Below are 55,836 nucleotides of genomic sequence, written 5' to 3' on the forward strand. Positions count from 1 at the left end.
CGTCAAACCAGACCGAATCCCGGACCAAAACACCCGACGCACCTCGCCCGGCACAGTCGGCCGACCAATACGAGCCATCCCACACCTCCACGAACAGGTGTTGCGATCAGCGCGTGATTGGAAGGGCCGATCAGCCGGTCAAGGCGTCCACTCGGCGAGTTCGGTGCCGGCTCGGGGCGGGCGGTCGCAGAGTCGAGTGAGATGACCGCTGCCTTCGGGATCCGGGACCGCTGCACGCCGCGCCGCAACCGACCCGGCGCGGCCCCTCTTCACCGGGCGCCGAGGGTCAAGCCCAGGCGCTTTCCCGTTCTGTCGCCGCATTTCCGCCCGGTCGCTCGTCGCCCGGTTGCCCGTCGCCCCGTTCGTCGCCCGGTCGCCCGTCGCCTGGTTGCCCGTCGCCTGGTCGCTCGTCGCCCCGTCACCCTGTTGCTGCGTTCCGGCCCCGTCGCCCCGTTGCTGTGTTCCCCGCCCCGTCGCCCGTCGCCCTGCCACCTTGTTTGCCGCGTTCCCGCTCTGTCTCCATATTCCCGTCCCGTCGCCCGCCGCCCCGTCACCCTGTTGCTGCGTCCCCGCCCGTCGCCCGGTCACCCTGTTGCAGCGTCCCCGCCCGTCGCCCGTCGCCCCGCGCCACCCTGTTGCCGCGTTCCCGCGGTGTTGCTGCGGGGCCGCGGTGTTGCTGCGGTCCTGCCCTGTCGCCGCGTTTCGCCCCGGACGGCTGCCCTTGCTGCGCCGCAGGTCAACGTCGGGCGGCGGGATCCCCGGGTTATGCGGGGACGGCTGACGGGGTGAGCGGCGGCGCAGCGCGACCCGGCCAGCTGCACCGTCCAGGTCCGGATCCTCTTGCTCGAAGCCGTTCGGCGTGATCTGTCCCGGCCGCCTCCCTCGATCCGCACGTCGTTGAGGCGTCCGCTCAGATCGGGCGCAACCGGCGTTCGGAGGGCCGAATCCGGTGTCGAGGTTCGCGGTTGGGTCCGATTTGAGCGGCAAGGCCGAGACCAGTCGCCGAACCAACCTGCGGGCTCAGTCAGACGCTCTGCGCCGGGTGGGCCGGTCGTGCGGGTCGCGCGGGGTGCCGAGGAAGAGGGGGAGACCGCCGTGCCAGTCGGGGGCCTGGCCGGCCAGCAACTGGGTCGGGGTCTGGCCGGAGATGGTGCGGCACTCGCGGGACAGGTGGGCCTGGTCGGCGTAGCCGGTCTCGGCGGCGAGCTCGGCGAGCTGCGCGTACGGGCGGCTCCGGGCCAGCCGCATGAACCGCTGCAGCCGGAGGATCGAGCGCAGGGTGGCCGGGCCGTAGCCGAAGTAGCGCTGGCTGCGTCGCTCCAGTTGCCGCTCGGTGATCGCCGTCTCGGCGGCCAGGTCGCTGATTCGCCAGTTCCGGCCGGCCAGGGCCATGCCGATCCGGCCGGCCCAGGGGTCGGCGTCGTCGGTCCGCCGGCGCAACTCGCGGGCGAGGTCCTCCAGTACGGCCACCCGGGTCGCCCCGTCCGCCGCCTCGTCCAGCCGCTCGGTCACGGTCCGGCCGAGCTGTGCGCCGGCGAGGTCGGCCAGCCCGGCGCGACGGTTCCGCAGCTCGTTCAGCGGGGTCCGGAACAGGTCGGCGACCAGGCCCGGCCGGAACCGGATCCCGACCGACTTCGTGCCCGGCGGCAGGGAGAAGGTCCAGGAGCTGGTGTCCGGCCCGCAGAGCACCACGCCGGCGCCCTCCAGCCACATCAGATCGATGCAGCCGTCCGGCACCAGGCGGTGGGTGCCCTCGATCTCGGCGGTCCAGGAGCAGACCAGCCGTTCGGCGAGATCCGGGGCCACCGCCCGGGGCACGTACCAACCCATGATTCGAACAGTAACCTCGACCACTGACGCCGGGCGGCGTGTACCGGGCCGCGCGGAGGCCGCGATCGCGTAGGCTCGCGACCATGGCGACCCGCGCGTCTTCCCCGTCGCGGTCTCGGACCACCAGCGGTTCCCGCTCCGGTTCGAACTCGCGGTCGAGCGGAAGCAAGAAACAGTCGGCGAGCAAGAGCCAGTCGACGAGAATGAGGAACGTGCCCGGAAAGTCTTCCGCACGGTCCCGTTCCGGACGAGGTTCGGCTCGGAGCCGGCAACCACAGCGTAGGTCGCTGCCGCAGGTGATCGGCGGCGGTCTGGCCTCGTTGTGGCTCGGCATCGCCCGCGGTCTGGGCAACGGCATCCGGCGGATCGGCAACGACGCCCGCGAGCTCGATCCTGAACTCCGGCGCGACGGCGTCGGGCTCTTCCTGGTCGGCGTCGCGGTGATCTTGGCCGCCCAGTTCTGGTTCGGCCTGCCGGCTCCGGTCGGCCCGGTGATCAAGACCGGCGTCACCAGCGTGATCGGAACGCTGGCGTACGCCGCTCCGCTGCTCTTCGGCCTGATGGCCTGGCGCACCCTGCGCCGCCCGGACCGGAACGGGCCGGCCGGCCGGCAGATGATCGGCTGGTCGGCGATCCTGCTCGGGCTGCTCGGCTTGATCAACATCGCCAAGGGCCTGCCGCGGACCGACCGGCCGGACCTGCTGCGCGAGTCCGGCGGCATCCTCGGCTACATCTCGTCGACCCTGCTGGCGGACCTGCTCACCGTGTGGGTGGCGGTGCCGCTGCTGGTACTGCTGCTGCTGTTCGGCCTGATCGTCGTGATCGGGATCCCGCTGCACCAGCTGCCGGACCGGATCCGGTCGCTGCGTGAGTTCATGCAGCGCCCCGGCGACGACGATGACGACGACGTCGCGTACGGCAGCGAGGAGCCGTACGAGTCCGTCCTGACCATCGAGGCCGAGCCGGCCCCGGCCGGCGAACTGACCACCGGCCGTAAGTCCGCGCCGGAGCCGGAACCCGAACCGGAACCGGACGAGTTCGGTGCCGACGAGCCGACCGTGATCGTCGACGAGCCGGGCGACCGCAAGCCGGTCACGGCCGGCCTGCCGCCGGGCGTGACGGTGCACGGCGAAGATCAGGATCTCGAACCGCCGATGCACACGCCGATCCCGCAGCGGGTCGAGCAGTTGCAGCTGTCCGGCGACGTGCAGTATCTGCTGCCGGACTCCGAGGTGCTGAAGCAGGGCAGCGTGCACAAGGCGCGCACCGAGGCGTCGGACTCGGTCGTGCACCGGCTGACCGGCGTCCTGCAGCAGTTCGAGATCGACGCCAAGGTGACCGGCTACACGCGCGGCCCGACCGTCACCCGCTACGAGGTCGAGCTCGGCCCGGCGGTGAAGGTGGAGAAGGTCACCGCGCTGTCCAAGAACATCTCCTACGCCGTGGCCAGCAACGAGGTCCGGATCCTGTCGCCGATCCCGGGCAAGTCGGCGATCGGCATCGAGATCCCGAACACGGACAAGGAAGTCGTCTCCCTCGGCGACGTGCTGCGGTCGAACATGGCCCGCAATGATCAACATCCGATGACGGTCGCCCTGGGCAAGGACGTCGAGGGCGGCTTCGTCACCGCCAACCTGGCCAAGATGCCGCACCTGCTGGTGGCCGGCGCGACCGGTTCCGGCAAGTCCAGCTTCATCAATTCGATCATCACGTCGATCATGATGCGGGCCACGCCGGACGAGGTCCGGATGATGCTGGTGGACCCGAAGCGGGTCGAACTGACCGCGTACGAGGGCATCCCGCACCTGGTCACGCCGATCATCACCAACGCGAAGAAGGCGGCCGAGGCGCTGCAGTGGGTGGTCCGCGAGATGGACCTGCGCTACGACGACCTGGCCGCGTTCGGCTTCCGGCACGTGGACGACTTCAACAAGGCGGTACGGGCCGGATCCGTCACCCCGCCCGAGGGGTCGGAGCGGGTCATCACCGCGTACCCGTATCTGCTGGTGATCGTCGACGAGCTGGCCGACCTGATGATGGTCGCGCCGCGCGACGTGGAGGACTCGATCGTCCGGATCACCCAGCTGGCCAGGGCCGCGGGCATCCACCTGGTGCTGGCCACCCAGCGGCCGAGCACCGACGTCGTCACCGGTCTGATCAAGGCCAACGTGCCGAGCCGGCTCGCGCTGGCGACCTCGTCGATGACCGACTCCCGGGTGATCATGGACCAGCCCGGCGCGGAGAAACTGGTCGGCCAGGGCGACGCGCTGTTCCTGCCGATGGGTTCCAGCAAGGCGATCCGGATCCAGGGTTCGTGGGTCAGCGAGACCGAAGTCCGTTCGGTGGTCAAGCACGTCACCGAGCAGCTGAAGCCGATCTACCGCGAAGACGTCACCGAGAAGCCGGAGAGCAGCACCAAGGTCGCCGAGGACATCGGTGATGATCTTGAACTGGTGCTGCAGGCGGTGGAGCTGGTGGTCAACCTGCAGCTCGGGTCGACCTCGATGCTGCAGCGCAAGCTCCGGGTCGGGTTCGCCAAGGCCGGCCGACTGATGGACATCCTGGAGACACGTGGCGTCGTCGGTCCCTCGGAGGGGTCGAAGCCGCGCGAGGTGCTGGTCAAACCGGACGACCTCGAAGCCGTGATGGAGAATCTCCGCTCTTCCTGATCACGCCGGTCCCGCGCGGTGGCGTGCGGGCCGGCGCTCGGCTCAGTAGGCTGCGCCGGATGTATTACATCGACTTCCTGACCGAGGTCCACCACCGGCACCGTCCGGGCGCCTACCTGGAGATCGGCGTCGCCAGCGGCAAGAGTCTTCGGCTGGCCGAGTGCCGTGCGGTCGGGATCGATCCCGCCTTCGCGATCACGGCTCCGCTGGACAACGACGTCGCCGTCTTCCGGACCACCAGCGACGAGTACTTCAACCGCCCGGATCCCTTGCAGGCCACGGGAGGACAGCCGTTCGAGCTGTCGTTCATCGACGGCCTGCACCTGTTCGAGTTCGCGTTGCGCGACTTGATCAACGCCGAGCGCACCTCCAGCCCGCACGGCGTGATCATCATCGACGACATGTTCCCGCGGACGGTGGACGAGGCGGCCCGGGTCCGGCACACCGATGCCTGGACCGGCGACGTGTTCTGGATCATCGACGTGCTGGCCCGCTATCGGCCCGGCCTGACGGTCGTCGGCGTGGACACCCAGCCGACCGGGCTGCTGCTGGTGTTCGGCCTCGACCCGTCCGACACCACGCTGGCCGATCACTACGACGAGATCCTGGCCGACTACCGGCGGGCCGACCCGCAGCCGGTGCCGGATCAGGTGCTGCAGCGTTCGATCGTCTTCCCGGCCGACCGGCTGCTCGAGTCCGAGCTGTTCGAGGCGACCCGCTCGGCCGAGACCCCGGCCGCGATCCAGGCGAACCTGCAGCGGGTCGCTGCGGCTCGCCTGGGCGCGGACTTCGTTACTGCGTAGGGGACTTGATCAACCGGCGGATCCGTCGGTAGACAGCCTTGGCCGTCCGGGGCGCGGTCAGCACTGCCGCCGAGCCGACCGGCTTGGCCGAGGGCTTCGGTGCTGCCGCGGCAGGCTTCGGCGCGGTGGGCTTCGCGACCGGAGCCTTCGCCGGTACGGCAGCGACCTTCGGCGGTACGGGAGCGGCCTTCGGCGCGGCGACCGGCTGCGGGATCACCTGCATCCGGCCGATCGGGGAGACGTCGAGCAGCAGGTCCAGCGGCGTCCGAGCGGTGCCGAACCGGGTCGACAGCCGGACCTGGCCGCTGAGCCCGGAGACGTACGCCTCGAGCACACCGACGCCGTCCTGCTCGACGATCCGGGCCGGCACCCGGAGACCGCCCAGCCCGATCTCGCCGGCGAGCTCCGTACCCGGTTCGGCCACGATCCGCGGCAGCGTCAGCCGCAGCAGGGTGCCCCGGGCCGAGTCGGTGATGCTCGCGTCCCCGGCCTCGGCCTGCTGGACCAGGCTGGCCCGGACGCAGCCGGCATCGAGATGCAGCCGGTCGTCGATCGTCACGACACCGACCGGCCGGCCGTCGAGCACCGCGCCGCTGGGCGCGCCGCCCCGGAGCGGCGCCTGGGCGCGGATCCCGATCGCCACCAGATCGCCGTACAGCTGATAGATGGCCGAATCCAGCGGCCGGCCGTTCCAGCCGGACCGCGGGTCGAGGTCGGCCTGCAGCCGTACCCCGCGGGCGCCGTCGGCATCGCCGGCGCTGAGCCACTGAGTGCGGGCCGGCAGGATCAGCTCAGCCCCGCTGGCCGGTTCGCGGACCCGGAGCACCCCGGCCGGTTCCGGATCGCCCGCGGCCAGGCCGGACACCCGGCCGGTTGCCTCGATCTGCAGCCGGCCGTCGGTCCAGCGCAGGGTCGGCCGATCCCAGGCCAGGCTCACCGGCTGGTGCTGCGTGTCCAGGCTGCGCAGCCGGTCCGCGACGGCGCCGGACAGCAGCGACGGATCGGAGGTCGGCTCGGGCTGCCAGCGGCCGCGCCCGCGAAGATCGAGGGCCGGATAGTCGGCCAGGACGGCGACCGCCGGCTCGGCGGCGAGCAGCGGCGCGCGGCCGCCCGGCAGGACGGCGACCGGAGCGGCCGTCGCGAGGCCGCGCCGGATCAGCACCGCCGGCTCCCGTACGGCAGCGGCCAGCAGGTCTTCGGTGGAGGCGGCGAGACCGAAGACGACCGGGTCGGTGAACGCACCCGCCAGCCCCACCGAACGCCCGACCACCAGGTCGGCCTCCGGCGCCTCGACGGTCAGCAGTTCCAGGGAGCGGGGGAGCAGCCGGTCCTCGGGCCGGACCGTCAGCACCCAGTCGCCGGTGGCCCGCCGGATCGCCGCCGCGGCCAGCTCGGCCTCCGACGCGGCGGTCTCGTCCGCGACGATCCGGAGATTCGGCCGTCGTCCCGCGCTCACCGTCGGTCCGGTCGCCTCGGGCCCGGCCGACGCCGGCACCGCGACGACGACCTCGAACTCGTCCAGCCGCAGCGACTGACGATCCAGCGAACCCAGCAGTCCGGCCAGGTCGGCCGGTTGGACGACAGGCACGATCACGCTGACTCTTGGTGTTATCGATCCGTTCACCTCAGGTGTCATGCCGCCTCATCCTGGCAGGACCCGCGGTGGATCGACAGCCGAACCACCGCGGGTCACGAGGTCAGCAGGATTCGAGGGGTGTCGCGTCAACGAGCCCGTACTCACTGCGGGCGTCCAGCAGCAACGGGATCAGGCCGCGGGCGGGCTGCCCGAGCGGCACCAGCCGGCCCTCGTCGGTCGCTTCGGACATCACGCCGTGCAGGGCCAGCGTCGGCTTCAGCTTCTCGTACTGCTCGCCGGTGAGTTGGTAGCCGCACATGGGGTGCGGCTCGACCTGGTCGGCATCGGTCGGGATCATGTCGTCCTGGCCGCCGAAGTAGATCACGCCCGAACCCTCGGCACCGGCCTCGGTCTGGCGTTCGGCCGCCGCGGCGGTCTCGCTGACCAGCAGGTCACGGTTCTCCTGGACCAGCTGGATGCTGCCCAGCGCGCTGTTGTAGTTGACCGTGACCCGGCGCCGGTTCAGCAGCGCGGAGTCGGCCTCTTCGGCGTCGTTCAGCGGCTCGTTCGCGGTCTCGCTGAGCATGCCGACGACGTTGGCCAGCCCGGCGTAGTTGCGCAGGATCCTGGCCTGGCTGTCCCCGGCGACCTGCAGGTACGGTTCGCCGTCCTTGATCAACTGCCCGTAGACGCCGGAGGTGTAGCCGAGCGAGGTGACCTGGGCCGAGGCGTAGTCCTCGCTCATCTCCTTGGCCAGGTCGTAGACACCGGGATCGACGTTGCGGTTGCGCGGCCACAGATGAAGCAGGTCGGTCGCGTAGTGCTCGCGCGGGCCGTACTCGTGCAGGTCGTTCAGCACGTCCGGCTTCCAGTCCCGGATCACCTCGAGCACCGCCCTGGCCTCCGGAGTCGCGGCGCCCAGGTAGTCCCGGTTCACGTCGGTGCCGTCGGCGTTGCCGCGGGTGTCGGCGACCCAGCCGTCCGGGTTGGCGTTGACGAACAGGACGGTGGTCCGTTCCAGGAACCGGGTCACCGCCGCGTCGCTGCTCAGGGCGAGATCGCGGGCCATTTGCAGGCAGGCCTCCCGGCCGGACGGCTCGTCACCGTGCACCGAGCAGACGAACAGGGCGACCGATCCCTTCGCCGCCTCGGCGACCGGCTTGGGCGCCGGCGCGCCGACCGAGACCAGCTGCAGCGGGCGACCTTCGGTAGTGCGGCCGATGTTCTCGACCTTCACCCGGTCGCTGGCCGAGTCGAGTGAGCGGTAGTAGCGAAGGCTCTGCGGATGGCTGGTCCAGCTGGCGCCGTTCGACTTCTCGAACGGGGTCGGCAGCCGGTCCCGCGGCGCGTCGGCGAGGGCTTGGGCGAGGGGCCGGTCGGCGCCGGCGCCCGGGTTGGGTTCGGCCTGCGCCGAGACGGCGACGGCAGTGGTGAGCAGGGCCGCAGTGGCGGCCGCCGCGAGAACGAATCGAGGTTTCATGGTGCAGGTCCCCCTAGTTGAGTGGTACGGCGGTGAACGTCACTCAAATTCGTCGGGCGGACCGTGTCAATGGCGCGGCGGGCCTCCCGCCCGGGGATTCTCGCCACGGCGCGGTTCTGCTGCCCGAACCACGGCGCGGGGAGCCCGGGTGAGCGATGCCGGAACCCTGGCGCGGCGCTGTCATACTGGTCCGGTCATGACTGCAGAAACCCGCCCCGACTCCCTGACTTCGGTTCACCTGATCACTCTCGGCTGTGCCCGGAACGAGGTCGACTCCTCCGAACTGGCGGCCCGCCTCGAGGTCGGCGGCTTCCGGCTGGTCGACGACCCCGAGGCCGCCGACGCGGTGATGGTGAACACCTGCGGCTTCATCGAGGCGGCCAAGAAGGACTCGGTCGACACGTTGCTCGCCGCCGCCGACCTGAAGACCGACGGCAAGGCCCAGGCGGTCGTCGCCGTCGGCTGTATGGCCGAGCGGTACGGCAAGGAACTGGCCGACTCGCTGCCCGAGGCCGATGCGGTGCTCGGCTTCGACGACTACGCGTCGGTGGCCGAGCGGCTGCAGTCCATCCTGTCCGGCAACCAGCACCAGGCGCACGCGCCGCGGGACCGGCGCACCCTGCTGCCGATCTCGCCGGTGGACCGGCAGGCCGCAGCCGGCGGCGCCGCGATTCCCGGGCACGCCCCGGCCGCGCCGGACCTGCCGACCGGCCTGGCGCCGGCCAGCGGTCCCCGGGTGGTCCGGCGGCGGCTGGACGGCGCGCCGTCGGCACCGCTGAAGCTGGCCTCGGGCTGCGACCGGCGCTGCACCTTCTGCGCGATCCCCTCCTTCCGCGGCGCGTACGTGTCGCGGACGCCGGACGAGATCGTCGCCGAGGCGCGCTGGCTGGCCGAGAACGGGGTCCGGGAGGCGTTCCTGGTCAGCGAGAATTCGTCCTCGTACGGCAAGGACCTGGGCGACATCCGGCTGCTGGAGCGGCTGCTCGGTGACCTGGCCGCCGTGGACGGGCTGGACTGGGTGCGGGTGTCGTACCTGCAGCCGGCCGAGACCCGGCCGACCCTGGTCCAGGCGATGGCGACCACGCCGGGCGTGGTGCCGTACTTCGATCTGTCCTTCCAGCACGCGTCGGCGCCGGTGCTGCGCCGGATGCGGCGGTTCGGCCACGCGGAGACGTTCCTGGGACTGATCGAGTCGATCCGGGCGCTGGCGCCGCAGGCCGGGATCCGCAGCAACGTGATCGTCGGCTTCCCGGGTGAGACCGAGGACGACGTCCAGGTCCTGTCCGACTTCCTGATCGCGGCCGGCCTGGACGCGATCGGCGTCTTCGGGTACTCCGACGAGGAGGGTACGGAAGCGGCCGGCTTCGACGGCAAGCTCAGCGAGGACGAGATCGAGGACCGGCGCAACCGGCTGACCGACCTGGCCGACGAGCTGGTCGCGGCCCGCGCCGAGGAACGGATCGGCGAGTCGGTCCGGGTGCTGATCGAGGAGGTCGTCGACGGCGAGGTGATCGGCCGGTCCGAGCACCAGGGCCCGGAGGTGGACGGCGCGACGACCGTCACCGGGCTGGCCGACGCGCGGCCCGGCATGATCGTCTCCGCGACCGTGGTCGGGACCGACGGGGTCGACCTGATCGCCGACGCCGGTGAGCCGGCGTGACTGCCGATCCTCCCGCCGAGGGTCGCGAGGCCTCGCCGTGGAATCTGCCGAACGCCCTGACGGTGTTCCGGATCATCCTGGTCCCGGTCTTCGCCTGGATGCTGCTGGCCCATCCTGATCAGCCCGGCTGGCGGATCGCGACGACGCTGGTGTTCGCGCTGGCGATCGGCACCGACTGGATCGACGGCTACCTCGCCCGGAAGTACAAGATCGTCACCAGCTTCGGCAAGCTGGCCGACCCGATCGCCGACAAGGCGCTGACCGGGATGGCGTTCATCGGGTTGTCGATCATCGGCGAGCTCTGGTGGTGGGTGACCATCGTGATCCTGGTCCGCGAGTGGGGGATCACGGTGATGCGGTTCGTCATGCTGCGGTACGGCGTGATGGCGGCCGGTCGCGGCGGCAAGATCAAGACCGTCGTCCAGGCCGCGGCGTTGATCATCGCGTTGCTGCCGCTGCCCGGCTGGGCGCTGCCGATCTCCTGGACCGTGATGGGCGCGGCACTGGTGCTCACGGTGATCACCGGCATCGACTACGTCCTGGAGGCGCGCCGGCTGCGGGCCGCCGGGAAGCCAGCCGAGTGACCGACCTCGCCGACCAGCTGGCGGCCGCGGTGATCGCCCGGCTGACTGAGCGGGGCGAGACTCTGGCCACCGCCGAGTCGCTGACCGGCGGCTCGCTCGGCGCCCTGCTGACCGGCGTCCCGGGCGCCTCGCAGGCGTACCGCGGCGGACTGATCGTCTACGCGACCGACCTCAAGGCCGCGTTGGCCGGGGTGTCCGACGAGACCCTGGCCCGGGACGGCGCCGTCGCTCCCACGACCGCGACCGAACTCGCGACCGGCGCCGCCCGCCGCTGCGGCGCGACCTGGGGCCTGTCCACGACCGGGGTGGCCGGACCGGACCGGCAGGAAGGTCATCCGCCCGGCACCGTGTTCGTCGGGCTGGCCGGTCCCGATCGGCCGGCCGAGGCGCACCGGCTCGCCCTGACCGGGGACCGGGCCGCGATCCGCCGGCAGACCTGCGCGGCGGCGCTCGAGTTGCTGCTGGACCGACTGACCGGAATCCAGCGCACTTCGCCCTGATCCGGCCGGGCCGGCCCGATTCCGGCGAGGCGCGCTCGATTCCGGTCACGATCTCGGAATGCGGGCGGCTCGCGTGGTGTTCGGGAGTGGTGTGCGTGAGTTGTCGGACGGGGTGGGTAGAGTTTCGGTATGCGACCGGAGGATTCGTTGAGGCCAGTGCTGATGCGCGAGTTGATCGGCGAGTCCTTGCGTGAAGAACGGGTCGGGCAGGGCAAGACGCTGCGCGAGGTCTCCAAGGAGGCCCGAGTCAGCCTGGGCTACCTGTCCGAGGTCGAGCGCGGCCAGAAGGAGGCGTCCAGCGAACTGCTGGCCTCGATCTGCGGCGCCCTGGAGCTCCCGTTGTCGGTCGTGCTCGGCACCGTGAGCGAGAAGATGGCCCGCCAGGAACTGCTGGCCAAGGTGCCGACGATTCGCCCGGTGGCGAGCGTCGCCGCCGCCTGATTCCGGTCGTTTCAGTACCCGGTGAACGGATTGAGGATCTGCCGCCCCCAGAGCAGATTTCGCTGAGCCTTGGTCAGCCTGGCCAGATCCGACACCTCGTTCCAGCCTTGGGTGATCACCTCGACCTGATGGTCGACGATGTCGCGTGCCTCGGAGCGGCTGAGCCCGTACCCGCGGCACGCGTCGAGGCAGGCGGCGAAGGTGCTGTCCCGCTGCCCTTCCCAGCCGAAGGCCATCGCCTGTGCTGAGGTCTCGCCAGACCTCGGTTGCGGGCACAGATCGAAGGCCGGCGTGAGGTCGAGCGTCTCGCCGTTCCAGAAGGCCGCGTGGTTGCGAGCATGATCATCGTTGTTGCCGATCGCCACGTTGAACACGATGCGTTCGAAGAGCCGTCGACCGACCTCCGGATCGGCGCCGTCCGCGCGCAGTACGTCCAGCAGTTCCGGGTACGTCGCGTACCGGCCCTCCATCTCGTCCAGGCCGAGCATCGTCAAGGCGGACACGATGAGACGACGCCCGCCGTCGCCGAGTCGATCGAACCGCTCGACGAGCAGCACGTCCTTGCCCAGCGAGGAGACGAGGGACGAGCCCGGCACGTCGATGCCCACCCGGCGGGCGAACTCCAGGGCCAGTGCCTCTGCGTTCACGACCGGATAGTGATCACCGGCCGAGGAGAACTTGGCGATGTGCCGTGCCTCGCCATCGTTGACCAGTGCCTTGGGCCGAGCCCCGCCGATCGACGTGCCGCGGATCAGCGCCGCCGCGAGCTCGTCGCTGAGGGGGAATCCCTGCTGAAGGGCGTCGGCCGCCGCATGCAGTTCGTCGAGCGAGGCGCTCGAGCCGCGGGCCTGGTACGAGTCCGGACTCCGTTGGAAGTCCAGACCGCCGATGCGGTCGGACCCGGACTCCAGGAAGTAGGTGAGTTGATCAAGGTCGCCCGGGTCGGCGTCTCGGCCGTGCTGCCCGAGCAGGCGTTCCAGGATGACCCGCTGACCCCACGAGTCGGGTCCGGCGTCACGGAGGACCGAGGCCACGGAGAGGTTGCCCTTCGGGTCCTGCCACCCCGGCCGGAGCGGCAGCTCCGGGGTGTAGAGACTGATGGCATCGGACCGTTCGAGGTAGCTGCGGCCGTAGCCGAAGCGATATCGGTTGGCCTGCCGCTGGACCCGACCGGCGACGACCGGCTCGCTGTGATCGGGAAGCCACACCCAGACGTAGGCGTCCGTCCGGTCAGAAGTCGAGGCCATCGTCGTCCTCACCGCGCCGAGGCGCGTACTCCCGGCTGGGGATCAGAGCAACCCGCTCCTCGCCCCGCCGACGAAGCCGGGCCAACCCTTCGTTGTCGGTCCCGAACAGCTGCAGCCCGACCACGGCGGCGGCGCTGAACACGGTGCCGACGGCAACTCCGGGGCTGCCCCGCTCGATCGTCGTCACGGTCCGGGCGGTGACTCCGATGCGTGCTCCCAGATTGGCGGCGGTCCAGTTCCGCTCGTGCCGTGCCAGCCGGATCTGCGATCCGAGGACCGCGAGCGCGTCAGCGGCCGCGCGCGTGGGTACGCTCTCCTTCTTCGCCATCTGAGCTCCTATAAAACGTCACTAGAGCCAGTCTAGTGACATTTTATTGTCAATGGAGCCCCAATGGATCAGCCCTTGACGGCTCCCGCGGTCAGACCGCGGACGAAGAAGCGCTGCAGGCCGAAGAACACCAGCATCGGCACGGCGATCGAGACGAAGGCGCCGGCCGGCAGCAGCTCGAAGCCCTGGCCCTGGGTGCCGAGCAGCCCCTGCAGCGTCACGATCACGGTGGAGTTCTCGCCCGAGCCGAGGAAGAGCAGGGCGATCAGCAGGTCGTTCCAGACCCAGATGAACTGCAGGATGCCGAAGGCGGCGATCGCCGGCACCGACATCGGCACGATCAGTTGCCAGAAGGTCTGGAAGTGGGTCGCGCCGTCGATCTTGGCCGACTCGATCACCGAGTTCGGCAGGGTCGCCATGTAGTTGCGCAGCGTGTAGATCGCCAACGGCATGCCGAAGCCGGTGTGCAGGATCCAGACCGCCAGATACTGGCCGTTGATGTTCAGGTTGTTCGGGCCGAGCAGGTCGAGCATCGGTACGAAGGCGACCTGGATCGGCACCACCATGACGGCGACGATCACGATGAACAGGACGTCCCGGCCGGGGAACCTCATGAACGTGAAGGCGTACGCGGCGAAGGCCGCGAACATCAACGGCAGGATGGTCGCCGGGACCGCCACCACGATGCTGTTCAGGAACGAGTTGGCCATCCCGCCGCCCCCGCCGCCGGAGAGCACGTCACGGTAGTTCTCGATCGTCCAGCCGCTGCCGAACGGGTTGAACAGCGCGGTCCACCAGCCGGTCGAGACCTGGTCGTCGACCGGCCGGAAGGACGTGATCAACAGGCCGATGGTCGGAATCGACCAGAGCACGACCAGCAAGATCATGATGATCCAGGCCGGGATGTTCCGCGGCTTGATCGACGGTGCCTCACTCATCGCATGGCCTCCTGTTGACGGAAGGCTCTGACCTGGTAGACCAGCACCGGGGTGATCACGATCAGCAGCACGACGACGATCGCCGAGGCGATGCCGGACTGGGAGTTGGCGAAGATCTCCTGGAAGAACAGGTTCGCGATCACGTTGGTGTCGAACCGGCCGTTCGTCATCACGTACACGATGTCGAAGATCTTCAGGACCAGGATCACCAGAGTGACGAAGACGGTGATCATGGTGCCGCGGATCTGCGGGATGACGATCCGCAGGAAGATCTGGAGCTCGTTCGCGCCGTCGATCCGGCCGGCCTCAATGGTGTCCTCCGGAACCCCCTTGATCGCCGACGACAGCAGCACCATGCCGAACCCGGCCTGGATCCAGATCAGGATCACCATCAGCAGCAGATTGTTCAGCTTCAGCTGGGTCTGGCTGAGCCAGGACACCGGGTCACCGCCGACGCCGGTCACGAGCGCGTTCAGCAGGCCGGTCTGCGGCTGGCCGGGCGGGTTGTACGCGTACATGGCGCCCCAGATGGTCGCCGCGCCGACGAACGAGATCGCCATCGGCAGGAAGATCAGGCTCTTGGTGACGTTCTCCGCGGCGCCAGGCAGCCGGTCGGCGAGCACCGCGACGATGGTGCCGAAGAAGACGACCGCCGCCGGAACGATCAGCAGCCAGAGCAGGTTGTTGATCAAGGACGACAAGAACGCCACATTGGTGAAGATCGAGACGTAGTTCGCCAGCCCGACATAGGCGGTGCTGTCGGCGTTGGCGAAGCTGAAGTTGATCGTCTGGACGGTCGGGTAGAGCAGCATCAGGCCGATCAGACCGACGCCCGGCAGCAGGAAGGCGTACGGCATCAGGCCTGCGGACACCCGCTTCGGCAGTGCCTCGACCAACATGTTGATGAAGTAGAAGACCGCTGCCGCACCGAGCACGCCGAGCACGACGGCCAGCAGTCCCTGCAGCACCTTCGGGAAGAACTGCGGGTAGTAGACGAAGGCCTGGAACAACGACCCGATGCCGGCGATCAACACCCAGATGCCCACTACGGCGATGATCATCCGGAGCACCGCGGGCAGTCGGTGGTCGCGCTGGGCCGGACCTTCCGGCTCTGCCGCTGGGCCCGGGCCGTTAGCGCCTGGTCCGCCCGTGCCCTGGCCGGCCGTGCGCTCTTCGCTCGCCGCGTCCGCGGCTACTTCGGCCACGATGCCTCGATCTCGTCGGTGACCTGCTTGGTCGACTTCGTGTTGCGCACCCACTCGACCATGCCGGTCCAGAACGTCCCCGAGCCGACCGCCTTCGGCATCAGGTCCGAGCCGTCGAACCGGAACACGTCCGCGTCGGAGGCGAACGCCGCGATCTTGCGCGTCGTGTCATCGGGATAGTTGCTCGGATCGAACGTCTTGTGCGGCGACAACCATCCACCGTCGGACGCCCACTCCTTGCCGAACTGGTCCGAGCTGAGGAACTTCATCACCTCGACCGCGTCCGGGTCGTTGCCGTTGAAGAGGCCGGCCAGGTCGCCACCGCCGAGCACCGGGCTGCCGGAGTACTCGCCGTCGTAGCGGGGGAACTTGAACACGTCGACCCGGTTGTCCAGGTCGGCCTGCACCTCCTGGGGGTAGAAGGAGTAGGCGAAGTTGCCCTGCCGGTGCAGCAGGCACTTCGGCGGGTTCTGGAAGGCCGGGTTCATCGCGTCACCGAACGGGGTGTTGATCACGCCGTCCGCGCCACCGAAGACGTTGCCCTCCGTCTTGATCAACTTGCCGAACTCGTCGAACGCCTGTTGGACCCGCTGGTCGTTGAAGGGGATCCGATGGCTGGTCCAGTCGTCGTACACGTCCGGACCCCACATCCGGAGCATGTACTCCTCGATCCAGTCGGTGCCGACCCAGCCGGTCGACTGGTCGGCGTTGAAGCCGATGCACCAGGGAGCGATGCCCTTGCCGCGGATCTCGGCGGCGACCTTGTCCAGGTCCTGGATCGAATCGACGTCGGTGGGATAGCCGTCCTGCGAGTACGCCTTCGGCGCCCAGACCACGCTCTTCACGGCCATCCGCATCGGTGCCCCATACACCCGGCCGTTCAGCCTCGCCGACTCCAGGAAGCCGGGAACCAGGGTGCGGTCGATGGCATCGAAGTCGAGGTACGTGTCGATCGGCGCGATCTCTTTCTGCGCGGCCAGTTCGAGCAGGCCTCCGGGCTGCGGGAAGAGCGCGATGTCGGGCTCGGAACCGCCCTGCACCCGGGTCTTGATGATGGTGGTGAAGTCGGACGAGTCGACGTACTCGATGGTGATGCCGGTGCGCTGCTGGAACTCCTGCAGCGACTTGACGAAGGAGGCCTTCTCCGCGCCACCGAACGCACCGAGGATCTCGACCTTCTTGTCGCCGTCGACGGTGTTGTTGTCGGCGATGCTCTCGCCGCCGCCCGAGCCGCCGTTGCGCGAGCCGGCGTTCGGGTCACGCAGGCAGCCGGCCAGGACGAGCACCAGGACCAGACACCCGGTGATCGCCGCCAACAGTCGTTTCGAATGCGAAGTCATGGTCACGCTCGCTTCCCCACGGGCCCGATCGCCCGCCGGATCGATCAGTCCTCTATCTCTACCCCCATTCCTGGTGGCTGTCCACCGAACGCGCCAAACCAACCTGGGGAATCGCTTCCGCGGCCATTTCATCAAGATCAGCACGCGGTCGACCGTCATGATCGTCTTTCATGATCAACGACCGGTGTAGCCGACCTCGGGCCGGATCCGCAGACCTTGTGGCGTCATCACGAAACCCGCTTCTTGAAGCGCTTTCCGGACCGGTTCGGAGCCGAAGACATGATCACCGTCGGCGCGCTGCACGGTGAGCTTGCCGAGCTGGCCGCGCCGTACCGCGGAGGCCAGCGCGGCCGCGGCCGGCTGGAGTACGTCGGAGTGGTCGGTGAAGCTGAGCAGGGTGCGGCCGCCGCGTTCCACGTAGAAGATCAACTCGCCGGCGACGAGGACGACCAGGGCGCCGGCCTTGCGGCCGGGGCGGTGCCCGGCCCGGTCCGGCCAGCCCAGCGCCGCCCCGTACGGGTTCGCCGGGTCGCAGGCGGAGAGCACGATGGCGTCCGGTTGCTCCGGCTCGGCCGACGCCGCGCGCAGCCGGTCGACGGCGCCGGGCAGCGCGAACTGGGCCGCGCCGAGTCCGTCGATGAAGTAGCCGCGGCGGCACTGGCCGGACTCCTCGAGCATCGCCAGCGCCCGGTAGGCGGCGCCGAACCCGCCCTCGGTGCCCTCCGCGGTGACGGCGCCGCGGGTGACCACGCCGTAGCGGTCCAGCCAGCCGAACACCTGGTCGGTGAACCGGGCCGAGCGATCGGTCTCGGTGCGTTCGACCAGAGACCAGCGGCCGGCGGTGGTGGGGGAGGCGTTGATCCGGGCGGCCACCCGGGCTCGCAACTGGGACCGCAGCTGCCCGCGATGGGTCCGGCTGCGTGGGGCCGGCCGGCTCCGGTGCACGCCGCCGGTGACCCGGGCCCGGACCGGGGCGAACGTGTCGCCGGTGACCAGGCCGGACCAGACCAGCTCCCAGAGCGCGTCCTCGTAGCCGGCGGTCTCGTCGTCGTCGCCGAGCCGGCGGGTCAGTTCACCCAGGAACGACGCACCGCCGGGGTGGAACACCGACAGCAGGGCCAGCGCGCGCTGGTCCTCCGGCTCGCGCCGCGGCGGCGGTGCCTCCAGCCCCGGCAGCAGGAACCGGATCCAGCCGTCCGACTCGCCGATCGCGCCGTCGCCGGCCCAGCTCACCTCGCCGGCCGTGATCAGCTGGTCCAGCAGGGCCGGCTGATAGTCGGCCACTCGGGCCGGCAGGATCACCGACTCGACCGCGCTGGCCGGCACCGGATACCCGGCCAGTGACTCCAGCGCGGCGAGGACGCCCTCGGTGCCCCGTGCGGTCGGCCCGCCGGTCGAGCCGATGCCGTGCCAGTCGATCAGGAACCGCGCGTACGCGACCCGCTCGACCGGCTCGACCTCGCGGCGCAACCGGGCCAGCGTGCGTCGTTTGATCAAGGCCAGCACCCGCTGATGGCAGTACTGCCGCAGGTGCTGCTGTTCGTCACCCAGCTGCAGGAAGTGGCCGGCCACGACCGCTCCGTCGTCGATCAGTCGGCGGCAGGCGTCGGTGACCACGCCGACGGGCAGCCCGTACCGGTCGGCGATCGTCTCGGCGACGAACGGGCCGTGCTGGCGAGCCCAGCGCAGCACCAGGTCGTCCACCGGCTGCGGCACCGGCTCGGCGAACGCGGCGGCGACGCCGGGCGGCACCGGGATGCCGAGGCCGTCCCGCAGCCGCGGCACGTCCTCGATCACCGCGACCAGTTCGGCGCCGGCGATCCGCACCTCGACCAGGCGGCGCGCGGTGATCAACTCCCGGATCGCGCCTTCATGATCGAATTCGGCTCCGCTGCGGTCGGCCAGTTCGTCGGTTCGGAAGGGGCCGGCGGTGCGGATCAGGTCGTACAGCTGTTCCGTGGTGGAGGCCTGGCGCTCCTCGCTGAGCCCCTGCAGGTCGGCCTCGATCTCGGCGATCACCTCGGCGTCGAGCAGCTGTTGCAGGCCGTCCTTGCCCAGCAGTTCGGCGAGCAGGGTCGCATCCAGGGCGAGCGCCGCCGCCTTCTTCTCGGCCAGCGGCACGTCGCCCTCGTAGACGAAGGCGCCGACGTAGCCGAACAGCAGCGAACGCGCGAACGGCGACGGCTCGGCGGTCTCCACCTCGACGACCCGCAGCTCCCGGCTCGCGATCGCCTGCTGGACCTTGATCAACTCCGGCAGCTCGAACACGTCGGTGAGGCATTCCCGCATCGTCTCCAGCACGATCGGGAACTCGGGGTAGCGCGCCGCGACGCCGAGCAGCTGGGCGGACCGCATGCGCTGCTGCCACAGGGGAGAACGGGCCCGCGGATCGCGCCGGGGGAGCAGCAGCGCCCGGGCCGCGCACTCGCGGAACCGGGAGGCGAACAGGGCCGAGCCACCGACCTCGTCGGTGACGATCTGCTCCAGCGCGTCGGGGTCGGTGATGATCAACTCCGCGCCGGGCGGGTCGGCGTCGGTGTCCGGGATCCGGAGGATGATCCCGTCGTTGGTCGCGGTGGCCTGGACCTCGGCGCCGTACCGTTCCCGGGCCGTGTGCTCGATCGCCAGGGCCCACGGGGTGTGCACGCCGAGGCCGAGCGGGGAGTGCAGGCAGACCCGCCAGTCGCCGAGCTCGTCGCGGAACCGTTCGAAGATCACGGTGCGGTCGGTCGGCAGCGCCCCGGTCGCCTGCTGCTGCTCGGTCAGGTAGCCGACCAGGTTGCGCGCAGCGGAGTCGTCCAGCCCGGCCTGGCGCAGCCGGTCGGTGGCCGGCTCCGGCTTCAGCCCGGCCAGTTCCCGGACGAAGCCGCCGAAGGCCGCCCCGAGCTCGGCCGGCCGGGCCGGCGCGTCACCCTTCCAGAACGGCAGCCGGCCGGGCTGGCCGGGAGCCGGCGAGACCAGCACCCGGTCGTGGGTGATCTGTTCCACCCGCCAGCTCGTCGTGCCGAGGGTGAACACGTCGCCCACCCTGGTCTCGTACACCATCTCCTCGTCCAGCTCGCCGACCCGGCGGCCGGGCCCGGTGTCCTCTCCGGACAGGAAGACGCCGAACAGGCCGCGGTCCGGGATGGTGCCGCCGGAGGTGACGGCCAGCCGCTGCGCGCCGGGCCGGGCGCTGAGCCGGTCGGTGTCGCGCTGCCAGACCAGCCGCGGCCGGAGCTCCGCGAAGTCCTCCGACGGATAGCGCCCGCTGAGCATGTCCAGCACGGCGTCGAAGACGCTCCGAGGCAGGTCGGCGAAGTTGGCCGCCCGCCGGGCCAGCCGGTAGACGTCGTCGGCCGCCACCTCGCCGCCGGCGGTGATCGCGACGATCTGCTGGGCCAGCACGTCGAGCGGATTGCGCAGCTCGGCGACGGCCTCGATCGAGCCGGCCCGCATCCGCTCCACGACGACGGCCGATTCGATCAGATCGCCACGGTGGTTGGGAAAGAAGATGCCCCGGGAGACCGCGCCGACCTGGTGACCGGCCCGGCCGACCCGCTGCAGCCCGCTGGCCACCGACGGCGGAGCCTCGACCTGGACGACCAGGTCCACGCTGCCCATGTCGATGCCCAGCTCGAGCGACGAGGTGGCCACCACGCAGGGCAGCCGGCCCGACTTCAGGTCGTCCTCGATCTGCGCCCGCTGTTCCTTGCTCACCGAGCCGTGGTGGGCCCGCGCGACCACCGGCGTCGTCGAACCGTCCCGGCCGGCCGACTCACCCGACTGGGCCATGATCTGGGCCGGCGGCTGATGTGGTTCGGTCGCCTCGCCGAGGCGCTCCGCGTGCAGTTCGTTGAGGTGGGCGGTGAGCCGTTCGGCCAGCCGCCGCGAGTTGGCGAACACCAGCGTCGTCCGGTGCCGGCCGATCAGGTCGAGGATCCGGTTCTCCACGTGCGGCCAGATGGACGGCGGCCGGCGGCTGTCCGCGGCCTCCGGCTCGTCGGAGACCGAAGCCCTCGGCGCGGCCGCGGCCTGCAGGTCGCTCATGTCCTCGATCGGGACGACGATCTCGAGGTCCCACGTCTTGTCCGCCGGCGGTGCGACGACAGTCACCGGCTGATCGCCGCCGAGGAACCGCGCGACCCGCTCGGGCGGTCGTACGGTCGCCGACAGCCCGATCCGTTGCGGCGGCCGCTCGGTCAGCTCGGCCAGCCGTTCCAGCGACAGGGCCAGGTGCGCGCCGCGCTTGGTCCCGGCCAGCGAATGGACCTCGTCGACGATCACCGTACGGACGCCGGTCAGGGTTTCCCGGGCCGCCGAGGTGAGCATCAGGAACAGCGATTCCGGCGTGGTGATCAGGATGTCCGGCGGCCGGGTGACCAGCTTCCGGCGGTCCGACGCGGTGGTGTCGCCGGACCGGATCCCGACCGTCACACCCGGGGCCGGTTCGCCCAGCCGGGCCGCGGTCCGGCCGATCCCGGCCAGCGGCGCCCGCAGGTTGCGCTCGACGTCGACCGCCAGCGCCTTCAGCGGCGACACGTACAGCACCCGGCATCGTTCCTTGACCGGCGGCTCCGGCTCCCGGATCAGCCCGTCCAGCGCCCAGAGGAAGGCGGCCAGGGTCTTGCCGGAGCCGGTCGGCGCGATCACCAGCGCGTTCTGCCCGGCCGAGATCGCCGACCAGGCACCCGCCTGGGCCGGCGTCGGCGCGGCGAAGACGTCGGTGAACCAGGCCGCGGTCGCCGGGGCGAACGCGGCCAGCGGATCGGGGACCTGCTCGGACATGGTCCCCATCCTGCACCCGACCGCTGACAGCGGTCGGGCTACCGGACGCCGGCGATGATCTGGGCGATCGCGTGATGGTCCACGCAGTCCTTGACGACCTCGCCGGAGAACTGGGAGACCGTGACCGGTGCCCGATCCGCCACCTGGACGACGTAGACGAACGACAGCGACGGCTGCTCCGTCGAGGCGCAGGGCTCGGTCCGCAGGATCAGCCGGAGCGCGTCCAGAGCCGGTGCCGTCAGCGTCACCTCAGTCTGCTCACCCGCGTCGTCGGTCTCCAGCATGGTGCCGTCCGGTCGGACCTCCCACTGGGTGCCGACCCGTTGGCCGTCGGACTCCTGATGCACGACGACCTTCGGCAGGTCCGGCTGGCCACTGGGCAGCTTCGCCTCGAACTGGGCGTGCGAGAAGAGGTAGGGCTTGATCATCGTCAGGAACTCGTCGAGCGCGGGCCGATCGTTGTTCGTGCACGGCAGATCGACGCTGAGACCGCCCATCCGGAAGGCGTACCCGGTGTCGTTGCTCACCCTGTCGCAGACCCGGGACTCGATCTTGTCCAAGGGACGCGTCAGGTCACGCTGGAAGTCATCCGACCCGACCAGCGACCGCAGCCGTTCCATCAGCTGCGGGTCGAGCCTCCCGCCGGTTCCGCCGCCGCTGGACACCTGCACGGCGGCACCGTCGGTGAACACCCGCAGCTCCTCCCAGATGGCGCCGGACAGGTAGTTGGTCACCGTGAAATCGCCGAACGGCTCGTTCGGCGCCGGCTGGGAGCCGGCGGGCCGGAACGCCGTCGGCACCAGGGAGCATCCGGACGCCAGACCTGCCGTCATTCCGATGGCGAGCCGGCCCAAGGTCCGTCGGGTCAACATCTGGGCAATACCTCCACAAGGAACGGATCTGATGATCCGGCAGTCTGTTCCGGCTCTCTGACGCGGCGCTGACGCGGCGCCACGGACGGTGTCGCGATCATGGTCCCGGCCAGGGCGAACGGGATCGCTCGCCGATCTTCCTGGGGGTCGGTGGCGGCGCCAGTGGGTCGGGCGTTGCCGTTTTGATGCTGATCAATCTGTTGGATTAAGGGCGACGCGAACGGAATGAACCCTTTAAGCTACGGCGGGTACCCAGGTCTCTCGAGGAGGACGTATGCGCCCCACCCGTACTGTGGTCGCTCTGCTGGCTGCGGTGAGTCTGTTGCTGGCCGGCTGCTCCGGCGGCCGGAATGCCCAGCAGGGCGGACCGAGCACCGATCCGGGCGTGCAGCTCGACCAGGACGGCTATGCGGTGGTCACCGGCGAGGCGAAGAAGGGCGGCGTGGTCCGGGTGCTCGGCCAGCCCGAGTTCTCCCACCTCGACCCGTCGATGGGCAACGACGGCGGCGTGAACAACTTCTACCGGCTGATCTATCGCACCCTGGTCACGGCGGCCAACGAGCCCGGTCCGGGCGGCACCAAGATCGTTCCTGATCTTGCGACCGACACCGGCCGGCCGAACGAGGACGCCACCGAGTGGACGTACACCTTGAAGGACGACATCTTCTTCGAGGACGGGACGCCGATCACCGCCAAGGACTTCAAGTACGGTCTCGAGCGGTCGATGGACCCGGCGCTGCGAATCGGCTCGGACTTCCACATCCAATACCTGGAAGGGGCCTCGGACTACAAGGGCATCTACTCCGACCCGAAGGGGCTGGAGTCGATCGAGGTCGTCGACGAGAAGACGATCACCTTCCACCTGAACCGTCCGGTGGCCTACTTCCCGGTGGTCGCGATGACGCCGCCGTTCACGCCGTTCCCGGCCGGCAAGGTGGCCAACGTCCGGGCGATCGACGAGAAGCCGATCGCCTCGGGGCCGTACAAGCTCGAAAGCTACCAGCGCGGCTCGAAGTTGATCTTGGTCCGGAACGAGCAGTGGAAGCCGGAGACCGACCCGGTCCGGCCGGCGCTGCCGGACGGGTACGAGTTCCTGTTCGGCATCGACGCGGCCACGGTGGACGACCGGATGCTCGCCGGACAGGGCGAGGACGCGAACGCGGTCGGCGTCTACTCGATCCAGCCGGCGACGCTGGCCAAGATCCAGACCCCGGAACTCAAGGCTCGTACCATCCGTGATCATCCGAGCTGCACGTTCTATCTCTACCTGAACATGTCGAAGAAGCCGCTGGACGACCTCAAGGTCCGGCAGGCGATCAACTACGCGGTCGACAAGCAGAGCGTGATCACCGTGACCGGCGGTCCGCTGGTCACCCAGCCGGCCACCGACATGTTGCTGCCCAGCGTGCCGGGCCGGGAGGAGTTCGACCTGTTCCCGACGCCGGAGTTCAAGGGCGACGTGGAGAAGGCGAAGCAGCTGCTCGCCGAGGCCGGCCATCCGGACGGGTTCAAGGTCACCATGGACGTCCGCGGGCTGCCGAAGTGGCAGGCGCAGTCCGAGGCGATCCAGGCCTCGCTGGCCAAGGTTGGGATCGACGCGACGCTGAACGTGATCGACGCCTCCACCTACTACGAGGTGATCCAGACGACCGCCAAGCAGAACGAGATCGGGATCACCGGCTGGTGCGGCGGCGGGCAGACCGGTGAGACCCTGCTGTCTCCGCTGTTCGACGGCAAGCGGCTGTACCCGACCGGCAACAACAACAACAGCCAGCTGGACGATCCCAAGATCAACGCCCGCTTCGAAGAGATCGCCAAGATGAGCAACATCGACGAGCAGAACGCCGCGGTGGCCCAGCTGAACAAGGAGATCATGGAGCTCGCGCCGGTGGTGCCGCTGGTCCGGGACACCCCGCTCCAGCTGATCGGCCCGAACATCGGCGGGGCCTTCGCCCACGCGGGCATGACCGGGTACGTCGACCTGACCTCGCTCGGCCTGAAGAACCCGTGATCCACCGAGTCAGCGACAGGTGAGCACCCCGACCCGGCTGACCGGCCCGGGGCCGGACAGCGACGGCGCGGGCGGACCGGGTCTGGCGGCGCCCGGCCTGCCGCGGCGTCGCCGGCTGCCCGGGCTGCTGCTGTCCCGGCCGGCGACGGTGATCAGCCTGATCTTCCTCGCCCTGCTGGTGCTGATGGCGATCTTCGCCCCGGTGCTGACGGCGATCTCGGGCCATGATCCGTACGCCTTCGACGAGGACGCGATCGACCCGAGTCTCGGCGGGCTGCCGATCGGCCCGCTGGGCGGCATCTCGGCCGAGCACTGGTTCGGCGTCGAGCCGCTGAACGGCCGGGACATCTTCGCCCGGATCGCTTACGGGGCTCGGTTCTCGCTGAGCATCGCGGTGCTGGCGACGGTGCTCACGGTGGCGATCGCGGTGCTGCTCGGCACCGTCGCCGGCTATGCCGGCGGAGTGGTCGACACGGTGATCGGCCGGGTGATGGACTTCCTGATGGCGTTCCCGTCGCTGATCTTCATGATCGCGATCCTGTCGGCGGTGCCGCAGGCGAACCGGATGGTCATGCTGGTCACCGTGCTCAGCCTGTTCGGCTGGCCGCAGCTGGGCCGGGTGGTCCGGGCCCAGGCGATGTCGCTGCGGCAGCGGGAGTTCGTCGAGGCGGCGGTGGCGTCCGGGGCGGGGCCCTTCCGGATCGTGTTCGCCGAGGTGATCCCCAACCTGTCCGGGACGATCATCGTGGTGGCGACGCTGATGCTGCCGCAGTACATCGCCACCGAGGCCGGGCTGAGCTTCCTCGGCGTCGGCGTCCGGCCGCCCGATCCGTCCTGGGGCCAGATGATCGCCGGCGCGGTCCAGTGGTCCGCCACGAACCCCATGTTCTTCGCCATTCCCGGCCTCTTCCTCACCTGTACGGTGCTGTCCTGCATGGTGATCGGTGATCACGTGCAGCGGATCATGGCCCGGCGGGAAGGGGCCTGATCATGATCAGTTACGTACTGCGCCGGATCGGCTGGGCCCTGCTCACCCTGTTCGGGGTCTGCCTGTTCACGTACGCGATCTTCTTCCTGCTGTCGCCCGACCCGGCGGTGCTGATCTGCGGCCAGACCTGCTCCCCGGAACGGATCGCGACGATCCGTGATCAACTCGGGCTGGACCAGCCGTTCTGGATGCAGTTCGGGACCTTCCTGCTCGGCCTCGTCGCCGGTCGCTGGTACGGCAGCGGACCGGGCGGCGTGCACTGCGCGGCGCCCTGTCTCGGGCACAGCTTCCAGAGCGGGCAGAACGTCGGCACCATGATCGGCGAACGGATCGAGGTGACGGTCACCCTGGCCGTCGGCGCCGCGCTGCTCTGGCTGGTCTGGGGTCTGCTGTCCGGCGTGCTCAGCGCGCTGCGGGAGGGGACCTGGGTCGACCGCTCGTTCAACGCGGTGGCGCTGGCCGGCATCGCGCTGCCGAACTACTTCGTCGCCCTGGTGCTGCAGTTCGTGCTGGTGGTGCAGCTCGGCGTGCTGCCGTTCCCGACCACGGTCCGGTTCAGCGAGGACCCGGCGTTGTGGTGGGACAGCTATCTGATGCCGTGGATCGTGCTGGCGCTGATGTACGCGGCGATGTACACCCGGCTGACCCGGTCCAACGTGCTGGACACGCTGGGCGAGAACTACGTCCGGACCGCGCGGGCCAAGGGGCTGCCGCCGGTGACCGTGGTCGGCAAGCACGTGCTGCGGCCGTCGCTGACGCCGATCATCACGATCTTCGGGATGGACGTGGCGACGCTGATGGGAGGCGCGTTGATCACCGAGTCAGTGTTCGGGTTGAACGGGATCGGCAAGATGGCCCGGGACGCGATCAGCACCAACGACCAGCCGGTGATCATGGGCTTCACGCTGGTCGCCGCGTTCTTCGTGATCACCGCGAACATCGTCGTCGACCTGCTCTACTCGGTGCTCGACCCCAGGATCCGGGTGCGTTCCGCATGAACCAACTGATCACCGTGGAGGACCTGACCATCCAGTTCCCGACCGCGGACGGGACGCCGGCGATCGTCGTGGACGGCCTGTCGTTCACGGTCGAGTCCGGCGAGGCGCTGGGCCTGGTCGGCGAGTCCGGCAGCGGCAAGTCGATGACCGCGCTGGCGATCATGGGCCTGCTGCCGCCGACCGCACTGGTCACCGGCTCGATCCGGCTGACCGGACCGGGCGGCGAGGAGCTGGAGCTGGTCGGCCGGTCCGACCGGCAGCTGCGGCGGATCCGCGGGATGCGGATCTCGATGGTGTTCCAGGACCCGCTGTCGTCGCTGAACCCCTACTACACCGTCGGTGATCAGGTCGCCGAGGCGTACCGGGCGCACCGCGGTGGGTCGCGCGCCGACGCCCGGAAGGCGGCGATCGCGGCCATGGAGCGGGTCCACCTGCGGGACCCGGCGCGGACGTACCACAGCTATCCGCACCAGTTCTCCGGCGGCATGCGGCAGCGGATCATGATCGCGATGGCGCTGGTCTGCGAGCCGGAGCTGGTGATCGCCGACGAGCCGACGACGGCACTGGACGTGACGGTGCAGGCGCAGGTGCTGGAGCTGATCAAGGAAGTCCGGGAGACGACGAAGGCGAGCCTGCTGTTCATCACCCATGATCTTGCCGTGGTGAGCCGGGTGACCGACCGGGTGCTGGTGCTGAACCAGGGCGTCCGGCAGGAGCTGAGCACGACCAGGGAGCTGTTCACCGACCCGCAGTCGGCCTACACCAAGATGCTGATCGACGCGACGCCGCGGCTCGTCGATCCCGGCCAGGGCGGAGGGGACGCGTGACGGCCACCACGACGCCGCCGGTGATCTTGGCCGCGGAGAACCTGATCAAGGACTACCGGGTAGCCCTGCGCGGCCGAGTGCTGACCAGCCGGCGCACGTTCCGGGCGGTCGACGACGTCTCGCTGGAGATCCTGGAGGGCCAGACGGTCGGCCTGGTCGGGGAGTCCGGGTCCGGCAAGTCGACCACGGCCCGGATGATCGGCCGGCTGATCGATCCGACCAAGGGTCAGGTCCGGATCGGTGAGCAGTACGTCACCCGGGCCACCGGCCCGGCCCTGCGGGAGTTCCGGCGCAGCGTCCAGTTCGTCTTCCAGGATCCCTTCTCCAGCTTGAATCCGCGGCAGAACGTCGAGCAGCTGGTGTCGGCGCCGCTGCGCTACCAGGGGATCTCGTCACTGGCCGCGGCGGTGCCGCGGGTGAAGGAACTGATGGAGCGGGTCGGGCTGAACCCGGACCACTCGCAGCGCTACCCGGCCCAGTTCTCCGGCGGCCAGGCGCAACGGATCGGCATCGCCCGGGCGATCGCCTGCAACCCGCGGGTGATCATCTGTGACGAACCGGTCTCCGCCCTCGACGTGTCGGTGCAGGCGCAGGTGCTCCGGCTGCTCACCGAGCTGCAGGCCGACTTCGGCTTCAGTTACCTGTTCATCTCCCATGATCTTGCGGTGGTACGGCAGGTGGCGCACCGGGTCTGCGTGATGCAGGACGGCAAGATCGTCGAGCAGGGCGAGCGGGACCAGATCTTCGCCGAGCCGCGGCACGACTACACGCGGACCCTGCTGGCCGCGGTACCGACCATCCCGCCCGAGTGGGAACGCGAGCGACGATCCAGGAGAGAGTGATGACCGAGCCATCGGGGACCGGGCCGACCGGGGACGCAACCCTGCAACGGTTGTACGCGGACGAATGGGCCTGGCGCACCGGCGAACTCGGCCACGGCAGCTGGCGGTCGACCGAGACGGATCCGTTCCTGCCGGACGTCGGGCCGTCGGCCCAGGAAGGCCGGCAGCGGCGCTGGGAGGAGACCCTGGCCGCGGTCCGGCAGATCGACCCGGCCACCCTCTCCGAGGCCGAGCGGACCAATCAGGCCGTCTACGACAACCAGCTGCAGACCTTGATCAACCGGCAGCGGTTCCGGACCTGGGAGGCGCCGGCCAACGCCGACAGCTCGTTCTGGAACGACCTGATCGACCGCGGGCGCCGGCCGATCACCGAGCTGGATCAGGCCGAGCGCTGGCTGAGCCAGCTCGAGCACGTACCGGCCTACCTGGAGCAGCAGCTGGAGAACCTGGGCGCCGGTCTGGCCCGCGGCTTCGGCCCGCCCAAGATCACCATGACCGGCCGCGAGACGACCGCCCGGACCATCGCCGAGGCCACCGACCCGGCCACCCTGCCGTTCGTCACCACTTTGGACGGGCTGACCGGACCGCGGGCGGAATCCCTGCGGGCGCAGGCGATCCGGCTGGTCGGGGAGCAGGTCCAGCCGGCCTTCCGCGGGCTGGTCGACTACCTCACCGAGACCTATCTGCCGAACCTGCCGGAGGCGATCTCCGCCGTCGAGATCGCCGGCGCCGACTACTACGCCGCCCAGCTGCGCGAATACACCACTCTCGACCTGACGCCCGAGGAGATCCACGAGATCGGGCTGCGCGAGGTGGCCAAGATCAGGACCGAGATGCGGGTGATCGCCGAGCAGACCGGCTTCGGCGGCGACGTGGACGCACTGCTGGCGTTCATGCGGACCGATGATCAGTTCTACGTCGACGAGCCGCGGGAACTGCTCCGCGAGGCGGCCTGGCATGCCAAGAAGTTCGACGCGGTGGTGCACCGCTACTTCGGCCGGGTGCCGCGGCAGCGGTTCGCGATCGTCGAGGTGCCGCCGGACCTGGCGCCGTTCTACACCTTCGGCCGCGGCGGGGTGGACCGCTACCTGCTGAACACATACGGCCTGCGCGAGCGGCCGCTCTACTCGCTGCCGGCGCTCACCCTGCACGAGGCCGCCCCCGGCCACGCGTTCCAGATCCCGCTGGCGCTGGAGCAGCAAGATCATCCCGAGTTCCGCCGGAACGACTACCTGTCCGCCTACGGCGAGGGCTGGGCGCTCTACACCGAGCGGCTCGGCGTCGAGATGGGGATGTACGAGACCCCGTACGAACTGATGGGCATGCTCGGCTACCAGATGTGGCGGGCGGTCCGGCTGGTGATCGATCCGGGCCTGCACGCCCTCGGCTGGTCCCGGGACCGTGCTCAGGCGTTCCTTCGGGACAACACGGCGATCGGCGGCCACGAGGTGATCACCGAGGTGGACCGCTACATCGCCTGGCCCGGGCAGGCCTGCGCCTACTATCTCGGCCAGCTGGAGATCCTGGATCTCCGGGCCCGGGCCGAACGGGAGCTCGGCGACGCGTTTGATCTTCGGCACTTCCATGATCAGGTTCTGTCGCTCGGCTCCGTACCGCTGCAGGTGTTGCGGACCGAGGTCGAGCGCTTCATCGCCCGGGGAGGCACGTCCCCGTACCCGACGCCAGACCTCACACAGTGACGGTCGAAACCTCGCCGTCACGTACCCCTGTCAGTCGAGCAAGATCGTCGGGTTCGCTGGTCAACAACTGATCGCCCGGCCTGGTGAGCATCGCCACGAGCGCATCGACGACATCCGATGATCCGGCTCTGCCGAGAAGGGCTCCGGCCGCCTTGGCATCATCCAGGCCGACCTCGCGAACATCGACGCGGGCCAGGAACTGCGCCAAGCGGACTTGTCGACTTCCGTGACGCCAAACCTGTCCCACCACGGGCGCTGTGGTGATCACGTCCGCACCCGCGCGGCGACCCAGCAGGATGAGGCCCGCGATCCGCCGGTCGGCTCGGTCGACAGCGATCAGGGCCCCGGCGTCGAGGACGAGATTCATGCAGCCGTCGACTTGACGCTCCGCGCCGCGGGTGCGGGAGGCAGGTAGGGAACTCCCGCGTCCTGGGCGAGGGCCTTGAGCTCGTCTTCGGTGAACGTGCCGTGTTCCGCCTGGTACTCACTCAGCCAGGCGTCGATCAACTGGCCTCGCGCCCATGCCGCCAGCGCGGTCGTCACGACGGCCGAGAACGGCAGGCCGAGCTGGTCGGCCTCGTCGGCAATGAGTTGGCGTAGCTCCTCCGGCAGCGTGATCGTGACGCGAGACGTTGTCATACCAATGAGTGTACCTCGATATGCGCCTTGGCTGATCAGATCCAGCCGTGCCGGCGGGCGACCTTGATCGCCTCGTGCCGGTTGCCGGCGCCGAGCTTCGAGGTGGCCGAGGACAGGTAGTTGCGGACGGTGCCGACCGACAGGTGGCTGCGGGCGGCGATCTCCTCGGCGTCGGCGCCCTCGGCGGCGAGCTCCAGCACGTCCGCCTCCCGGGGCGACAGCGGGGACTCGCCGGCCGCGATCGCGTCGGCGGCCAGGTCGGAGTCGACGTAGCGGCCGCCGGCGGCGACGGTCCGGATCACCTCGGCCAGCACCCTGGCCGAGGTCGTCTTCGGGACGAACCCACGCACCCCGGCGGTCAGCGCGGCCTTCAGGTAGCCGGGCCGGCCGTGGCTGGTCACGATCACCAGGCCGCAGCCGGGCTGCTCGGCGGCCAGCCGGCGGGCGGTCTCGATGCCGTCCAGGCCGGGCATCTGCAGATCGAGCACGGCGACGTCCGGGTGCACCTTGGCGGCCACCGCCAGCGCCTCGGTTCCGGAGGCGGCCTGGCCGACCACCTCAAGATCATCGACCAGGTCGAGCAGCGTGGCGAGCGCGTCCCGGATCAGGTTCTCGTCGTCGGCCAGCAGTACCGTGATCATGAAACTTCCTTGGTGGGCAGGGTGACCAGCAGCGTGAAGGTAGCACCCGAGCGGCGCCGCTCGACGACTCCGCCGAGCGGCTCCAACCGTTCGGCCAGGCCGAGCAGGCCGGAGCCGGTGTCGCCGGGGTCGGCGTCGACACCGTTGTTGATCACTTCCAGCCGGGACCAGGCGCTGGCCCGGGTGATCGAGATGGTGCACTGGGTGGCGGCGGAGTGCCGGATCACGTTGGTCACCGCCTCGCGGACCGCCCAGCCGAAGGCCGTGGCCGCCTGGTCCGGCAGCTCCAGGTCCTCGCCGAGCACGGCGCAGCTGATGCCGGCGGAGTCGAGCAGGGCCCGGGCGCCGCGGAGTTCCTGACCGAGATCGGCCTGCCGGTAGCCGGCCGCGACCGCGCGCACCTCGGCCAGCGAGTTCTGTGCCAGCTGGCGTACCTCCAGCATCGTCGCGGTGGCGTCGTCCGGCCTACGTCCGGTCAGTTCGGCGGCCAGTTCGCTCTTCACCGCGACCGTGGCGAGCACCCGGCCGAACACGTCGTGCACGTCCCGGGAGAACCGCAGCCGTTCCTCGGCCACCGCCAGCCGGGCCGCGGTGCCGCGGGCCCGGTCCAGCTCCCGGACCACCCGGATCATCCAGGCCGAGGAGCCGTACACGCCGAGCCAGAGCGGGAGGCTGACCACCGCGCCGAACCCGCCGACGACTGCGGCGGGACCGCCGTACGGCAGCCGGACGCCGATCATGATCACCACACAGCCGAGTCCCATCAGCAGGATCGAGCGGGGACGCAGGACCGGCACCCAGCTGGCGGGAGGGCCGGCGATCACCAGCAGCTGGGCGGCGAAGATCATCGGATCGAAGAGCAGGCCGGGCCGGTCCGGAGCCCAGGTCAGCCCGAGCAGGATCAGGGCCGCGACACCGCAGAGGACCTGGGCCGCGGCGAGGGGCGGCAGGATCCGGTCACCGGCCAGCGTGCGGCGCAGCATGATCAGGTTGAGCACCGTCTCCGCGACGTGCGGCAGCAGGGCGGCCCAGGCCGGCCAGCCGATCGGGTCGCCGGTCGCCAGCTGGGCGGCGTAGAAGAGTGGCGGCAGGGCGGACAACGGATAGAGCGACCAGCGCATGTACGCGTCGAACCGCTCCGGCTGACTGCGCTCCCGCCAGGGCTTGATCGGCCACCTCACCCGGCCCACCTTTCCATCAAGGTGGGGCGGGATCCGAATCAGCGCTGTTCCGGCGGTTCTCCGGGCAGGTCGCGGAGGAAGCGGGACGACCGGCCGGACTGGTCGACGTAGCCGAGACTGCGGTAGAACGCGTGGGCGTCGCGGCGGCGGTCCGAGCTGGTGACCTCCATCCGGACGCAGCCGCGGCTGCCGGCGAAGGCCTCCGCCTCCGCGACGAGCCGGCTGCCCAGGCCGATCCCGCGGGCCTCCAGCGAGACGACCAGGGCCACGATCCGGGCCCAGGAGCCGTCGCGTTCCAGGAACGGGCAGCAGTGCACCGCGACGACGCCGAGCACGGTGCCGTCCACCTCGGCGACGTACGCAGCCCCGTCCGGGTGGTCCGCCCAGGACTTGAGCCGGGCCGCCGTGTTCCCGGGAACCTCCTGCGGATACCCCAGCTGGTGCAGCAGTTCGTCGATCGTCGCGGCATCGTCGGGATGGGCCGGTCGGACGTGCATGCCTTCCTTCCTTTCGGGTCAGGCGACGGGGAAGTCGTAATAGGTGTCCGGATGGGGCTCGTCGCGCAGCGTGTAGTGCCACCATTCGCGATCGTAGGCATCGAAACCGCAGGACCACATGATCGACCGGAGGTACTGGCGGTTCCGGGCCTCGGCCTCGGTGATGCCGGCCGCCCCGTGGTGCGAGACGGCATCCATCAGATCATGATCACCACCCATCGGTACGGGTTCGCCGGTGGCGAGCCGGACCAGCGTCAGGTCGATCGCGCTGCCGCGGGTGTGGCCGGACCGGGCGGCGACGTAACCGTGCTCGAACAGCTCCGACCGGTCCAGGTTCGGATGGTGCCGCGCCTTCGTCCGGTCGTCCTCCGGCAGCCGCGACCAGCGCAGGAAGGCGTCGACGGCCCGCTGCGGCCGGTACCCGTCCCAGAGCAGCAGCCCGAAGCCGATCGAGGCCGCCTTCTCGTGCGCCTGATCGAGGGCGACGCAGAGCGCCTTGGTGCCGATGATCCGGTTCGCCCGATAGCCCTCCACCGGTGCGCCGGTGAAGTTGTCGCCGGTGGCGTACCGGGCGTCCCACCGGATTCCGGGTACGGCCTCGTCGACGTAGACGAAGTCGTCGATCATCGCCCGTTGCCGGCGAGGGCCAGCGCCACCAGCCGATCGATCAACTCGGTCATCGACATCCCGGCGGCGGCCATCATCCGCGGATAGCGGCTGTACGAGGTCAGGCCGGGCAGGGTGTTGACCTCGTTCAGCACGGCCCGCCCGTCCTCGGTGAGGAACAGGTCCACCCGGGCCAGCCCGCGGCAGCCGAGAGCCCGGTAGATCGCCTTCGCGGTTTCCTTGATCAACTCCTGCGACTCGACCGGGATGTCGGCCGGGACGATGAACGACGCGTTCTCCGAACCGGTCTCCGGGCTCTCCTCCTGATGGATCTTGAAGAAGCCGTGGGTCAGCGCGACCCGGTCCACCTCGCCGGTGATCAACTCGCCGTCGTTGCCCAGCACGGCGCAGCCGATCTCGCTGCCGACCACGGCCTCCTCGATCACGACCTTGCCGTCGAACTCGCGCGCCGTCGCCAGCGCGTCGGCCAACTCGTCCGGACCGGCCACCTTGCTGACCCCGAACGAGGAACCGGACCGGGCCGGCTTCACGAAGACCGGATAGGGGAGCGCGGCGGCGTCCGGCTCCTCGCCGGCGGGCAGGATCCAGAACTTCGGGGTGGCGATCCCGGCGTGGCCGACCACCGCATAGGTGAGCGGCTTGTCGATGCAGAGCGCGGAACTGGGGATGTCGCAGCCCGCGTACGGAAGCCCGGCCAGTTCGAGCAGGCCCTGGATCGCGCCGTCCTCGCCGTGCCGGCCGTGCAGCACCGGCAGCACGGCGTCGAGCGGGATCGTCTCGTACCGGTCCTGGTGCAGCACCAACAGCCCGGGCGCCGTCCGGTCCGGCGAGAGCACGACGGGGCGGCCGTTGCCGTCGTCCCAGCCGTCCTCGGGCCCGTCGCAGAGCAGCCAGCCGCCGCTCTTGGTGATGCCGATGAAGTACGGCTCGTACTTCTCCTGGTCGAGGTTCTTGGCGACCTCCCGGGCGGACTTCACGGAGATCGGATGCTCCTCGAACGGCCCGCCGAAGACGATGCCGAGCTTCAACTTAGCCATGCTGACTCCTGCTCTCGAATTCCAGACAATTGATCATTGAGTTCTCGACCGTGTCCCGCAGGGCATGGTCGGTGTAGTAGGCGGTGTGCGGGCTGATGATCACGTTCGGCAGGGCCTGCAGCCGCAGCAGTTGATCACTGCCGACCGGGCCGCCGCTGCGGTCGGCGTAGAAGATCCCCTCCTCGCCCTCCAGGACGTCCAGCGCGGCCCCGCCCAGCCGGCCGCTCTCCAACGAGGCCAGCAGTGCCGCGGTGTCGAGCAGCCCGCCGCGGCCGGTGTTGATCACGTAGGCGCCGGGCTTCAGGGTCGCGATCCGGTCCTGATCAAGGAGGTGGTGCGTCTGGTCGGTCAGCGGGGTGTGCAGGGTGACCAGGTCGCTCTGCCGCAGCAGGTCCGGCAGCGGCACGTACTCGCCGCTGATCATGGGCTCGCCGCTGATCATGGCGTCGCCGGTGATCTTGGGCCGGAGGTCGTACGCCAGCGTCCGGCAGCCGAAGCCGCGCAGCCGCTGCAGCACCGCCGTCCCGATCCGCCCGGTCCCGATCACGCCGACGGTCAGGTCGCGCAGCTCCCGGCCCCGGGTCTCGTGCAGTCGGTAGTCGTGCAGGTCGGTCCGGCGGATCATGGCCTTCGCGTTCCGGACCGCCATCAACATCAGCATCAGCGTGTAGTCGGCGACGCTGTCCGGCGAGTAGGCCACGGTGCCGACCGTGATCCCGATCCGGGCCGCGTAGTCGACGTCCAGGTGATTGCAGCCGATGCTCCGGGTGGACAGGTAGCGGACCCCGAGCCGGCGGAGGGCGAGCAGGGTGGACGGCGTGATCGGGGTCTTGTGGCCGACGCTGATGCAGCGCCGGCCGTGGGCCAGGGCGCTGTTGTCCTCGGACACCGGCTCGTCGGTGAGTTCCACGGCGACGCCGAGTCGCGGCGCCAGGGCGCGGAACAGGTCCGCCTCGTCCGGCCCGCAGCCGTACACGGTCAGACCCACCTTCCGCGCCACCGGAGCCGGCGACCGGCGCACTGTTTCGCTGAAGGTCATGCCCGTCATTGAAGACAGCGGCGTGTTGCCGGCACGTATCCGGTTTTCGATACGCCGGCGATACACCCCGTTGCCGAGGCTGACGCGCATGATTCCTCTCAGTCTCGGCGAGCTCGCCGCCGTCATCGGCGGCACGGTCAAGGGCGACGCGGCGATCACGGTGACCGCGCCGGCCGTGCTGGACGGCCGGCAGGCCGAACCCGGCGGCCTGTTCGTCGCCTTCGCCGGGGAACACGTCGACGGCCACGACTTCGCCGAGCAGGCGGGCCGGGCCGGTGCGGTGGCCGTGCTCGGCTCCCGGCCGACCGACCTGCCGACCGTCGTCGTCGAGGACGCCCAGGCGGCGCTGCAGACCCTGGCCGCCCACGTCGTCCGGCAGTTCCGGGACGGTCTGACCGTGGCCGGCGTGACCGGTTCGCAGGGCAAGACCAGCACCAAGGACCTACTCACAGCGGTGCTGGCCAGTGCCGGCCCGACGATCGCCACGATCGGCTCCCGGAACAACGAGCTCGGCGTACCGCTGACCATGCTGCGCGCCGATCCGGCGACCCGGTTCCTGGTCCTCGAGATGGGAGCCCGGCACATCGGCCAGATCGCCGACCTGACCGGGCTGGTGGCGCCCGACCTCGCCGTCGTGCTCAACGTCGGCCGGGCCCACCTCGGCAAGTTCGGGTCGCGCGGCGGCATCGCCAAGGCCAAGGGCGAACTCGTCCAGGGACTGGCGCCGGGCGGCACCGCGATCCTGAACGCCGACGATCCCCGGGTGGTCGCGATGCGCGCGCTCACCGACGGGCCGGTGCTGACCTTCGGACTGGCCGAGCACGCCGACGTACGGGTGATCGACCCGACCCTGGACCGGCTGGCCCGGCCGACCTTCGAGCTGCGCACGGCCCGGGCGTCGGCCCGGGTCACGCTGCCGCTGTTGGGCGCCCACCAGGCCCTGAACGCGGCCGCGGCCGCGGCAGCCGGACTGGCGGCCGGACTGTCTCTGGACCAGGCCGCGGCGGCGCTGGCCGACGCGAAGCTGTCGAAGTGGCGGCTGGAGCTGCACGAGCTCGCCGGCGGCGCGACCATGATCAACGACTCCTACAACGCCCACCCGGAATCGGTGCTGGCCGGGCTGGACGCGCTGGCGGCGGTCGAGGGCGGGCGCCGGATCGCCGTGCTCGGCGCGATGCTCGAACTCGGCGACGAGAGCGACGCCGAGCACCGGTCCGTGGGGGAGTACGCCGCGGACCGGGCCGACGTGGTCGTCGCGGTCGGCGAACTCGCCCGGCCGATCGCCGACGGGGCCCGGGCGGCCGCCGGCGATGCGGGCGAGCGGGCCGTGGCGCTGGCGGACAACGATGCCGCGGTCGACTGGCTCCGCCGGAATCTCGGCGCCGGTGACGTGGTGTTGATCAAGGCCTCCCGCGGCGCCAACCTCGACGAGGTCGCCGCCGCGCTAGTGTCCTGAGCGCCGGCGCGCCATCCACCAGGAGAACGCCCGGTAGATCACCGGGCGCAGCGGCAGGTCCCATTCGCCGACGTACCGGACGGCCTGGCCGCCGGTGCCCACCTTGAACTGGATCAGCCCGACGTGCGGGTCGTCCGCGTCCAGCGTCGGCGTGATGCCGCGCAGGTCGTACACGTCGCAGCCGGCCACCAGCGCGTCCCGGATCATCTCCCACTGGCAGGCGTTGGAGCCGCGCACCTCGCGCTTCTCGGTCGACGACGCGCCGTACGAGTACCAGGCGTGGGCGCCGACCCGGGCGCCGAGGGTGGCGGCGACCAGCTCGCCGCGATGCCGGGCCAGGTAGAGCCGGATCCGGTCCGGGTCCTCGGCACTCAGCTCGGCGTACATGGTCTCGAAGTAGTGCAGCGGCCGGGGCGTGAACCGGTCCCGTTCGGCCGTGTGCACGTAAAGATCATGGAACGCCTTCAGCTCCCGGTCGGCCGCGTCGCCGGCGACCGTCACCTCGACGCCCTCCTTGGCCGCCTTCTTGATGTTCCGCCGCCAGAGCTGGTTCATGCCGCGCAGCACGTCGGCCTCGGTCCGGCCGGCCAGCGGGAGCTCGTACCGGAACTGCGGCTGGCCGGCGCCGAAGCCGGTCTCCGGGTTCTGCGGCAGCCAGCCGGCGTCGTTCAGCCAGCCGGCCACCCGGGCGCCGACCGGATCGGCCGCCTCGCCGGGCACCTGGGTGAGTCGGGTGACGCCGGGGTCGGCGACGCCCGCCTTGACCTGGGCCGCGGTCCAGGTGTTCGTCCGGACCGGCGGCACCAGCCGGATCGCGAACGCACCGCGGGCGATCAGGTAGGCGGCCAGCGGGTCGAGCCAGGCGTCCAGGTCGCCGGTCCAGTCGATCACCGGCCCGTCCGGCAGGTACGCCAGCGTGAAGCGCTCCAGCCGCGGCACCGGGCGGTGCAGGACCAGAGCGGATCCGACCAGCCGGCCGTCGTCGTACCAGCCGAGGGATTCGCTGCGCCACTCGGTCTTGACCCGTCCCCAGGCCGGGGTCTGCAGGAAGCTGACCGACCGCTGGGCCCGGATGAACTGCAGGTGCTCGGTGGGACTGATCGGAGCGACGGTCAGAGCCATGCCGGCCAGCCAACCGGGCCGGGCGTTCTCGGGGCGTATCCGGTTTTCGATACGCCCGCGATATGCCCGGCGTGGTGGAAGGGTTCAGGCCGATCGGACGCCGCGGAAGATCGAACAGGTGCCGAAGCCCCAGCGGGCCCTGACCTCGGCGGTCCGGGCGACGTCGGCGAAGCCCAACGACCGCAGCCGGTCCGGGATCCGGTCGTCGGCGCCGGCCCGGATCCGTTCCGGCATCGGGCCGTGGCCGCCGCCGGTGAAGTCGAGCAGGTGCAGCTCCCCGCCGGGCCGGAGCACCCGGAGCGCCTCCCGCAGCGCACCGTCCTTCCCGGCCTCGTCGAGGTGGTGGAACATCAGCGACGACAGCTCCCGGTCCTGACTGCCGTCCGGGTACGGCAGGGCGTCCGCGTAGCCCACGTCGAGCCGGACCGCGAGGCCGCGCCGGGCGACCTTGCGCCCCGCGTTGGCGAGCGCGATCCGGTCCGGGTCGAGCCCGGTCAGCGTCGCGCCGGGATGCTGCCGGGCCGCCCGGATGATCAGGTTGCCGGTGCCGCACCCGATCTCCAGCACCGCCAGGCCGGGCGTGATCGCCGCGCTGTCGAGCAGAGTCCGGTGCATCCGCGGGACGCCGGCCAGCCAGCCGGTGAAGTCGTACACCGGGAGCAGGCGCTGCTGGCCCATCGCGGGAATGAAGTGGCGGTGTTCGTGGACCTGGTCGGACATGGTCACTGCTCCTCGTGTGGGACGATCATCGGGTGGTAGCGACGAGTCTTTCCGGTGGCATGGAACCAAACCATGGATCATTGCCCGTAAGGGGTGGACGATCTTTCGCTTCCGAGAACACGGGCCGGCAGATCGCCGGGCGGCCCGTGTACGGCTATCGCAGGGTGCCCGGGCTGCCGCCGGTCGGCGTCTACCGGCAGCACCGCTCGGAATTGCCGGACCGGGCCCTGCCGCACGCCCACGACTTCCTGGTGCTCGGCTTCGTCGTCACCGGCAGCCAGCTGGTCCGGCTGGACGGCCGGGACTGGCGGCTGCGGCCCGGGGACCTGTTCCTGGTCGCGCCCGGCGAGGTGATCGACGTCGAGCACGGGGGACCGGACCGGCCGGCGCCGGAGGGCGACCTCGAGGTGTGGACCGCGTTCTTCCCGCCCGACGCCGTCGACGCCAGCGCGCTGCGCGCCTGGCATGATCATCCGCTGCTCGCTCCCTTCGTCCGGGCCGGCGGCGGTCTGCAGCGGATCCCCGTACCGGAAGGGAATCGGGCCGAACTGGCCGAACGGTTCGGGGCGCTGGAACGGGAGCTGCGGGACCGCCGGGAGGGCTTCGCCGAGGCCGCGCTGGCCCAGCTGACGCTGCTCCTGGTCGACGTCCTGCGGCTGGCCGCCGACGTGGCCGGCGGGCTGCGGCTGCGCGACGAACCCCTGCTGGCCGACGTGTTCGCCGTGATCGAGGAGCGCTACGCCGAGCCGATCTCGCTGCGCGACGTCGCCGACGCGGTCGCGATCACCCCGGCGCACCTGACCACCGTGGTCCGGCGGCGGTCCGGCCGGACCGTGCAGCAGTGGATCACCGAGCGACGGATGATCGAGGCCCGCCGGCTGCTCGCCGAGACCGACCTGACCGTCGCCGCGATCGCCGGCCGGCTCGGGTTCGGCGACCCCGGCTACTTCACCCGGGTCTTCCGGCGCGAACACGGCGTGCCGCCGCAGACCTGGCGGGACGCCTGATCCTGGTCACTCGCCGGGTGCCAGCATCTCCGCATAGACCGCGACGCCGGCCACGTGATGGGTCACCTCACGGAGGGTCCAGACCTCGGCGGCCGGCCGCAGGTCGAGCTCGGCGTCGCCGATCGTGGCCAGCCGGGCCCGGTAGCAGGCAGCGAGCCGGGTCAGCCGGCTGGTCGCCTCGTCCAGGTCGAGCTCGGTGAACCGGGCGAAGTCGGCGTCCGTGGTCACCATCCGGCCGTGCCAGCGGTCGGGGATGGTCGGCAGGCCGGCGAGCCGGCACTCGAGCTCGGCCAGGTGGTCGAGCAGATGATCGGCGACCCGGCGCAGTGCCTTGTGCGGCGTCCACGCGTTGCCGTCGCGGTACACCGGCCGGCCGTCCCAGCCGAGCCACTCCTCGGCTGCTTTGAGTACGGTCGCGACCGCGGCGTCGATCAGGTCCGCCGGGTCCCGGTCATCGGGCGTCACCGGCGTCGCGTAGTCGAAGGTCTCCCGGGTCAGATGTCTCACCATGCCGGGAACGCTAGGCCGGTGACCTTTCGGCCGGCACCGAATGATCATCGGGCTAGCGTGGCTGCCATGACGGCCCTCGCGACGGTGGCCCGGCTGATCGGTGATCCGACCCGGGCGGCGATGCTGGACGCCCTGCTCGGCGGCGTCGCGCTGGCCAGCGGTGAGCTGGCCCGGATCACCGGCGTCGGTCCGGCGACGGCCAGCGAGCACCTGGCCCGGCTGCGCGACGGCGGTCTGGTCGACGTGGTCAGTCAGGGCCGGCACCGCTACTACCGGCTGGCCTCGCCCGAGGTCGGCGACGCGATCGAGGCGCTCACCCTGCTCGACCGCAGCCGGGCCGACATCGACTCGTTGCGGGCGGCCAAGGAGGACGCCGCGCTGCGCCTGGCGCGGACCTGCTACGACCATCTGGCCGGGCGGCTGGGCGTCGCCGTGCACGACGCCCTGGTCGCGCGGGGCACCTTCGCCGCCGGGTACGAACTCTCCGGCGGCGGCGCCGAGCTGCTCGGCGGACTCGGCGTGGACGTCGCCGCAGCCCGGTCGGCCCGGCGGCAGTTCGCCCGTGGCTGTCTCGACTTCACCCAGCGCCGGCCGCACCTGGCCGGTGCCCTCGGCGCGGCGCTGTGCGGCCGGCTGTTCGAGCTGGGCTGGCTGCGTCGCCGTACCGCCCGGGGCCGGACGTTGCGGATCACCGAGGACGGCCGGACCGTACTCGCGACTGCCTTCGGGATCGCGGAGCTCTGACGCGGTCCTTGCGCCGAACGGACTGTCCGAGGCGCCGCGTACAGTGACCGCGTGGTGAAGCAGACGGGCGAGGTGCGCCGATGAAGGAGACCGAGCTCTGGAACAGGTTGAATCGCCACCTCGGCGATTCCTATGCCCGGGTCTGGGCGGCCGAGCACAACGTGGCCGAGCTCGACAGCCGGACCGTGGTTCAGGCCCTGGAGGCCGGGGTGCCGGCGAAGACGATCTGGCGCGCGGTCTGGGCCGCGCTCGAGCTGCCCGCCCGTGAACGCTGACCTGCGCACCCACCCCCTGCGCAACCGCGTGACGCCCGCCGGCGAGCTGATCGCGACCGAACATCGCGGCGCCTGGTACGGCAACCGCGGCGTGCTGCACAACGACCGGCTGGACCTGGTCCGGCGGCACCAGGGACGCCGGTGGATCATCTGCGTCCTGCGGTTCAAGGACCGCCGTCGCCCGCTGCTGCGACCGGGCCGGTTCACCGAACTGTTCTTCCTCGACGAGGCGGGCGCCCTGGCTGCCGGGCATCGCCCGTGCGCCGAGTGCCGGCGCCCCGACTATCAGCGGTTCCGGACCGCATGGGCGGCCGGCCACCAGCTCGGCGGGCTGCCGTCGGCGGACGAGCTGGACCGGGCGCTGCACCCGCAGCGGATCCCGCAGGACGGGATCCGGCTGCTCCGGCCGACACCGCTGGAATTGCTGCCGGACGGGGTGTTCGTGCAGTGGCAGGGCGAATCCTGGCTGTGGGCCGGCGCGCGACTGTGGCGCTGGACCCCGGCCGGGTACGACGAGCGCACTGAACCGTTCGACGGACCGGCCGACGTGCTCACCCCGCTCTCCACCGTCGCCGCGATCCGGGGCGGCTACCGGCCCCAGCTGCACGAGTCCGTCCGAGGATGATCGACCTCGAGCGGGTCGCCGAGGCGTTCGGCCTGGTCGCACCGGTCGGGCCGGCCGAACCGGTCCGGTCCCGCGGTCAGGTGCAGGCCTGGAAGGTCGGCACCGGCGCCGGACCCGTGCTGCTGAAGCGGTTCTGGGCCGAGACCGAGCTGCCGTGGCGGGACCAGTTGGAGACGGCGATGGAGCTCGAGGCGCTCGCCGTGCGGGCCGGGATCGACACCCCGGCGCCGGTCCGGCCGGTCCGGGCCTGGTTCGGCAGCGTGGTGAGGTTGGACGGGATCGGCCTGCTGCGGGCCTTTCCGTACGTCGAGCACCGGCCGCTGGCCGACCGGGACGACGTCGCCGACTGGCTGGGCGGGACGCTGGCCCGGATCCACGGGCAGCGGCGGCTGGACTTCGTGCCGGAGCCGAACTGGTGGTACGGCCAGGAGCCGCCGGTGCCGCCCGGCGCCTGGCGGGGCTGGCTGGCCGAGGGGGAGGACCGCGGCGCGTCCTGGGCGCCCGTGCTGCGCCGCCGGCTCGACCTGGTGCTCGAGCTGGCCGACCGGGTGGTGCGCACGTTCGCCGCGACCGGCCCGTACGTGCTGAGCCATCGTGACGTCGAGCCGTGGAACGTGTTGATCACCGAGTCCGGGCCGATCTTGATCGACTGGGACACGGTCGGTCCGGAGAGCGCGCCGCTGGAGGCCGCCGCCGTGTTCGTCCGGTTCGCCGCGCGGGCCGGCGCGGATCCGGACCTTGATCAACTTCGGCGGTCGAAGGCCGCCTACCTGGCCGCGGGCGGGGAGCCGCTGCCCGTCCGGGCCGGCATCCTGGATCGCCTGATCGGCTACGAGTTGTCCAAGATCGCGACCGCGCTGGGCCGGTTCTTCGACGAGTCCGACGACGATGATCGGATCCGCGACCGCCTGGACCGGCTGCCGGCGACCGTCGAGACCGTACGGCGCTGGGAACGGATCCTCGCCCGGGCGTAGGCTTTCCGTACAGCACCGTATGGAAGGAAGTTGATCATGAACTCGCTCCGCGACGTGCTCGACCGGATCCCGCCCGCCCGTGCCGCCGGCCTGACCGAGGTGCCACCGGTCGACGATCCGCGCGACCGGCGCCGGCGGCGAGTGCTGGCCGGCGTGACGGCCGGTGCGCTGGCGGCGATCGGGGGACTGCACGCCGCCTGGGGTGTCGGGGTCAGCTGGCCGGCCCGCGACCGGGTGTCGCTGGCCCATCAGGTGGTCGGGTCCGAGCGGGTGCCGCCGCCGGCCGCCTGCTTCGCCGTGACGGGCGCGCTGACGGCGGCCGGCGCCCTCGTACTCGCCCGGACCTCGACCGACGACCGGGCCCGGTGGCTCGGCCATCTCGGCACCGCCGGCATCGCGGCCGTGCTCGGACTGCGCGGCCTCGGCGGACTGGTCGGCTCGGGGCTGCTGCGGACCGGGCACCCGGAGTACCGCCGGCGGGACGTCGCGGTCTACTCGCCGCTGTGCCTGGCGCTGGCCGCCGCGGTGATCATGGTGCGCCGGGTTCCGGGGTCGTCGGCTGCGGCCAGGCCGGGTTCCGGCCGGCCTGGCCGAGCGCGCGGTCGAAGGAGGGCCGGTCCGACGGCACCGTGACCTCGTCGCCGTAGGCGCCCATGGTGCGGCCCAGTTCGGCGGTCCCGGCGACGAAGCGGAGCAGTTCCGCGCCGACGGGTTCGGGCACCGTGAACGTACGGCCGCCGGCCCGGGCCAGGTCCCAGCCGTGCAGCAGCGCCTCGGCGAAGGCCATCTGACCGACCGCCTCGGCGGGCATCTCGCTGGTCCCGAAGTCGACCGATCCCTGCCACGCCCCGGCCTCGGCCCACGCCTCGCCGAGCCGGTCCAGGCTCGCCGCCAGCCGGAGGTTCCAGTCCTCGGTCGCGGGTCCGCCCCGGCCCCACGGATTCTCGGCGTCCAGCGGCTCGCCGCGGCCGATCCGGCCGAGCGCTTCGGCCGTCCCGGAGAAGTGGCCGATCAGCCCGGCGGCATCGAACTCCGCGCACGGGGTGGGGGCCGCGAGGTCGAGCCGATCGAGGCCGCGGACGGTGTCGGTGACGATCTCGACGGCGGTCGGAAACAGGGTGGCAGTGGTCATGGGGACGAGTCTGCTGCCGCCGTACCGGGCGGTGCTTGAACGAATCCGACGTCCCGCGGGACGAGGTCGGCGTGTCGGTTGGCCGTTCGAACGTGTGTTCGCCTAAGTTATCCACCGAGGGGCGGCAACCATTTCCGTCATCCACAGATTTTCGAGGCGCTGAACGACTGTCAGCGGTTCTGCTTAGAGTCCGGAACGAAAGCTACACACGAAGCGGCACGGGCGAACCCCGACGGGTTCGGAGGAGGGAACACCATGGCAGCAGCAGCCACCAAGGATCGCGAGAAGGACCGGGCGAAGGCCCTCGAAACGGCTCTCTCGCAGATCGAGCGGCAGCACGGCAAGGGCACGGTCATGCGCCTCGGCGACGAGGTGCGGGCACCGATCGAGGTGATCCCGACCGGATCGATCTCGCTCGACGTCGCGCTCGGCATCGGCGGCCTGCCGCGCGGCCGGATCGTCGAGATCTACGGCCCGGAGTCCAGCGGTAAGACGACCCTGACGCTGCACGCGATCGCCAGCGCCCAGGCGGCGGGCGGCATCTGCGCCTTCATCGACGCCGAGCACGCGCTCGACCCGGACTACGCCGGCAAGCTCGGGGTCGACACCGACGCCCTGCTGGTCAGCCAGCCGGACAACGGCGAGCAGGCGCTGGAGATCGCCGACATGCTGGTCCGTTCCGGCGCGCTGGACCTGATCGTGATCGACTCGGTGGCCGCGCTGACGCCCCGGGCCGAGATCGAGGGCGAGATGGGCGACAGCCACGTCGGCCTGCAGGCCCGGCTGATGAGCCAGGCCCTGCGCAAGATGACCGGCGCCCTCAGTGGCGCCAACACCACCGCGATCTTCGTCAACCAGCTGCGCGAGAAGATCGGCGTCATGTTCGGCTCGCCGGAGACGACGACCGGCGGCAAGGCGCTGAAGTTCTACTCGTCGGTGCGGCTCGACGTCCGCCGGATCGAGACCCTCAAGGACGGCCAGGAGATGGTCGGCAACCGGACCCGGGTCAAGGTCGTGAAGAACAAGGTCGCGCCGCCGTTCAAGCAGGCCGAGTTCGACATTCTGTACGGGCAGGGCATCAGCCGCGAGGGTGGCCTGATCGACCTCGGTGTCGAGGCGGGCCTGATCCGCAAGGCCGGGGCCTGGTTCACCTACGACGCCGATCAGCTCGGCCAGGGCCGGGAGAACGCCCGCGGTTACCTCCGCAGCAATCCCGATCTCGCCAACGAGCTGGAGAAGAAGATCAAGGAGAAGCTCGGCATCGGCGCCCGCGTCGACGATCCCGCCGAGGTGCCGGAGGGTATTGATCCGGTGACCGGCGAGGTGGAGTTCTGAGTTGGAGGCCGACCCGGTCCAGCAGGCGCGGGAGTGGCTCGCCGCGCGTGATCACCCGGTGCCCGAGCCCGAGGTTCAGCCGCGCGCGGAGCGGCAGGGCCCTCCGCTCCCTGAGCCTGTCGAAGGGCTGAATCACGGTGGCCCGCCCTCCACAGAAGCGGCTCCGTCGTCCGAAGCGGCGGAGCCTGCCCGTGGTCGATCGCGCTCGGCCCGCACGTCCTCGCGGCGGCTGAACGGGCGCCGCCGTACGGAGGAGCCGGAGGAACGCCACGACGGTCCGGACGCGGATCCGGAGGCCACGGCCCGGTCCATCGTGCTGCGCAAGCTGACCGGCCAGGCCAGGACCCGTCAGGAACTGGCGGATGCGCTGGCCGACCGGGACGTGCCGGACGATGCGGCCGACGCCGTGCTGGACCGGATGGAAGAGGTCGGGCTGGTCGACGACCGCGGGTTCGCCCGGGACTGGGTGGAGAGCCGGCAGTCCCGGCGCCAGCTGTCCCGGTCGGCGATGCGGCGGGAGTTGTCCGCGAAGGGCGTCGACCGCGACCACATCGACGAGGCACTGGCCGAGGTCGAGGACTCGGACGAACTCGGCGCGGCCCGGGCCCTCGCCGAGAAGAAGGCGCGGGCGATGACGAAGCTCGAGCCCAAGGTCCGCTACCGGCGCCTGGCCGGGGCCCTGGCCCGCCGCGGATTCCCCTCGCACGTCACGTCCCAGGTGCTGGCCGAGGTCCTCGCGGACAACTCCGAGTCCTGACCGACGACACCGTCGGCCACCGGGTGGGGCGATGCTTGACCGTTCATGGACGCCCACTTACGCTGCCAAGTGAGGGTTGAACTGCAAGCTTGATCGATATGAACAACACACCACGCTCCGGTGAGCGTGCGGTGACTGATGAATGCGCAATATCGCAAGGTCGCTCGTCGAGCGAGGTCTGATCGAAGGTTTCCCAACGTGGCGTGACCGCACTCCGCGGCAGCCTGCCCTTCGACCGGGCCGATCTGCAGCGCCCTCCTGAGCCCACGCGTCAGCGTGGAGAGGGGAGTGCGACATGGGAACCTTCGAATTCCTGGTACTCGCCGGACTGTTGATCCTGATCGGGGCCGTGATCGTCGCCGTCCTGGTGTTGCGGAAGTCGAGCGTGCGTACGGCCGAGGCCGAGCGGTCCGCCCAGGCTTCTGCCAACGAGGCTGCCATGGCAGCGGCCAACGAGGCGGCGCAGGCCGCCACCGCCCGGGCCGAGACCTGGGCCGGGCAGGTCCGGGACGACGCCCGGGCCTACCGGGACCAGGTGCGCGCCAAGGCCGACGACCTGCTCGAACTGGCCAAGACCCAGCGCACCGAGGCCGAGGCGGAGCTCCGGGTCCGCCGGGCCGAGTTGAAGGAGCAGCGGGTCGAACTGGAACGCCGCGAGCAACGGCTCACCGACCGCGAGGAGCGGATCGACGCCGAGGCGCGCCAGGTGGACGCGCGAGCGCACGAACTGGACCGGGCCGAGGCCTCCCTGCGCGAGGGCCAGCGGAAGCTCGCCGCGGCCGACGTGGAACGCACCGCGGAGCTGGAACGGATCGCCGGCCTCAGCGCCGAGCAGGCCAAGGCCGAGCTGGTCGGCATCGTCGAGTCGGATGCGAAGCGGCAGGCCGTGATCGTCACCCGCGAGATCGAACGCGAGGCGGCCCGGGAGGCCGACTCCCGTGCACAGCACATCATCGTCGGCGCGATCCAGCGGCTCGCGTCGGACCAGACGGCCGAGTCGGTGGTGACTGCCGTGCACCTGCCCGGCGACGAGATGAAGGGCCGGATCATCGGCCGCGAGGGCCGCAACATCCGCACCTTCGAGCAGGTCACCGGCGTCAACGTGATGATCGACGACACCCCGGAGTCGGTGCTGCTGTCCTGCTTCGACCCGGTGCGCCGCGAGACCGCCCGGCTCACCCTGACCGACCTCGTCGCCGACGGCCGGATCCACCCGGCCCGGATCGAGGAGGTGCACGAGCGGAGCAAGTCCAAGATCAACGAGCAGTGCCTGCGGGCCGCCGAGGACGCGCTGGCCGAGGTCGGCATCTCGGACCTGCACCCGGCCCTGGTGCCGATCCTGGGCACGCTGCGCTTCCGTACCTCCTATGGCCAGAACGTGCTGAAGCACCTCGTCGAGTGCGCCCACCTGGCCGGTCTGATGGCGGCCGAACTCCGGCTCGACGTGGCCATCTGCCGCCGGGCCGCCTTCCTGCACGACATCGGCAAGGCCCTCACCCACGAGACCGAAGGCTCGCACGCCCTGGTCGGGGCCGACCTGGCCCGTCGCTACGGCGAGCACCCCGACATCGTGCACGCCATCGAGGCGCACCACAACGAGGTCGAACCCCACACCGTCGAGGCCGTGCTGACCCAGGCCGCGGACGCCATCAGCGGCGGCCGGCCGGGCGCCCGCCGGGAGAGCGTCGAGGCCTACGTCCAGCGACTGGAACGGCTGGAACGGATCGCCGCCGGCCACGACGGCGTGGACAAGGTGTTCGCCATGCAGGCCGGCCGCGAGGTCCGCGTCATGGTCGCCCCCGAAACGGTCGACGACATCGCCGCCCAGGTCCTGGCCCGCGACATCGCCAAGCAGGTCGAGGAGGAACTGACCTACCCCGGCCAGATCCGGATCACCGTCGTCCGAGAGTCCCGAGCCACCGAAACCGCCCGCTGACCCTCGTTCCCCGAGCCCGTCGAAGGGCAAGGCCCGAGCACGACCTCCTCACGGCAACCGGACGCACCCTCCCGAACCGACGCGGCCGTACCCTCCCGAGCCGACATGGCCCCACCCTCGTGAAGTGATCACCGATCGGCGACCCGAATCCATCGATCATGATCAGCGCCCGGCTCAGGACCTTCCTTCCATGGGCGAGTGCAAGGAAGCGGTGGGGTTCGGGGGTCTGTGCGCGGACGTGGACGGGCCTGGCGGGAGCCCGCGACGCAGAATCGCGGCAGCCGAACCCAAGATCACCGCGGGCGGATGGTTGTCCGCGCACAGACCCCCGAACCCCACCGCGTGATCACCCAATCCCTCTCGGTACTTCAGCGGGGCGAGGCCGCCACCGGCGCCGGGTCGGGCGCCCCGATCACTGCCACCTCGGGCTTGCGCCGAGACATCCGCCCGGAGCGCTTCAGCCGCTGCTCCAGCCAGCCGGCGACCCGGGTCAGCAGGTAGTTGATCACGATGTAGATCACGGCCGCGACGAGCAGTGCCGGGATCGTGTTCGCGTACGCGGAGCCGATGTTGCTGGCGGCCTGCAGCAGGTCGGAGGCGGTGATCCAGGTGCCGAGCGCGGTGTCCTTCAAGATCACGACCAGCTGGCTGACGATCGACGGCAGCATGGCCGTGATCGCCTGCGGGAGCTGGACGGTGAACAGGGTCTGCATCTCGGTCATGCCGATCGCCAGCCCGGCCTCGCGCTGACCGCGGGGGAGTGAGCCGACGCCGGAACGGACCAGCTCGGCGATCACCGAGGAGTTGTAGAAGAACAGGCCGGTGACGACGCCGAAGAACAGCCCGATGTAGCCGGTCAGCCCGAGCACGTACAGGCCGAAGAAGTACGCGAACAGCATCATCATCAGCACCGGCACGGCCCGGAAGAACTCGACGAACACGCTGCAGACGGCGCGGACCACGATGTTCGGGGCGAGCCGGCCGAGCCCGAGCAGGATGCCCGCGATGATCGACAGCACGACCGCGGTGACCGCCGACCCGAGGGTGAAGAGCAGACCGGGGATGAGGTATTCGGTCCAGGTGCTGCGGAGCAGGAACGGGTACCACTTCTCCGGCGAGAACTGGTTGTTGGCCGGGTTGGCCAGGGCGACCACGATCACCGCGAGCACACCCGCCACCAGCAGCAGGCCGGCGACGCCGATGATCCGGTGCCGGACCCGCGCCTTGGGGCCCGGGGCGTCGAAGAGAACGGTGGGAGCTGCGCTCATCGTTGCACCGCCAGTCGTCGGGACAGCCAAGTGAACAGGATCCCGAGCGGCAGCGTCAGGATGACGAACCCGGCCGCCATGATCAGGAAGATCAGATAGAGCTGCGAGCCGTCGAACTCGATCATGGCCCGCATCGTGTACGCGGCCTCGGCGACGCCGATCGTCGCGACCACGGTGGTGTTCTTGGTCAAGGCGATCAGGGTGTTGCCGAGCGGTGCGATGGCGCCGCGGAACGCCTGCGGCAGCACGATCGAGGTGAGCGTCGGCAGGAAGGCGAGGCCGATCGATCGGGCCGCCTCAGCCTGGCCCGGCGGCACCGTGTTGATGCCGCTTCGCAACGCCTCCGCGACAAACGACGCGTGATAGACCGACAGCCCTACCACGCCGAGCCGGAACGCGTTGTCGGCCAGCGAGGTCGGCGAGTTCGGGTCGGCCAGGCTGATCTGCAGCGTGTTGGCCAGGCCGAACAGGCAGAAGAAGACGATCAAGGTCAGCGGCGTGTTCCGGATCAGCGTCACGTACGCCGCGCCGGCACCTCGCAGCACGGGCACGGGTGAGACGCGGAAGATCGCGATCACGGTGCCGATGATCAAGGACCCGATAGCACCGCCCAGGGTGAGCTTGATCGTCATGAAGAATGCGCCGACGACGTCGTAGTCGGCCAGCAGGTCACCCATGAATCACCTCCGATCGTCGTCACAGAAAGCGGTTGGCCCGCCGACTCGGCGGCGGGCCAACACAGGTTGCGGATCAGGAACAGGCGGCCGGCTTCGGCGGGTTCTTCGTCTCGTCCGGCGTGAACGAGTCACCCACCGTGTCGGTCAGCGCCTTCTTCCAGGCGCCGTCCGCGACCATCTTCTCCAGCGCGGTGTTGATCTTGGTGCAGAGCTCGGTGTCGCCCTGCTTGATCCCGACGCCGTACTGCTCCTCGGTGAACGGCTTGCCGACCACCTTGAGCTTGCCCTTGTACTGCTCCTGGGCCGCGAAGCCGGCCAGGATCACGTCGTCGGTGGTCACCGCGTCGACCTGGCCCGCGTTCAGGGCCTCGACGCACTTGGAGTAGGTGTCGAACTCGGCCAGCTGCACCTGAGTCGCGTAGTCCTTCTTGATCTTCTCGGCCGGGGTCGACCCGGTCACCGAGCAGAGCTTCTTGCCGTTCAGCGTCTCCGGCCCGGTGATGTCGGTGTTGTCGGCGCGGACCAGCAGGCCCTGGCCGGCGATGAAGTACGGGCCGGCGAAGGAGATCTTCTTCTTCCGGTCGTCGGTGATCGAGTACGTGGCGAAGATCATCTGCACCTGGCCGCTCTGCAGCAGCGTCTCCCGCTGCGCGCTCGGCGACTGCTTGAACTCGATGTCGGAGTAGCCGAGCTCCTTCGCGACGTACTTGGCCACCTCGACGTCGAAGCCGGTGTACTCCTCGCCGACCTTCAGTCCGAGACCGGGCTGATCGAACTTGATGCCGATCACCACCTTGCCGCCGCCACCCGGGTTTCCGCCCGGCGTGCCGGTCTGCGTGTCGTTGACGCAGCCGGCGAACGCCGCGGCCAGGCCGAGACTCGCCAGGACCGCGACAACGGCCTTCATGATCTTCATGGTTTCCTCCAGCTTCACCGGCCGCCCGGCCGATGGTTCGGTTTCGGTCAGTGGGTCAGGATCTTGCCCAGGAAATCCTTGGCGCGTTCGCTCTTCGGTGCGGTGAAGAACGTGTCCGGGTCCGCCTCTTCGACGATGGCCCCGTCGGCCATGAAGATCACCCGGTTGGCCGCCTTGCGGGCGAACCCCATCTCGTGCGTGACGACGATCATGGTCATGCCCTGTCGGGCCAGGTCGACCATCACCTCGAGCACCTCGTTCACCATCTCCGGGTCGAGCGCCGAGGTCGGCTCGTCGAACAAGATCACCTTCGGCTCCATCGCCAGCGCCCGGGCGATCGCGACCCGCTGCTGCTGCCCACCGGACAGCTGCGCCGGATACTTGTCCGCCTGGTTGCCGACGCCGACCCGGTCCAGGATCTCCCGGGCCCGCGCTTCGGCCTGACGCTTGGGAACCCGGCGCACCTTGATCGGCCCGAGGGTGACGTTCTCCAAGATCGTCTTGTGCGCGAACAGATTGAACGCCTGGAACACCATCCCGACGTCCGCCCGCAGCCGCGCCAGTTCCTTGCCTTCGCTGGGCAAGGGCTTGCCGTCGATCGAGATCGACCCGTCCTTGATCGTTTCGAGTCGGTTGATCGCCCGGCAGAGCGTGGACTTCCCGGAGCCGGACGGGCCGATCACCACGACCACCTCACCCTGGTTGACGGTGAGGTTGATGCCCTGGAGGACGTGCAGCTGACCGAAATACTTGTTCACGTCGTCGAGGACGACCAGCGGCCCGCCGAGTTGTCGCGGGGCCACGGAATCGCCCTGCGTCGGGTCCGTCAGATCGAGTCCGCCGTCCGCGCCGTCGCGAACCGCAGCTTCGCTTTGAGGCTCGGCCGGAACGGTTTCACCGGTTTCGGTCATGGCCCGACCCTATTCGACCACCTCGGGGCGAGGTGGGAATTTCGTGTTGAAATTCGGTTACGGCGCACGACGTCGTCAGGCGCCGCGGATGCCCCAGCGACCGGCGAACGAGTCGCCCGGCCGGAGCACGATCACGTCGTCATGGGTGACGCCCGGATTGAACGCGTCCGGGCCACAGGTCATCGGCTCCACCGCGATCGACAGGTCCCGCCGGTCGGCGCCGGTGTAGACCTGCAGCCAGCCGAACTTGGACTCGGCCCAGAGCTCGGCCCAGCGTTCGCCGAGTTCGAGCCGGACCGACCAGGTGCCGCCGTCGCCGGCCAGTTCGGTGAAAGCGGTGTCCAGGTTCACCTCGCCGAGCGGGTCGCCGGCGCGCAGGTCGTAGTCGGTCCCGGCCACCGGCCGGACCTCGATCGGCAGCAGCCGGTCGTCCACCTCGAGGTAGCGGGCCGCGGGCAGCGTCACCGACACCTCGTCGACCGTCGACTCCCCGACGGTCAGGTACGGATGCGCGGCATAGCCGAACGGCACCGGGCCATCGCCGATGTTGGTCACCGACACCTCGACCAGCAGGCCGGCCTCGGACACGCTGTGGCCGATCGTCGCCTCGACGGTCCCGGGCCAGCCCGGCTGCGGGAAGACCCGGGTCCGCTGCACCACCCGGTCGGCACCCAGCTCGACCAGCGTCCACGGCACATGCCGGACCAGTCCGTGGATGGCGTTGTTCCGGTCCGGCTCGGTCAGCGCGAGTTGCTGCGTGACCCCGTCGTACGGATAGCGGCCGTCCCGGATCCGGTTCGGCCAGGGCAGCAGCTGCTGGCCGAGGCCGCCGTGCACGACCTCCTTCTCCTCGAAGCCGCGGACCACGTCGCGGCCGGACACCCGGTAGGTGCGCAGCGTCGCGCCGACCTCCGTGATCACCGCCCGATGGTCGCCGGAGCTGATCTCGTACTGCTCGCCGGTGGGGTACGTCACGGGCCGAAACTCTACTGTCCGCCGGCTCGGGCGCTCGCCCGGGCCGGACGCTGCCGGTTCACCAGATCCCTTGATCAGACGGGTCACCCCTTGACGTAGGAGAACTTCTCGCAGATCAGGCCGTCCCGGAAACGGAGTACGTCGACGCCGCGGACGTGGCCCGGTGCGGAACCGGCCCAGGCGTAGTTCCAGCGGACGACGCCGCGGTCGCCGGAGACGAAGGATTCCTCTTCCGTGAAGGCCATCCCGGCGGTTCCCATCACCTCGGCCCAGGCCGTCCGGACGGCGGCGCGGCCGGCCAGTCGTTGCCCGTCGGGCGCCGGTGACGTGGACTCGAAGATCACGTCGTCGGTGACCAGGGCGAGCGCGGCGTCGAGGTCGGCGGCGCCGAACGCGGCGTTGAACCGCACCAGCGTCCGGTGGTTGGGACCCCACGCCGCGTCGCGGCCGAACCGGGCCAGCAGGTCGTGCTGGGCGTCGCCGGTGACCGGGCGGCGCGCCGACACGGCGCCGGCGCCGCGGTACAGCTCCTCCTGGCCGTCGAACCAGTCGGCGATCGTCCGTACCGCCTCGGCGTCCAGGGTGGCGTCGCCGTCGGTGGCCACGGCCAGGTCCCAGCCGTGCACCAGGTGGTCGGCGGCCAGCTGCATCGCGTACTCCGTCGTCGGGGTCTCCCCGAAGGACAGCTGCACGGTGCCGCCCCGGCGCAGGTGTGCCGCCATCGACGTGGCCGCGGCCTCGATCGACGCCAGGGCCGACCCGGTCGCGCGCTCACCGAGCACGTCGCCCTCGAACCGGTCGCCGACCTCCTCGATGCTCGCCCCGTCCAGCAGCGGGACCGTCCAGAGATCCTCGGCGGTCACGTGGTTGACCAGGTCGCGCACGGTCCAGTCGGTGCAGGGCGTGGGCAGTTCCCACTGGTCCTGCCGGACCGCGTTGACGCGGGCGGCGAAGTAGTCGAGGGAACGCTGGTGCAGCGTGTTCACCTCCATGGCGCCGGCCCGCCACGGAGATCCGCTCGCCGATTCATCGCGGGGCGTCCAGCCAGGGCGTCCTGAGGTCGAAGAAGACCTGCTCGCCGAGGGAGAGCGAGTCCAGCTCCTTCATCATCGTCGCCAGCTCCGGCGGCGGCTCCTTGCGTTCGCCCTCGCGGGCCGCTTCCTCGGTGGTGAAGTAGATCGCCATCGTCCAGGCACCGTCGTCGTGGCCGATCGAAACCGTACCGAGAATCTCCGGGCGGTAGTCCCGCCAGTCGGTCGAGTCGCTCGCCATCAGCTCCCGAACCCGGTCCGGGTCGCTCGACCGGCCCTGCATGACCTGGACGAAGCCGGCCGTTCCGGGATCGCCGGCCAGGTCGTTGTCGACGGTCGTGCTGTTCTGGAAGGTGGGCTCACCGGTGAACACCGAGGCCGTCTCGTCCCACCAGGCCGACTGTTCCGGGCGGTCGCTGTTCTGCTGGGCCGCCTCCTCCGATTCGAAGCGCGCGAGCGCGATGAATCTTCCGTCGTCGGTCACGCCGGCGGTGCTGCCCAGCCAGCCGACCGACCCGGGCGCCACCTCCGTGACCCACTTGTCGAACTGGGTTCGCATCCGCGCCGCGTCCGACACCTGTCCCTGAAACACCTGGATGAACATGTCCGGGTCCTCGTTTCTCCTGGTCCCGCACATGGGTGGATTGACATAAGGCCGACCCCCTCCGGTCTGCGGATACTCGGAAGGGGTCAGCCCGTTGCCTTCACGGTAGGCCCGACCTCGGCAGGTGCCGCTAGGGTCGTTCGACCCGACGTCGACGTCCGTTCGGCCATCCGACGCGGACCTCCGATCGGCACCGGGCGCGGCCCGGCCGGTGAAGTCGCCGGGCTCATCGGAGCGGCATTACCCTGGTCGCATCATGTCGACCGCACCGCCCCGCACCTATCAGATCCGTACCTACGGCTGTCAGATGAACGTCCACGATTCCGAGCGGCTGTCCGGGCTGCTCGAGGACGCGGGCTATCGGCGTGCCGGCGACGAGCACCAGGCCGACGTGGTCGTCTTCAATACCTGCGCGGTCCGGGAGAACGCCGACAACCGCCTGTACGGCAGCCTCGGCCACCTGCTGCCGACCAAGAAGGCACATCCCGGCATGCAGATCGCGGTCGGCGGCTGCCTGGCCCAGAAGGATCAGCACTCGATCGTCGAGAAGGCGCCCTGGGTGGACGTCGTGTTCGGCACCCACAACATCGGCTCGCTGCCGGTGCTGCTCGAGCGGGCCCGGATCGCCGATGAGGCCCAGGTCGAGATCAAGGAGTCGCTGGAGACGTTCCCGTCGACGCTGCCGACCCGGCGTGACTCGCCGTACGCGGCGTGGGTCTCGATCAGCGTCGGCTGCAACAACACCTGCACGTTCTGCATCGTCCCGGCGCTGCGCGGCAAGGAGACCGACCGGCGGCCCGGCGAGATCCTGGCCGAGGTCCGCGCGCTGGTCGCGGAGGGTGTCCAGGAGATCACCCTGCTCGGCCAGAACGTCAACGCGTACGGGGTCGAGTTCGGCGACCGGGCCGCGTTCGCCAAGCTGCTCCGGGCCTGCGGCGAGATCGAGGGCCTGGACCGGGTCCGGTTCACCTCGCCGCACCCGAAGGACTTCACCGACGACGTGATCGCCGCGATGGCGGAGACGTCGAACGTGATGCCGCAGCTGCACATGCCGCTGCAGTCCGGTTCCGACGCGGTGCTGCGCCGGATGCGCCGTTCCTACCGGAGCGAGCGCTACCTCGGGATCATCGACAAGGTCCGCGCCGCCATGCCGGAGGCCGCGATCACCACCGACATCATCGTCGGCTTCCCCGGCGAGACCGAGCAGGACTTCCAGGCGACGGTCGACGTCGTGAAGGCGGCCCGGTTCGCGGGGTCGTTCACCTTCCAGTACTCCATCCGGCCCGGCACCCCGGCCGCGACGATGCCCGACCAGGTGTCGAAGCCGGTCGTGCAGGAGCGGTACGAACGGTTGATCGAGGTGGTCGAGGACGTCGCCTGGACCGAGAACAAGACCCAGCTCGGGCGCACCGTCGAGGTGATGTTCGCCGAGGGGGAGGGACGCAAGGACGCCGCCACCGCGCGGCTGTCCGGCCGGGCCCGAGACAACCGCCTGGTCCACGTCGCGGTTCCGGAGGACCCGGAGCTGCGGCCGCGGCCGGGCGACGTGGCCGACGCCGTGATCACGTACGCGGCGCCGCACCACCTGACCGCC

General features: G+C 70.4%; 52 protein-coding genes (1 of these 52 only partly in view). 23 read left to right on the forward strand and 29 right to left on the reverse strand.

Going from position 1 to position 55,836, the window contains the following annotated elements:
* Window positions 1-1,020: 1,020 nt before the first annotated feature.
* Window positions 1,021-1,830: a DUF6597 domain-containing transcriptional factor gene (locus ACFQU4_RS35810; RefSeq protein ID WP_377501564.1), complete on the reverse strand. Its 810-nt coding sequence runs from the start codon at window positions 1,828-1,830 to the stop codon at window positions 1,021-1,023.
* 83 nt (window positions 1,831-1,913) lie between these two features.
* Here ACFQU4_RS35810 and ACFQU4_RS35815 point away from each other — a divergent pair, with 83 nt between their 5' ends.
* Both ACFQU4_RS35815 and ACFQU4_RS35820 read left to right on the forward strand, forming a co-directional pair.
* Entirely contained in the window at window positions 1,914-4,499 is a 2,586-nt protein-coding gene (locus ACFQU4_RS35815; RefSeq protein ID WP_377501566.1) for a DNA translocase FtsK, read from the forward strand.
* A gap of 59 nt (window positions 4,500-4,558) precedes the next feature.
* On the forward strand, window positions 4,559-5,302 hold the full coding sequence (locus ACFQU4_RS35820; protein WP_377501568.1) for a class I SAM-dependent methyltransferase: 744 nt from the start codon (window positions 4,559-4,561) through the stop codon (window positions 5,300-5,302).
* Here the strand turns inward: ACFQU4_RS35820 and ACFQU4_RS35825 are convergent.
* Both ACFQU4_RS35825 and ACFQU4_RS35830 read right to left on the reverse strand, forming a co-directional pair.
* Window positions 5,292-6,896 (reverse strand): hypothetical protein, encoded by a 1,605-nt coding sequence (locus ACFQU4_RS35825; protein ID WP_377501570.1) that lies wholly within the window; start codon window positions 6,894-6,896, stop codon window positions 5,292-5,294. The two genes, ACFQU4_RS35820 and ACFQU4_RS35825, sit on opposite strands and share 11 nt — an antisense overlap.
* Window positions 6,897-6,999: 103 nt before the next feature.
* Window positions 7,000-8,358 (reverse strand): M14 family zinc carboxypeptidase, encoded by a 1,359-nt coding sequence (locus ACFQU4_RS35830; protein WP_377501572.1) that lies wholly within the window; start codon window positions 8,356-8,358, stop codon window positions 7,000-7,002.
* Between the two features lie 196 nt (window positions 8,359-8,554).
* On the opposite strand from ACFQU4_RS35830, the gene rimO reads away from it, so the two are divergent.
* The 4 genes from rimO to ACFQU4_RS35850 all read left to right on the forward strand — a co-directional run bounded on the left by rimO (window position 8,555) and on the right by ACFQU4_RS35850 (window position 11,543).
* Window positions 8,555-10,018 (forward strand): 30S ribosomal protein S12 methylthiotransferase RimO, encoded by a 1,464-nt coding sequence (rimO, locus tag ACFQU4_RS35835; protein ID WP_377501574.1) that lies wholly within the window; start codon window positions 8,555-8,557, stop codon window positions 10,016-10,018.
* Window positions 10,015-10,602, forward strand: coding sequence for a CDP-diacylglycerol--glycerol-3-phosphate 3-phosphatidyltransferase (pgsA, locus tag ACFQU4_RS35840; protein WP_377501576.1), 588 nt, complete (start codon window positions 10,015-10,017; stop codon window positions 10,600-10,602). The genes rimO and pgsA overlap by 4 nt, the downstream gene beginning before the upstream one ends.
* Window positions 10,599-11,102 carry a CinA family protein gene (locus tag ACFQU4_RS35845; RefSeq protein WP_377501578.1) on the forward strand — a complete coding sequence of 168 codons (504 nt, stop codon included), beginning with the start codon at window positions 10,599-10,601 and terminating at the stop codon, window positions 11,100-11,102. Before pgsA ends, ACFQU4_RS35845 begins: the two co-directional genes overlap by 4 nt.
* 129 nt (window positions 11,103-11,231) lie before the next feature.
* Entirely contained in the window at window positions 11,232-11,543 is a 312-nt protein-coding gene (locus ACFQU4_RS35850; protein ID WP_377501580.1) for a helix-turn-helix domain-containing protein, read from the forward strand.
* An 11-nt stretch (window positions 11,544-11,554) separates the two neighbouring features.
* Here the strand turns inward: ACFQU4_RS35850 and ACFQU4_RS35855 are convergent, their stop codons facing one another.
* The 7 genes from ACFQU4_RS35855 to ACFQU4_RS35885 all read right to left on the reverse strand — a co-directional run bounded on the left by ACFQU4_RS35855 (window position 11,555) and on the right by ACFQU4_RS35885 (window position 22,240).
* A complete protein-coding gene (locus ACFQU4_RS35855) occupies window positions 11,555-12,790 on the reverse strand; it encodes a type II toxin-antitoxin system HipA family toxin (protein WP_377501582.1) in 1,236 nt (411 codons plus the stop codon).
* Window positions 12,774-13,118, reverse strand: a complete 345-nt coding sequence (locus ACFQU4_RS35860) for a helix-turn-helix transcriptional regulator (protein ID WP_377501584.1) — start codon at window positions 13,116-13,118, stop codon at window positions 12,774-12,776. The genes ACFQU4_RS35855 and ACFQU4_RS35860 overlap by 17 nt, the downstream gene beginning before the upstream one ends.
* Before the next feature lie 68 nt (window positions 13,119-13,186).
* A complete protein-coding gene (locus ACFQU4_RS35865) occupies window positions 13,187-14,056 on the reverse strand; it encodes a carbohydrate ABC transporter permease (protein ID WP_377501586.1) in 870 nt (289 codons plus the stop codon).
* Window positions 14,053-15,117 (reverse strand): carbohydrate ABC transporter permease, encoded by a 1,065-nt coding sequence (locus ACFQU4_RS35870; RefSeq protein ID WP_377501588.1) that lies wholly within the window; start codon window positions 15,115-15,117, stop codon window positions 14,053-14,055. Before ACFQU4_RS35870 ends, ACFQU4_RS35865 begins: the two co-directional genes overlap by 4 nt.
* A 131-nt stretch (window positions 15,118-15,248) precedes the next feature.
* The gene (locus ACFQU4_RS35875) at window positions 15,249-16,601 is read right to left on the reverse strand and encodes an ABC transporter substrate-binding protein (protein WP_377501589.1); all 1,353 of its coding nucleotides are present in this window, start codon (window positions 16,599-16,601) and stop codon (window positions 15,249-15,251) included.
* Window positions 16,602-16,775: 174 nt separating this feature from the next.
* Entirely contained in the window at window positions 16,776-21,377 is a 4,602-nt protein-coding gene (locus ACFQU4_RS35880; protein WP_377501591.1) for an ATP-dependent helicase, read from the reverse strand.
* A 29-nt stretch (window positions 21,378-21,406) separates the two neighbouring features.
* Window positions 21,407-22,240, reverse strand: a complete 834-nt coding sequence (locus ACFQU4_RS35885; protein ID WP_377501593.1) for a hypothetical protein — start codon at window positions 22,238-22,240, stop codon at window positions 21,407-21,409.
* Window positions 22,241-22,514: 274 nt separating this feature from the next.
* Between ACFQU4_RS35885 and ACFQU4_RS35890 the strand changes: the two genes are divergently transcribed.
* From ACFQU4_RS35890 to ACFQU4_RS35915, 6 genes are read left to right on the forward strand one after another with little or no spacing between them, the layout of a single operon-like run.
* The gene (locus ACFQU4_RS35890) at window positions 22,515-24,251 is read left to right on the forward strand and encodes an ABC transporter substrate-binding protein (RefSeq protein ID WP_377501595.1); all 1,737 of its coding nucleotides are present in this window, start codon (window positions 22,515-22,517) and stop codon (window positions 24,249-24,251) included.
* Between the two features lie 19 nt (window positions 24,252-24,270).
* Window positions 24,271-25,239 (forward strand): ABC transporter permease, encoded by a 969-nt coding sequence (locus ACFQU4_RS35895; protein WP_377501597.1) that lies wholly within the window; start codon window positions 24,271-24,273, stop codon window positions 25,237-25,239.
* Window positions 25,240-25,241: 2 nt separating this feature from the next.
* Window positions 25,242-26,237 (forward strand): ABC transporter permease, encoded by a 996-nt coding sequence (locus tag ACFQU4_RS35900; RefSeq protein WP_377501599.1) that lies wholly within the window; start codon window positions 25,242-25,244, stop codon window positions 26,235-26,237.
* Window positions 26,234-27,064 (forward strand): ABC transporter ATP-binding protein, encoded by an 831-nt coding sequence (locus ACFQU4_RS35905; protein ID WP_377501601.1) that lies wholly within the window; start codon window positions 26,234-26,236, stop codon window positions 27,062-27,064. The genes ACFQU4_RS35900 and ACFQU4_RS35905 overlap by 4 nt, the downstream gene beginning before the upstream one ends.
* The gene (locus ACFQU4_RS35910; protein ID WP_377501603.1) at window positions 27,061-27,906 is read left to right on the forward strand and encodes an ATP-binding cassette domain-containing protein; all 846 of its coding nucleotides are present in this window, start codon (window positions 27,061-27,063) and stop codon (window positions 27,904-27,906) included. Before ACFQU4_RS35905 ends, ACFQU4_RS35910 begins: the two co-directional genes overlap by 4 nt.
* Window positions 27,906-29,606, forward strand: coding sequence for a DUF885 domain-containing protein (locus ACFQU4_RS35915; RefSeq protein ID WP_377501605.1), 1,701 nt, complete (start codon window positions 27,906-27,908; stop codon window positions 29,604-29,606). The genes ACFQU4_RS35910 and ACFQU4_RS35915 overlap by 1 nt, the downstream gene beginning before the upstream one ends.
* Here ACFQU4_RS35915 and ACFQU4_RS35920 read toward each other — a convergent pair.
* The 8 genes from ACFQU4_RS35920 to ACFQU4_RS35955 are packed head-to-tail and all read right to left on the reverse strand — an operon-like array spanning window position 29,596 to window position 35,267.
* Window positions 29,596-29,973 carry a hypothetical protein gene (locus ACFQU4_RS35920; RefSeq protein WP_377501607.1) on the reverse strand — a complete coding sequence of 126 codons (378 nt, stop codon included), beginning with the start codon at window positions 29,971-29,973 and terminating at the stop codon, window positions 29,596-29,598. The genes ACFQU4_RS35915 and ACFQU4_RS35920 overlap by 11 nt on opposite strands.
* Window positions 29,970-30,245 carry a hypothetical protein gene (locus tag ACFQU4_RS35925; RefSeq protein WP_377501609.1) on the reverse strand — a complete coding sequence of 92 codons (276 nt, stop codon included), beginning with the start codon at window positions 30,243-30,245 and terminating at the stop codon, window positions 29,970-29,972. Before ACFQU4_RS35925 ends, ACFQU4_RS35920 begins: the two co-directional genes overlap by 4 nt.
* 35 nt (window positions 30,246-30,280) lie before the next feature.
* Window positions 30,281-30,886: a response regulator gene (locus ACFQU4_RS35930; protein ID WP_377501611.1), complete on the reverse strand. Its 606-nt coding sequence runs from the start codon at window positions 30,884-30,886 to the stop codon at window positions 30,281-30,283.
* Complete coding sequence (locus tag ACFQU4_RS35935) at window positions 30,883-32,067, reverse strand: sensor histidine kinase (protein ID WP_377501613.1); 1,185 nt, start codon at window positions 32,065-32,067, stop codon at window positions 30,883-30,885. The genes ACFQU4_RS35930 and ACFQU4_RS35935 overlap by 4 nt, the downstream gene beginning before the upstream one ends.
* Before the next feature lie 38 nt (window positions 32,068-32,105).
* Entirely contained in the window at window positions 32,106-32,564 is a 459-nt protein-coding gene (locus ACFQU4_RS35940; RefSeq protein WP_377501615.1) for a GNAT family N-acetyltransferase, read from the reverse strand.
* An 18-nt stretch (window positions 32,565-32,582) separates the two neighbouring features.
* Window positions 32,583-33,191 (reverse strand): D-Ala-D-Ala dipeptidase VanX, encoded by a 609-nt coding sequence (gene vanX / locus ACFQU4_RS35945; RefSeq protein ID WP_377501617.1) that lies wholly within the window; start codon window positions 33,189-33,191, stop codon window positions 32,583-32,585.
* Window positions 33,188-34,228: a D-alanine--(R)-lactate ligase gene (vanA, locus tag ACFQU4_RS35950; RefSeq protein ID WP_377501619.1), complete on the reverse strand. Its 1,041-nt coding sequence runs from the start codon at window positions 34,226-34,228 to the stop codon at window positions 33,188-33,190. Before vanA ends, vanX begins: the two co-directional genes overlap by 4 nt.
* Complete coding sequence (locus tag ACFQU4_RS35955) at window positions 34,221-35,267, reverse strand: D-isomer specific 2-hydroxyacid dehydrogenase family protein (protein WP_377501621.1); 1,047 nt, start codon at window positions 35,265-35,267, stop codon at window positions 34,221-34,223. Before ACFQU4_RS35955 ends, vanA begins: the two co-directional genes overlap by 8 nt.
* A gap of 88 nt (window positions 35,268-35,355) precedes the next feature.
* Here ACFQU4_RS35955 and murF point away from each other — a divergent pair, with 88 nt between their 5' ends.
* Window positions 35,356-36,723, forward strand: coding sequence for a UDP-N-acetylmuramoyl-tripeptide--D-alanyl-D-alanine ligase (murF, locus tag ACFQU4_RS35960; protein WP_377501623.1), 1,368 nt, complete (start codon window positions 35,356-35,358; stop codon window positions 36,721-36,723).
* Here murF and ACFQU4_RS35965 read toward each other — a convergent pair.
* A complete protein-coding gene (locus tag ACFQU4_RS35965; RefSeq protein ID WP_377501625.1) occupies window positions 36,712-37,845 on the reverse strand; it encodes a lipid II:glycine glycyltransferase FemX in 1,134 nt (377 codons plus the stop codon). The genes murF and ACFQU4_RS35965 overlap by 12 nt on opposite strands.
* An 84-nt stretch (window positions 37,846-37,929) precedes the next feature.
* Window positions 37,930-38,565 (reverse strand): class I SAM-dependent methyltransferase, encoded by a 636-nt coding sequence (locus ACFQU4_RS35970; protein WP_377501627.1) that lies wholly within the window; start codon window positions 38,563-38,565, stop codon window positions 37,930-37,932.
* Between the two features lie 80 nt (window positions 38,566-38,645).
* Here ACFQU4_RS35970 and ACFQU4_RS35975 point away from each other — a divergent pair, with 80 nt between their 5' ends.
* Window positions 38,646-39,572 carry an AraC family transcriptional regulator gene (locus tag ACFQU4_RS35975; RefSeq protein ID WP_377501629.1) on the forward strand — a complete coding sequence of 309 codons (927 nt, stop codon included), beginning with the start codon at window positions 38,646-38,648 and terminating at the stop codon, window positions 39,570-39,572.
* Window positions 39,573-39,578: 6 nt separating this feature from the next.
* Here ACFQU4_RS35975 and ACFQU4_RS35980 read toward each other — a convergent pair whose 3' ends face one another.
* Entirely contained in the window at window positions 39,579-40,082 is a 504-nt protein-coding gene (locus ACFQU4_RS35980) for a hypothetical protein (RefSeq protein ID WP_377501631.1), read from the reverse strand.
* 66 nt (window positions 40,083-40,148) lie between these two features.
* On the opposite strand from ACFQU4_RS35980, the gene ACFQU4_RS35985 reads away from it, so the two are divergent.
* From ACFQU4_RS35985 to ACFQU4_RS36005, 5 genes are all read left to right on the forward strand, one after another.
* Window positions 40,149-40,826 (forward strand): ArsR/SmtB family transcription factor, encoded by a 678-nt coding sequence (locus ACFQU4_RS35985; RefSeq protein ID WP_377501633.1) that lies wholly within the window; start codon window positions 40,149-40,151, stop codon window positions 40,824-40,826.
* A gap of 80 nt (window positions 40,827-40,906) precedes the next feature.
* Window positions 40,907-41,101 carry a DUF3046 domain-containing protein gene (locus ACFQU4_RS35990; RefSeq protein WP_377501635.1) on the forward strand — a complete coding sequence of 65 codons (195 nt, stop codon included), beginning with the start codon at window positions 40,907-40,909 and terminating at the stop codon, window positions 41,099-41,101.
* Entirely contained in the window at window positions 41,091-41,726 is a 636-nt protein-coding gene (locus tag ACFQU4_RS35995) for a hypothetical protein (RefSeq protein ID WP_377501637.1), read from the forward strand. Before ACFQU4_RS35990 ends, ACFQU4_RS35995 begins: the two co-directional genes overlap by 11 nt.
* Entirely contained in the window at window positions 41,723-42,700 is a 978-nt protein-coding gene (locus ACFQU4_RS36000) for a phosphotransferase (RefSeq protein ID WP_377501639.1), read from the forward strand. Before ACFQU4_RS35995 ends, ACFQU4_RS36000 begins: the two co-directional genes overlap by 4 nt.
* Before the next feature lie 36 nt (window positions 42,701-42,736).
* Window positions 42,737-43,333 carry a DUF3995 domain-containing protein gene (locus ACFQU4_RS36005; protein ID WP_377501641.1) on the forward strand — a complete coding sequence of 199 codons (597 nt, stop codon included), beginning with the start codon at window positions 42,737-42,739 and terminating at the stop codon, window positions 43,331-43,333.
* On the opposite strand, the gene ACFQU4_RS36010 is transcribed toward ACFQU4_RS36005, so the two are convergent.
* Window positions 43,230-43,832, reverse strand: a complete 603-nt coding sequence (locus ACFQU4_RS36010) for a TIGR03086 family metal-binding protein (RefSeq protein WP_377501643.1) — start codon at window positions 43,830-43,832, stop codon at window positions 43,230-43,232. The two genes, ACFQU4_RS36005 and ACFQU4_RS36010, sit on opposite strands and share 104 nt — an antisense overlap.
* 255 nt (window positions 43,833-44,087) lie before the next feature.
* Here ACFQU4_RS36010 and recA point away from each other — a divergent pair, with 255 nt between their 5' ends.
* From recA to rny, 3 genes are all read left to right on the forward strand, one after another.
* Window positions 44,088-45,167 (forward strand): recombinase RecA, encoded by a 1,080-nt coding sequence (gene recA, locus ACFQU4_RS36015; RefSeq protein ID WP_377501645.1) that lies wholly within the window; start codon window positions 44,088-44,090, stop codon window positions 45,165-45,167.
* 1 nt (window position 45,168) lies between these two features.
* On the forward strand, window positions 45,169-45,924 hold the full coding sequence (locus tag ACFQU4_RS36020) for a regulatory protein RecX (RefSeq protein ID WP_377501647.1): 756 nt from the start codon (window positions 45,169-45,171) through the stop codon (window positions 45,922-45,924).
* A gap of 295 nt (window positions 45,925-46,219) precedes the next feature.
* Window positions 46,220-47,860: a ribonuclease Y gene (gene rny / locus ACFQU4_RS36025; protein WP_377501649.1), complete on the forward strand. Its 1,641-nt coding sequence runs from the start codon at window positions 46,220-46,222 to the stop codon at window positions 47,858-47,860.
* Window positions 47,861-48,228: 368 nt separating this feature from the next.
* Here rny and ACFQU4_RS36030 read toward each other — a convergent pair whose 3' ends face one another.
* The 7 genes from ACFQU4_RS36030 to ACFQU4_RS36060 form a co-directional block, all read right to left on the reverse strand.
* Complete coding sequence (locus ACFQU4_RS36030; protein ID WP_377501651.1) at window positions 48,229-49,128, reverse strand: amino acid ABC transporter permease; 900 nt, start codon at window positions 49,126-49,128, stop codon at window positions 48,229-48,231.
* On the reverse strand, window positions 49,125-49,805 hold the full coding sequence (locus ACFQU4_RS36035) for an amino acid ABC transporter permease (protein WP_377501653.1): 681 nt from the start codon (window positions 49,803-49,805) through the stop codon (window positions 49,125-49,127). Before ACFQU4_RS36035 ends, ACFQU4_RS36030 begins: the two co-directional genes overlap by 4 nt.
* Window positions 49,806-49,878: 73 nt before the next feature.
* Window positions 49,879-50,721, reverse strand: a complete 843-nt coding sequence (locus tag ACFQU4_RS36040; protein ID WP_377501655.1) for a glutamate ABC transporter substrate-binding protein — start codon at window positions 50,719-50,721, stop codon at window positions 49,879-49,881.
* 47 nt (window positions 50,722-50,768) lie between these two features.
* Complete coding sequence (locus tag ACFQU4_RS36045) at window positions 50,769-51,497, reverse strand: amino acid ABC transporter ATP-binding protein (protein ID WP_377501737.1); 729 nt, start codon at window positions 51,495-51,497, stop codon at window positions 50,769-50,771.
* A gap of 210 nt (window positions 51,498-51,707) precedes the next feature.
* The gene (locus ACFQU4_RS36050; protein WP_377501657.1) at window positions 51,708-52,607 is read right to left on the reverse strand and encodes an aldose 1-epimerase family protein; all 900 of its coding nucleotides are present in this window, start codon (window positions 52,605-52,607) and stop codon (window positions 51,708-51,710) included.
* 83 nt (window positions 52,608-52,690) lie between these two features.
* Window positions 52,691-53,599: a TIGR03086 family metal-binding protein gene (locus ACFQU4_RS36055; protein WP_377501659.1), complete on the reverse strand. Its 909-nt coding sequence runs from the start codon at window positions 53,597-53,599 to the stop codon at window positions 52,691-52,693.
* 34 nt (window positions 53,600-53,633) lie between these two features.
* Complete coding sequence (locus tag ACFQU4_RS36060) at window positions 53,634-54,242, reverse strand: hypothetical protein (RefSeq protein WP_377501661.1); 609 nt, start codon at window positions 54,240-54,242, stop codon at window positions 53,634-53,636.
* Window positions 54,243-54,498: 256 nt separating this feature from the next.
* Between ACFQU4_RS36060 and miaB the strand changes: the two genes are divergently transcribed.
* A protein-coding gene (gene miaB, locus ACFQU4_RS36065) for a tRNA (N6-isopentenyl adenosine(37)-C2)-methylthiotransferase MiaB (RefSeq protein ID WP_377501663.1) crosses the window boundary here: on the forward strand, window positions 54,499-55,836 show its 5' portion. The gene runs 138 nt beyond the window's last position; only the first 1,338 of its 1,476 coding nucleotides appear in the window; it begins with the start codon at window positions 54,499-54,501; its stop codon lies beyond the right edge, outside the window.

Source organism: Microlunatus sp. GCM10028923 (assembly GCF_042666975.1).
Lineage (GTDB): Bacteria > Actinomycetota > Actinomycetes > Propionibacteriales > Propionibacteriaceae > Microlunatus.

Bases quoted from the DNA above. Each gene is read 5' to 3' on its own strand.
- ACFQU4_RS35915 (WP_377501605.1), top strand. From the start codon at position 27,906: ATGACCGAGCCATCGGGGACCGGGCCGACCGGGGACGCAACCCTGCAA.
- rimO (WP_377501574.1), top strand. From the start codon at position 8,555: ATGACTGCAGAAACCCGCCCCGACTCCCTGACTTCGGTTCACCTGATC.
- ACFQU4_RS36010 (WP_377501643.1), bottom strand. From the start codon at position 43,832: ATGACCACTGCCACCCTGTTTCCGACCGCCGTCGAGATCGTCACCGAC.
- ACFQU4_RS35875 (WP_377501589.1), bottom strand. From the start codon at position 16,601: ATGACTTCGCATTCGAAACGACTGTTGGCGGCGATCACCGGGTGTCTG.
- ACFQU4_RS35900 (WP_377501599.1), top strand. From the start codon at position 25,242: ATGATCAGTTACGTACTGCGCCGGATCGGCTGGGCCCTGCTCACCCTG.
- ACFQU4_RS35820 (WP_377501568.1), top strand. From the start codon at position 4,559: ATGTATTACATCGACTTCCTGACCGAGGTCCACCACCGGCACCGTCCG.
- murF (WP_377501623.1), top strand. From the start codon at position 35,356: ATGATTCCTCTCAGTCTCGGCGAGCTCGCCGCCGTCATCGGCGGCACG.
- ACFQU4_RS36055 (WP_377501659.1), bottom strand. From the start codon at position 53,599: ATGGAGGTGAACACGCTGCACCAGCGTTCCCTCGACTACTTCGCCGCC.
- ACFQU4_RS36040 (WP_377501655.1), bottom strand. From the start codon at position 50,721: ATGAAGATCATGAAGGCCGTTGTCGCGGTCCTGGCGAGTCTCGGCCTG.
- ACFQU4_RS35990 (WP_377501635.1), top strand. From the start codon at position 40,907: ATGAAGGAGACCGAGCTCTGGAACAGGTTGAATCGCCACCTCGGCGAT.
- ACFQU4_RS35855 (WP_377501582.1), bottom strand. From the start codon at position 12,790: ATGGCCTCGACTTCTGACCGGACGGACGCCTACGTCTGGGTGTGGCTT.
- ACFQU4_RS35850 (WP_377501580.1), top strand. From the start codon at position 11,232: ATGCGACCGGAGGATTCGTTGAGGCCAGTGCTGATGCGCGAGTTGATC.
- ACFQU4_RS35865 (WP_377501586.1), bottom strand. From the start codon at position 14,056: ATGAGTGAGGCACCGTCGATCAAGCCGCGGAACATCCCGGCCTGGATC.
- ACFQU4_RS36030 (WP_377501651.1), bottom strand. From the start codon at position 49,128: ATGAGCGCAGCTCCCACCGTTCTCTTCGACGCCCCGGGCCCCAAGGCG.
- recA (WP_377501645.1), top strand. From the start codon at position 44,088: ATGGCAGCAGCAGCCACCAAGGATCGCGAGAAGGACCGGGCGAAGGCC.
- ACFQU4_RS35810 (WP_377501564.1), bottom strand. From the start codon at position 1,830: ATGGGTTGGTACGTGCCCCGGGCGGTGGCCCCGGATCTCGCCGAACGG.
- ACFQU4_RS35940 (WP_377501615.1), bottom strand. From the start codon at position 32,564: ATGCACGTCCGACCGGCCCATCCCGACGATGCCGCGACGATCGACGAA.
- ACFQU4_RS35925 (WP_377501609.1), bottom strand. From the start codon at position 30,245: ATGACAACGTCTCGCGTCACGATCACGCTGCCGGAGGAGCTACGCCAA.
- ACFQU4_RS35890 (WP_377501595.1), top strand. From the start codon at position 22,515: ATGCGCCCCACCCGTACTGTGGTCGCTCTGCTGGCTGCGGTGAGTCTG.
- ACFQU4_RS35980 (WP_377501631.1), bottom strand. From the start codon at position 40,082: ATGGTGAGACATCTGACCCGGGAGACCTTCGACTACGCGACGCCGGTG.
- ACFQU4_RS36060 (WP_377501661.1), bottom strand. From the start codon at position 54,242: ATGTTCATCCAGGTGTTTCAGGGACAGGTGTCGGACGCGGCGCGGATG.
- vanA (WP_377501619.1), bottom strand. From the start codon at position 34,228: ATGGCTAAGTTGAAGCTCGGCATCGTCTTCGGCGGGCCGTTCGAGGAG.
- ACFQU4_RS35920 (WP_377501607.1), bottom strand. From the start codon at position 29,973: ATGAATCTCGTCCTCGACGCCGGGGCCCTGATCGCTGTCGACCGAGCC.
- ACFQU4_RS35930 (WP_377501611.1), bottom strand. From the start codon at position 30,886: ATGATCACGGTACTGCTGGCCGACGACGAGAACCTGATCCGGGACGCG.
- ACFQU4_RS35970 (WP_377501627.1), bottom strand. From the start codon at position 38,565: ATGTCCGACCAGGTCCACGAACACCGCCACTTCATTCCCGCGATGGGC.
- ACFQU4_RS36005 (WP_377501641.1), top strand. From the start codon at position 42,737: ATGAACTCGCTCCGCGACGTGCTCGACCGGATCCCGCCCGCCCGTGCC.
- ACFQU4_RS35815 (WP_377501566.1), top strand. From the start codon at position 1,914: ATGGCGACCCGCGCGTCTTCCCCGTCGCGGTCTCGGACCACCAGCGGT.
- ACFQU4_RS35870 (WP_377501588.1), bottom strand. From the start codon at position 15,117: ATGATCATCGCCGTAGTGGGCATCTGGGTGTTGATCGCCGGCATCGGG.
- ACFQU4_RS36000 (WP_377501639.1), top strand. From the start codon at position 41,723: ATGATCGACCTCGAGCGGGTCGCCGAGGCGTTCGGCCTGGTCGCACCG.
- ACFQU4_RS35985 (WP_377501633.1), top strand. From the start codon at position 40,149: ATGACGGCCCTCGCGACGGTGGCCCGGCTGATCGGTGATCCGACCCGG.
- ACFQU4_RS35905 (WP_377501601.1), top strand. From the start codon at position 26,234: ATGAACCAACTGATCACCGTGGAGGACCTGACCATCCAGTTCCCGACC.
- rny (WP_377501649.1), top strand. From the start codon at position 46,220: ATGGGAACCTTCGAATTCCTGGTACTCGCCGGACTGTTGATCCTGATC.
- ACFQU4_RS35955 (WP_377501621.1), bottom strand. From the start codon at position 35,267: ATGACCTTCAGCGAAACAGTGCGCCGGTCGCCGGCTCCGGTGGCGCGG.
- ACFQU4_RS35880 (WP_377501591.1), bottom strand. From the start codon at position 21,377: ATGGGGACCATGTCCGAGCAGGTCCCCGATCCGCTGGCCGCGTTCGCC.
- ACFQU4_RS35965 (WP_377501625.1), bottom strand. From the start codon at position 37,845: ATGGCTCTGACCGTCGCTCCGATCAGTCCCACCGAGCACCTGCAGTTC.
- ACFQU4_RS35885 (WP_377501593.1), bottom strand. From the start codon at position 22,240: ATGTTGACCCGACGGACCTTGGGCCGGCTCGCCATCGGAATGACGGCA.
- vanX (WP_377501617.1), bottom strand. From the start codon at position 33,191: ATGATCGACGACTTCGTCTACGTCGACGAGGCCGTACCCGGAATCCGG.
- ACFQU4_RS36035 (WP_377501653.1), bottom strand. From the start codon at position 49,805: ATGGGTGACCTGCTGGCCGACTACGACGTCGTCGGCGCATTCTTCATG.
- ACFQU4_RS35860 (WP_377501584.1), bottom strand. From the start codon at position 13,118: ATGGCGAAGAAGGAGAGCGTACCCACGCGCGCGGCCGCTGACGCGCTC.
- ACFQU4_RS35830 (WP_377501572.1), bottom strand. From the start codon at position 8,358: ATGAAACCTCGATTCGTTCTCGCGGCGGCCGCCACTGCGGCCCTGCTC.